Genomic DNA, 56,386 nt, shown 5'->3' on the forward strand with positions numbered 1-56,386 from the left:
CCGGTGACGCGCAGCGCTCCGACGGCCTGGGGTCCCAGTCCCGCCAGCGGGAGACACGCGGGGCGGCGTCCGCGGCGGCGGCGACGGTCCGGGATGCGGCGGGCGTGAGCCGTGGGGCGGACGAGGCGGATGAGGCGGACGACACGGACCCGGACGTGGCGGGGGTGCGCCGGGGGGCCGGGGAGCCCGGAGTGCGGCCAGTGGTGGAGGAGGTGGAGGTGCGGTCCGTGGATGCCGAGCCGGGCGTGAGGCGGGGGTCGACGGTGACCCGAGGGACGCCGAGCGGTTCGGTGAGTGCGCGCAGGGCGGATTCGGAGAGCCGGATCCAGGGCTGCCGGGCGCCGAGTTCGTCGGTGAGGCGTTGTGGTGTCGTGAAGGCGACGGCCGTGCGGCCGCCGACAGGGGTGCGGAACAGGCGGGCGACACAGCCCGCGGGTCCCGGCCGGACAGGGACGAACAGCGGTCCGGCCGGGCCGCGTTCGCAAGGTTCGGGGTCTTCTCCGCACACCAGTTGCTGCGTCATGGGATTCCTCCTTGAGGAGCCTCGGCAGGCCCTCGTATGGTCGGGCGGTCGCTGTGGACCCGGCGGCGAACACCGGGCACACAGTGACGGTATGCCCGGCACGGGGTGTCAACCGACCGGAAATGACGAGCCGTTGACGGTGATTCGGCGCACGCTGACACTCCGCTGACGCGAGGCCCGGCTCGGAGGCCCGGACGAGTGAGGACGTACGTGCGCATATCGACGTGGAACGTATGGTGGCGATACGGGCCCTGGGAGCAGCGGCGGAAGGCGATTCTCGCGGTGCTGCGGGAGCTGCGGCCGGACGTCGTCGGCCTGCAGGAGGTCTGGGAGCGGGGCGGCGAGAACGTCGCCGGGTGGCTCGCGGGCGAGCTGGGCCTGCACTGGACGTGGGAGCCGTCGCGGGCCCCGGGGAGGTGGCAGCGGCGGATCGGCGATCCGGAGGTGGCGATCGGCAACGCGGTCCTCAGCCGGTGGCCGGTCGTGGACCGGGCCGTCGTACAACTGCCCCCGCCGGACGGGGAGGAGGACGACGGCCGTCTCGCGCTGTACGCGCGGCTCGCGGCGCCGGGCCAGGAGGTGCCGTTCTTCACGACCCATCTGACGTCGGCGCCGAGCCAGTCGGCGACGCGGTGTGCGCAGGTCGCGAGGCTCGCCGGGTTCGTGGCCGAGCGCCGGGGCGGCACGGCGTTCCCGCCCGTCGTCACGGGTGACTTCAACGCCTGGCCGGACTCGGACGAGATCCGGCTCCTGGGCGGGTACCGCACGGCGCCCGCCGTGCCGGGGCAGTCGCTCCTGGACGCCTGGGAGTACGCCGAGCCGGGCGCGGCGGCCGCCACCTGGGACGCGGCGAACCCGTATGTGGCGCCCTCGTACGACCCGAGCGTCCGGATCGACTACATCCACGTCGGCCCACCGGGCCCCGGCGGCCTCGGCTCGGTGCGCTCGGTGCGGCGCGCGGGCGACGGCCCGGTCGACGGTGTCTGGCCGTCCGACCACGCGGCGGTGGTGGCGGACCTGCGGGACAGCGGGGTGCCGAGCGACGGCGCTTCCTGAGCCCGACCGCGGGCAGAATCACCAGCCGCACCCCGCGCCGGACGGCCGCGCCCTCAGCCCGCGCAAGCGACCGAACCTCACCCCGCACGCGCGACAACCACACCCCGACCACGCCCCGGGGCACCCACCCCTACCCCTCGAACCGATACCCCATCCCCGGCGCGGTGATCAGATGCCGCGGATGTGCCGGATCAGGCTCCAACTTGCGCCGCAGCTGCGCCATATACACCCGCAGGTAGTTGGTCCGCGTGCTGTGCGAGGGGCCCCAGACCTCGCCGAGCAGTTGCTGCTGGCTGACCAGGCGGCCGCGGTGGCGGACCAGGACCTCCAGGAGGTGCCACTCGGTGGGGGTGAGGCGCACGGCGCGGCCGTCCCGTAACGCCTTCTTGGCGAGCAGGTCGAGGGTGAAGCCCTCGGTCTCGACGAGGGCGGAGGTCTCGCCACGCTCCACGGAGCGGGTTCTGCGGGCGGCGGCCCGCAGCCGGGCGAGGAGTTCGTCCATGCTGAACGGCTTGGTGATGTAGTCGTCGGCGCCCGCGTCGAGCGCCGCGACCTTCTCGTCGGAGGCCTGGCGGGCGGACACGACGAGGATGGGGGCGCGACTGAAGCCCCGCAGCCACCGCACCACGTCGATGCCGTCCATGTCGGGCAGCCCGAGATCAAGGAGGACCACGTCCGGCGGACGTGCTGCGGCCAGACGCTGGGCCGTGCCCCCGTCGACCGCCGCGTCCACCTCGTACTTGCGTGCCTTGAGGTTGATCTCCAGAGCCCGTACGAGCTGTGGGTCGTCCTCGACCACCAGCACCCGGGTCATCGGTGTGCCGCCTCCTGAAAGTGCGTGCGGGCCGAGCCCACGAGATTGTGCGGTCCTTTGAAGCAAAGCGCCCACCAGCGGGTTCACCGTCGCTCTTGACGTCTCTCATACGGCGGCCGGGACACCGTTGACGCCTCTCTTACGTTTTGGCCATGACTCGTTCACGAGGTCACCGCACACCGCAGGAGCTGATCATTCCGGTGCGCCACAGCCACAGCCACAGCCACAGCCAGATCGGAATCGACGACCACAGGCGGGGCAACTGCCTCCGGGCGCCCGGTCGTTGCGGACGCCCGGCCCGCGACCCCCCTCTGAGCCGCGGGTCGGGACGTCCCCTTGGACGGACGACCGATCGTGATGTGCGGCGGTCACAGCCCGGGCCCCCGCGTCTGGACTGTGCGTACCGCCGGCCGACGGTGATCGTCACGCGCCCGCCGACCTCACATCACGGACTCGTTCGTCCGTTCCCCCGTGGTGATCAGTCTTGGGTCCGCCCCGGCGCTTCCCGGTTTTGTTGACGTCCTCCTTATGCGCCACCAGGCCTTCTTGACGAAGGCTTGACGGGTGCCCAGGAGGGGCTGTCAGGGGGTCGTAAATTCCCTGCTGCGAAGGTGTTTTGGCGAGGTGGGGACCGCTAGCTTCCTCTGCGCACGGCCGCGCTCCGTGGCCGCTCCCCCACCAGAAAGTCACCTTCACCGATGCTTCCCGCCGCCCCGCAGCAGGCTCCCCAGGCGCCCGAGAGCCAGTCGTCCGGGCGCAGTCCCGAGAGCCGCCCCGGCCGTCGGCGTGTCCGCCCCGGCGGCCTCGTCGATCCCGTGCAGGTCCTGAAGTCGTTCCCCGACGCGCTGCACAAGCTGCGCCCACGCGCGCTGGTCAAGAACCCCGTGCTGTTCGTGGTGGGCTGCGGCGCGGTGATCACGACGGGGACCGCGGTGTTCGACCCGTCGGTGTTCTCGTGGATCATCAGCGTCTGGCTGTGGCTGACCCTCGTCTTCGCGAACCTCGCGGAGGCGGTGGCGGAGGGCCGGGGCAAAGCGCAGGCGCTCGCGCTGCGCAAGGCGCGCACGGACACGGTCGCCCTGCGGCTGCGGCACAACTGGCGGGTGGGCACGGATCTGCGGGACGCGGAGACGGAGGCGGTGGCCGCGACCGAGCTGCGGCCCTTCGACTTCGTCCTGGTCGAGGCGGGCGAGCTGATCCCTGCGGACGGCGATGTGGTCGACGGGGTCGCGGCGGTCGACGAGTCGGCGGTCACGGGTGAGTCGGCGCCGGTCATCCGCGAGTCGGGGGGCGACCGCAGCGGCGTCACGGGCGGTACGACGGTGCTGTCCGACCGGATCGTGGTGCGGGTGACCTCGCGCTCCGGCCACTCCTTCCTGGACCGGATGATCTCCCTCGTCGAGGGTGCGGCCCGGCAGAAGACGCCGAACGAGATAGCCCTCAACATCCTGCTCGCGGCGCTGACCATCGTCTTCGTGCTGGTCGTCGTGAGCCTTCAGTCGATGGCTTCGTACGCGCACGCGGCGCAGCCCACGACCGTGCTCGTCGCGCTCCTCGTGACACTGATCCCGACGACGATCGGCGCGCTCCTGTCCGCCATCGGCATCGCGGGCATGGACCGGCTCGTGCAGCGCAACGTGCTCGCCATGTCCGGCCGCGCGGTCGAGGCCGCGGGCGACGTGAACACGCTGCTGCTCGACAAGACCGGCACCATCACCCTCGGCAACCGCGAGGCGGACGCCTTCATGCCGCTGCCCGGCGTCGACGAACTGCACCTCGCGGACGCCGCCCAGCTCTCCTCGCTGGCCGACGACACGCCCGAGGGCCGCTCGATCGTCGTGCACGCCAAGAACAAGTACGGGCTGCGCGCACCGGCGCAGGGCGAGCTGGCCAACGCGCAGTTCGTGGAGTTCACCGCGCAGACCCGGATGAGCGGCATCGACCTGCGCTGGGACAACGGCGCGGCCTGCACCATCCGCAAGGGCGCGGCGAGCCAGGTCATCACCTGGGTGGAGCTGCGCGGCGGCCGGGTCCCGCCGCAGGCCCGGATGTTCGCCGACTCCGTCGCCGCGGCCGGCGGGACTCCGCTGCTTGTCGCCGTGCACGACTGGGACGGCCCGCGGGTCCTCGGTGTGGTGCAGCTCAGGGACGTGGTGAAGAACGGCATCCGGGAGCGGTTCGCCGAGCTGCGCCGCATGGGCATCCGCACCGTCATGATCACCGGCGACAACGCGCTCACGGCGCGCGCCATCGCCCGGGAGGCAGGTGTCGACGACTTCCTCGCGGAGGCCACGCCCGAGGACAAGCTCGCCCTGATCAAGCAGGAGCAGGAGGGCGGCAAGCTGGTCGCGATGACGGGTGACGGCACCAATGACGCGCCGGCGCTCGCGCAGGCCGACGTCGGCGTGGCCATGAACACCGGTACCTCGGCCGCCAAGGAGGCCGGGAACATGGTGGACCTGGACTCCAACCCGACCAAGCTCATCGAGATCGTCGAGATCGGCAAGCAGCTCCTGATCACCCGCGGCGCCCTGACCACCTTCTCGATCACCAATGACGTCGCGAAGTACTTCGCGATCATCCCGGCGATGTTCGCGGGCGCCTATCCGGGCCTGGAGTCCCTGAACATCATGGGGCTGCACAGCCCGAAGTCCGCGATCACCTCGGCGATCATCTTCAACGCCCTGATCATCGTCGCGCTGATCCCGCTCGCCCTGCGCGGCGTGCGCTACACCCCCGCGTCCGCGCACGACCTGCTGCGGCGCAACCTCGCGGTGTACGGACTCGGCGGGCTCGTGCTGCCCTTCCTCGGCATCAAGCTGATCGACCTGGTGGTGTCGACGATCCCGGGCCTCAACTGACGCCCGCTCCCCAAGACCGGTTCCCGGACGTCCTTCCCAAAGACCGGTTCCCGGACGTCCCTCCCAGACGTCCCTCCCAGACGTCCTTCCCGGACGTCCCCCCGCGGGGCCCGCATCAGGGCCCCGTCAAAGCCCGTGAACAGCGCTTGAAGCGCTGCTCACGGGCCAGTTAGATGGTCGACGTGAACTGCTTCGTGCGCCATGACGACCGGCCGCCTCATACGGCGGTGCCGGTCTCGCGCCCTGTTCACAGCACGGTGCGCTGACGCCGCACCGCACCCTCCTCCGCCGTGACCGGCGCTCCTGACGAGCGCGCACGGCCTTTTCGCACCGCATGCCGCGAGCCCCCACCGGGGGCTGCCCCGGCATGCCTCCACCACAGGATCAGACATGTCTTCTGCCTCTCTGCCCGGGCGCACCGCTCTGTCCGGGCGCACCGCGCTCGTCACCGGAGCCACCTCCGGCATCGGCTACGAGACCGCGCGTCTCCTCGCCGAGCGCGGCGTCACCGTGCTCGTGCACGGCCGCACCGCCGACGAGGCCCAGGCCGCCGTCGACAAACTCATCGCCATGGCCGGCATCGACGCGTCGAAGCTGCGTGCCTTCGCCGCCGACTTCACCCATCTGGAGGAAGTCGAGCGGCTCGCCGAGCGGGTCGTCGCCGAACACCCGCACCTGGACGTCCTGGTGAACAACGCGGGCATGGCCGCACCGGAGCGCCACACCATCACCGCCGACGGCAACGAAATCGCCTTCCAGGTGAACTTCCTCGCCCACTTCCTCCTGACGGGCCTCCTCGAACCGTCCCTGACCAGCGAGCCCGGCGGCCGCGTCGTCAACGTCTCCTCGTCGCTGCACCGCACCGCGTCCATCCAGTGGAGCGACCCGAACCGCGCCCGCCGCTACTCCCGCCTCGCCGCCTACGCCCAGTCGCAGCTCGCGCTCACCGTCTTCGCCGCCGACCCGCGCGTGACCGCCGTGTCCGTGCACCCCGGCGTGTGCGACACCGCGCTCCTGCCGCTGTACGCCCACGAGGGCACGTCGGCCGCCGAGGGCGCCGGGCACGTGGTGCGCCTGTGCGACCCGGCCACCGAGATCGTCAACGGCGCGTACTACGACCGCGCCGAGCGGGTCGAGCCCGCCGCGGCCGCCCGGGAGGACCGCACCGTCAAGCGCCTGAACAAGCTCGCCGCCCTGCTGGTCGGCCACACCTCTTGAAGGGGTCGAACGCCCAGATGTCCAAGCGCGCACGCGAGAAGAGGGCCCGCCGCACGAAGAAGTCCCACCACGGCGGCAAGGCGGGCCAGGGCTAATCTGCCGCCACCCGGTCAGCGGTGCGGCCCTCCCGATCCGGAGGGCGTACCGCTGATCTCGTGGCAACACCGCTCGATCGCATGGCAGCACCGCCGCACTCGTGGCATCCCGGCACCGACCCCGCCCACCCCACCCGAGCCCCAGGAGGACCGCCCCGTGATCCCGCTCCCGCGGCACCGACTTCCCGCCCTCACCGACTGGTTCACCGCCGGGGCCCCCGGAACGGCCGCCCTGCCCGAGCACGTCCGCACGCACGGCACCGGCCAGTGGTGGGCCGACCGCACCGACGCGCCGCGCGCCCTCGCGGTGTCCTGCGCCGGGCACGTCCTGCTCGGCGGCGACCCGCGTGCCGTCTCCCCGGACGGCCTCGCGCAGTTCACCGCGAGCCATGTCGTGGCATCGGCGCGGTTCCTGCCCGTGCTCGGCGCCGCCTTCGACCGCCTCGTGCCCGACGAGCGCATGGTGTACGTCCACCGGGAGCGCGTCGCCGCGCCCCGGCCGCCGCGCGGGGTGCGGGTGCGCCGGATGACGGGCGACGACGCGCTCGCGCTGGCGGCACTGTGGCCGGACGCCGACTGGATCCACGCCAGTTGGGGCGGCCCCTCGGCGCTCGCCGCCTCCGGGCACGCCGTCGCCGCCTTCGACCGCGGCGACCGGGTCGTGGCCGTGGCGTGCTCCTACTTCGCGGGCGCCGCGTACGAGGACGTGGCCGTGGCCACCGCGCCCGAGCACCGCCGCAAGGGCCTCGCACACGCCTGCGTCGCCGCCCTCACCGCGGACATTTCGGCCCGCGGCCGCACCGCGAGCTGGTCCTGCGCCCGCGACAACCGGCCCAGTCGCCTGCTCGCCTGGACAGCTGGATTCCGCTTGCACCGCGAGTACACCCATTACGTCACCGGCGGCGCCCCGCGCGGCACCGGCGTCGTCGTCCGCGAAAGCGCCGTACAGGGGTTGGTCCCGGCCCAGGCCACACCGCGAATGTCGACGAAAACCCCTGTTTGAGGGCGTGCGGCGGACAGATACGACCCCTATGAAACCCCTATATATTACCCGCTGGTAATAACTTGCGGTCCGTCCGAGTTCAAGACTGACGGGGAGAGTGCAAGGTCACAGCGGTGCCCCGGCACCGGGCCCTGATTGAGCCCTAGCATCGGAACATGACGGTCCTGCCTGACGACGGGCTTTCCCTGGCCGCCGAGTTCCCTGATGCGACCCATGAGCAGTGGCAGCGCCTGGTGGAGGGCGTACTGCGGAAGTCGGGTAAGGACGTATCGGGGTCGGCGGCGGAGGAAGCGCTGTCCACCGCGCTCGAGGACGGGCTCAGCACCCGCCCCCTGTACACCGCCCGTGACTCCGTGGCCGATGTCGGCCATCCGGGTTTCGCCCCGTTCGTACGCGGCGGGCGCGCCGCGGGCGGTGCCGCGACCGGCTGGGACGTACGGCAGTGGCACGCGACGGGCGACCCGGTCCGCACGAACGAATCGGTCCTCGCCGACCTAGAGAACGGCGTCACGTCGCTGTGGCTCACCCTCGGCCCGGACGCGCTGCCCGTCTCCGGTCTGGAGCGGGCGCTCGACGGCGTCTATCTGGACCTGGCCCCCGTCGTGCTCGACGCCGGAGCCGATGTCGAGGCCGCAGCCGGTGAGTTGCTGCGCCTGATCGAGGCCGCGGGCGTCGCCAAGGACGCGGCGAGCGGCAACCTCGGCGCGGACCCGCTGGCGTACGAGGCGCGCACGGGCACGGAGTTGGGCACGGACGCGGCCGTCGAGCTGGCGCGGCTGTGCGGCCGTGAGTACGGCGGCCTGCGCGCGTTCACGGTGGACGCGCTGCCGTACCACGAGGCGGGCGGCTCGGCCGCGCAGGAGCTGGGCGCGTCCCTGGCGACGGGCGTGGCCTATCTGCGCCTGCTCACCGGCGCGGGCCTCACTCTGCAAGAGGCCTGCGCGCAGCTGGAGTTCCGGTACGCGGCCACGGCCGACCAGTTCCTGACCATCGCCAAGCTCCGCGCGGCCCGGCGCCTCTGGGCGCGCGTGGCGGAGGCGAGCGGCGACGTCGACGCGGGCGCACAGCGTCAGCACGTGGTGACCTCGCCGGTGATGATGGCGCGCCGCGACCCGTGGGTGAACATGCTGCGTACGACCGTGGCCTGCCTGAGCGCGGGCGCGGGCGGCGCGGACGCCGTCACGGTGCTGCCGTTCGACCACTCCCTGGGCCTGCCGGACGCGTTCGCGCGCCGCATCGCCCGCAACACCTCGACGATCCTCCTGGAGGAGTCGCACCTGGCGCGGGTCATCGACCCGGCGGGCGGCTCGTACTACGTCGAGCGGCTCACCGACGAACTGGCGCACGCCGCCTGGGAGTTCTTCCAGGAGATCGAGCGCGCGGGCGGCCAGGCGGCGGCCCTGCGCTCCGGCATGCTCGGCGACCGCCTGGCGGCGACCTGGGCGGAGCGAGGAAAGAAGCTCGCCAAGCGCCGCGAACCCATCACGGGCGTCAGCGAGTTCCCGAACCTCGCCGAGAAGCCCGTGGCGCGTGAGAGCGCACCCGCCGGGCCGACGGGCGGCCTGCCGCGGGTGCGGCGCGACGAGGCATACGAAGCCCTGCGCGCCCGCTCCGACGCCCACCTCGCCGAGACCGGCGCCCGCCCCAAGGTGTTCCTGGCGGCGCTCGGCCCGGCCGCCGCGCACACCGCCCGCGCCACGTTCGCCTCGAACCTCTTCCAGGCGGGCGGCGTCGAGGCCGTGCACGACCCGGTCTCGGTGGACGCCGCGAGCGCCGCCGAGGCCTTCCGGGCCAGCGGCGCGCGCGTCGCCTGCCTGTGCTCCAGCGACGCCCTGTACGCGGAGCAGGCGGCCGCGGTCGCCGCCGCGCTGAAGTCGGCGGGCGCTGAGCGGGTATTCCTTGCTGGACGGCCCGGTGAGTTCGGGGACGTCGACGCCTATGTCTTCGCCGGCTGCGACGCCGTGGCCGTGCTCACCTCCACCCTCGACCTCATGGGAGTGGCGCCATGACGATCCCCGACTTCTCCGGCATCGGCCTGGAGCCGGACGCGGCCCCGCGGGGCTCCGCCGAGCAGTGGCGCGCCGCGGTCGAGTCGGCCACCGGCAAGGACGCCGACGACCTGCTGTGGGAGACCCCGGAGGGCATCGCGGTCCAGCCGCTGTACACGGGCGCCGACCTGGAGGGCCTGGACTTCCTGGGCACCTACCCGGGCGTCGCGCCGTATCTGCGCGGCCCGTACCCGACGATGTACGTCAACCAGCCCTGGACGATCCGGCAGTACGCGGGCTTCTCCACGGCGCAGGAGTCCAACGCCTTCTACCGCCGCAACCTCGCGGCGGGCCAGAAGGGCCTGTCCGTCGCCTTCGACCTGCCGACCCACCGCGGCTACGACAGCGACCACCCGCGCGTGACCGGTGACGTCGGCATGGCGGGCGTGGCCATCGACTCCATCTACGACATGCGGCAGCTGTTCGACGGCATCCCGCTGGACAAGATGACCGTGTCGATGACGATGAACGGCGCCGTGCTGCCCGTCCTTGCGCTGTACATCGTCGCCGCCGAGGAACAGGGCGTGCCGCCGGAGAAGCTGGCGGGGACCATCCAGAACGACATCCTCAAAGAGTTCATGGTCCGCAACACCTACATCTATCCGCCGAAGCCCTCGATGCGGATCATCTCCGACATCTTCTCGTTCACCTCGCAGAAGATGCCGCGCTACAACTCCATCTCGATCTCCGGCTATCACATCCAGGAGGCCGGTGCGACGGCCGACCTGGAGCTGGCCTACACGCTCGCCGACGGTGTGGAGTACCTGCGGGCGGGGCGCGAGGCGGGCCTGGACGTGGACGCGTTCGCGCCGCGCCTGTCGTTCTTCTGGGCGATCGGCATGAACTTCTTCATGGAGGTCGCCAAGCTCCGCGCGGCGCGCCTGCTGTGGGCGAAGCTGGTCAAGCAGTTCGACCCGAAGAACGCCAAGTCCCTTTCGCTGCGCACGCATTCACAGACCTCGGGCTGGTCCCTGACCGCCCAGGACGTCTTCAACAACGTGACGCGCACGTGCGTGGAGGCGATGGCGGCGACGCAGGGCCACACGCAGTCCCTGCACACCAACGCCCTCGACGAGGCGCTGGCCCTGCCCACGGACTTCTCGGCGCGCATCGCCCGCAACACCCAGCTCCTGCTCCAGCAGGAGTCGGGCACCTGCCGGGTCATCGACCCGTGGGGCGGCAGCGCGTACGTGGAGAAGCTGACGTACGACCTGGCGCGCCGCGCCTGGCAGCACATCCAGGAGGTCGAGGCCGCGGGCGGCATGGCGCAGGCCATCGACGCCGGTATCCCGAAGCTGCGCGTCGAGGAGGCCGCGGCGCGCACGCAGGCCCGCATCGACTCCGGGCGGCAGCCGGTGATCGGCGTGAACAAGTACCGCGTGGACAGCGACGAGCAGATCGAGGTCCTGAAGGTCGACAACTCCTCGGTGCGGACCCAGCAGATCGAGAAGCTGCGGCGGCTGCGCGAGGAGCGCGACGAGGCCGTCTGCCAGGACGCACTGCGCAAGCTCACCGCGTCGGCCGAGCGCGGCTCGGGCCCCGGCCTCGAGGGCAACCTCCTCGCGCTCGCGGTCGACGCGGCCCGCGCGAAGGCCACGGTCGGCGAGATCTCCGACGCCCTGGAGAAGGCGTACGGGCGGCACGCGGGCCAGATCCGTACGATCTCCGGTGTGTACCGCACCGAAGCAGGCCCGTCGCCGTCCGTGGAGCGCACTCGCGCGCTGGTGAAGTCCTTCGAGGAGGCCGAGGGCCGCCGTCCGCGCATCCTGGTCGCCAAGATGGGCCAGGACGGTCACGACCGCGGCCAGAAAGTCATCGCGACCGCCTTCGCCGACCTGGGCTTCGACGTCGACGTCGGCCCGCTGTTCCAGACGCCCGCGGAGGTGGCGCGGCAGGCCGTCGAGGCGGACGTGCACATCGTCGGAGTCTCCTCGCTGGCGGCGGGGCACCTGACGCTGGTTCCGGCGCTGCGCGCGGAGCTGGCCGAGGAGGGCCGCGAGGACATCATGATCGTCGTGGGCGGCGTGATTCCCCCGCAGGACGTCGAGGCGCTGCACGAGGCGGGCGCGGCGGCGGTGTTCCCGCCCGGCACGGTCATCCCGGACGCGGCGTACGACCTGGTGCGGCGGCTCGCCGCCGGGCTCGGCCACGAACTGCCCGGCGAGGCCGCTGCCGGCAGTGCCGAGCTGTGAGCCGCTGAGTCCATGGCACCGAGGATCGATCTCGACACTTATGTGAAGGGCGTACTCGACGGCAAGCGCGCGCACATCGCGCGGGCGATCACGCTCGTGGAGTCCACCAGGCCCGAACACCGCGTGCTCGCCCAGCAGTTGCTGACGCAGCTGCTCCCGCACTCGGGGCGGGCGCGGCGCATCGGCATCAGCGGCGTTCCGGGGGTCGGCAAGTCGACGTTCATCGACGCGCTCGGCACGATGCTGACGTCGCTCGGCCATCGCGTCGCGGTGCTCGCCGTCGACCCGTCCTCGTCACGGACGGGCGGCTCCATCCTGGGCGACAAGACCCGGATGGAACGCCTGGCGGTGGACCCGATGGCGTTCGTGCGGCCCTCGCCCACGGCGGGCACGCTCGGCGGCGTCGCGAAGGCGACCCGCGAGTCCGTCGTGGTGATGGAGGCGGCCGGGTACGACGTGGTGCTCGTGGAGACCGTCGGCGTCGGCCAGTCCGAGACGGCCGTGGCGAACATGGTCGACACGTTCCTGCTGCTCACCCTCGCCCGCACCGGCGACCAACTCCAGGGCATCAAGAAGGGCGTCCTCGAGCTGGCCGACGTGATCGCGGTCAACAAGGCGGACGGGCCGCACGAGCGGGACGCGCGCTCGGCGGCGCGCGAGCTGGCGGGCGCCCTGCGGCTCATGCACCCGTCGGACGCCGCCTGGACGCCGCCCGTGCTCAGTTGCAGCGCCCGCGAGTCGAAGGGCCTCGACACCCTCTGGGACCGGCTCGAACAACATCGCGCGCTCCTGGACTCCACCGGCCGCCTCGCCGCGAAACGCCGCGACCAGCAGGTCGACTGGACGTGGACGATGGTCCGCGACGAGCTCCTCGGCCGCCTGCACGCGCACCCCGACGTGCGACGCCTCGCGCCCGACCTGGAGCAGCGGGTACGGGAGGGGACGCTGACGGCGACGACGGCGGCGGAACGGATCCTGGACGCGTTCCAGGGGCCGAGCGGCGGCGAGGGCGGCGACGGCGACACCGGTGGCACGAGCCCCGGCAGCGGCAACGGCAACGGCAACGGCAACGGCAACAAGGAGGACTCGGCTCAGTGAGTGTCGACGCACCACCGGTGCTCACGCGGATCGAGGGCCGCGCGGGCCATGTCGTCCTGAACCGTCCGCGCGCCCTGAACGCGCTCGACCACCCGATGGTCCGCCTCATCGACGAGGCGCTCACGGCGTGGGAGCACGACGACGAGGTCCGCACGGTGGTCGTGACGGGCGCCGGTGAGCGCGGCCTGTGCGCGGGCGGAGACATCCGGGCCGTACGCGACGACATCCTCGCGGGCGGCGGCGCGGCCTCGGCGGCGTTCTGGCACGACGAGTACCTGCTCAACGCTCGGATCGCGCGCTACCGCAAGCCATATGTGGCGGTGATGGACGGCTATGTCATGGGCGGCGGCGTCGGGGTCTCGGCGCACGGCGACGTGCGCGTCGTCACCGAGCGGTCCCAGGTCGCCATGCCCGAGACGATCATCGGCTTCGTCCTCGACGTCGGTGCCACGTATCTGCTGACGCGGGCGCCGGGCGAGCTCGGTACGCATCTGGCGCTGACCGGCACGTCGGTGGGCGCGGGCGACGCGCTGCTGTGCGGCCTCGCCGACCACTACGTACCGTCGGAGCGCCTCGCGGACTTCACGGCGGCACTCGCGGACACCGACGTGACGGACGCCGTGCGGACGTACGCGGGGACCGCCCCGGAGGGCGAACTCGCCGCGCGCCGCGGGTGGATCGACTCCTGCTACGCGGCCGACTCGGTGGAGGAGATCGTCGACCGCCTCCAGTCCTGCGGCGATCGGGCGGCGAAGGAGACCGCCGAGATCCTGCTGTCGCGCTCCCCCACCGCCCTGAAGGTCACGCTGGCCGCGCTGCGCCGGGCACGTGCCCTCGGGTCCCTGGAGGAGGCGCTCGACCAGGAGTACCGGGTGTCGTGCGCCTGTCTGACGGCGCCCGACTTCCCCGAGGGGGTGCGGGCCCAGGTCGTCGACAAGGACCGCGCTCCGCAGTGGGCGCCCGCCGAGCTGGCGTCGGTCACCGAGGCGGACGTGGAGCGGTTCTTCGGGCCGGGTGTGTACGGGGAGTTGGGGCTCGGCTCCTGAACGTCGGCGCTCGGCTCCTGCACGGAGACGGCCGCGCCGCCCGGAAGACCGCCCCGTGCCCCGGTCGGCCCGCGCCCGCCCGCCGCGCGCTACGGCGGGTCGACCTCCGTGATCACGGCGAGGAGCTGGACCGCGAGGCGCTCGCCCCAGCGGGCGACGCCCAGGGCTATCCACTGCCCGTCGGCCCGCCACAGGTGGACGTCGGGGACGGACTCGCTGAGCGTGGCCCACGGGTCGGGGACCGCCCTGCCCACGCCGTCGGCCTCCTGGGCCATGACGCGGATGAGGACGCCGGTCAGGCCCAGGGCCCGCGGCTCGCCCCAGCGCTCGGCGAGAAGCGCCCTCAGCGCGTCGCGCTCGGACTCGCACCGCGCCTCCGTCTCCTCGTGCGCCGTGCCGTCGTCGTCCCACAGCTGGTCGTACGTCGACAGCTCCGCGACGTGGAAGCCGGGGCCGCCGTAGCCGTGCTCCGACCTGCCGGGCGCCTCGGGGAAGTCCCGGGCGCGCAGCAGGTCGATCGCGGCGAGGTGGTCTGCGCTGCTCATGGCATCCAGTAAAGCCGCTGCCACTGACAATTGGTCGTCCGTCAGGCATCGGACGGCTGACGAACCCTCAGCGGCCCGCGCCCCCACCCTGGCCGCGCCTCATCACCCGTCGCCCGCCGTCACCGGCCGCGCCTCCTCACGCGTCGCGCCTCCGCACCGCCCACCACCCGGCCGCCAGCGACGCCGCCGCCCACAGCGCCGTCACCCCGAGTCCCGGCCAGGGGCCGAGCATCCCGTCCGGGGCCTCGTGCAGGATCTGCTGCCCGGCCCGGTCGGGCAGGAACTGGGCCGCGCCGCCCGCCATGTCCCCGAGCACGAACGGGACGATCAGGGTGAACGGGATCAGCACGCTGAGCACGGTGACCCCGCTGCGCAGCACCGCCGTGAGGCCCGCAGCGAACAGCGCCATCAACGCGAGGTAGACCCCGCCCCCGACGCACGCGCGCACCGCACCGGGGTGGCCGAGCCCGATGGCGTACTCCCCGAGGAAGGCCTGGCCGCCGAGGAAGGTGGTGAAGCTGGTGACGAGGCCCACCAGGAGCGCCGCCGCGCCCAGGACGGCGGTCTTGGCGCCGTAGAACAGAGTGCGGCGCGGCACGGCGGCCAGCGAGACGCGCAGTGCTCCGTTGACGTACTCGGAGCTGACGGCCGTGGCACCGAAGCTGATGGCGGCGACCTGCCCGAAGTTGAAGGCGTAGAAGGCGTCGAAGAGGGGTTCGGCGTCGGCGTTGTCGGCCTCCGCGCGGCCGACGGTGGCGAAGACGAGGACCGTGATGGCGACGGTCGCCACGAACACCGCGATGAGCGAACCGACGCTCCCCCGCAGCGACTTGATCTTGATCCATTCGGAGTGCAGCACGGCGGACGTGGACACGGTCAGGCCTCCTGGAGAGGTGCGGGAGCCGCAGCGGGCGCGGAGAACTCCGTCTCGGCGGCGGTGAGCGCGAGGTAGGCCTCCTCCAAGGAGGCCTCCTCGTCGGCGAGTTCGAGGATCGGTACGCCCGCGTCGGCGGCGAGCCTGCCGATCTCCTCGGCGCGGACGCCGTCGACCGTCCAGCGGCCGTCGTCCGCCGCGGTCAGCTCGTGCCCCGCGCGGGCGAGGGCCGCGCGCAGCCGGGCCGGGTCCGAGGTGCGCGCCCGGACCCTCGGTCGGCTGCGGGCCGCGATGAACTCCCGCATCGGGGTGTCCGCGAGCAGCCTGCCGCGGCCGAGGACCACCAGGTGGTCGGCGAACGTCGCGGTCTCGTTCATGAGGTGGCTGGACACCAGGACGGTGCGGCCCTCCCGGGCCAGACCGCGCATCAGCTCACGGATCCAGATGATCCCTTCGGGGTCGAGCCCGTTGGACGGCTCGTCCAGGATCACCACGGCGGGGTCCCCGAGCAGCGCGGCGGCGATCCCGAGGCGCTGTCGCATGCCCAGGGAGTACGTCTTCACGCGGCGCCCCGCGACGGCGGTCAGGCCGGTCTCCTCCAGGACCTCGTCCACGCGCGCCGGGGCGATCCGGTTGCTCGCGGCGAGCGCGAGGAGGTGGCTGCGGGCGGTGCGGGACCCGTGGGCGGCCTGCGCGTCGAGGAGGGCGCCGACCTGGCGGAGCGGTTCGTCGTACGCCGCGTACGGGCGGCCGCCGACGGTCGCGGTGCCGGACGTGGGCCGGTCGAGGCCGAGCACGAGGCGCAAGGTGGTGGACTTTCCGGCTCCGTTGGGGCCGAGGAAGCCGGTGACCTGGCCGGGGCGGACGCTGAACGTCACGTCGTCCACCGCGCGGGTGGTGCCGTACTCCTTGGTGAGCTGTTGGACGTCGATGCTGGTCATGGGGACAGCGTCGCGGTGCGGGCGGCCCTGTGACTTCCCCCGCCCGGGGAGATCGTCTCCCCCGTGCGGGGGAGCCGGGCCCGGCGCGGGTGCTGGCACGATGACGGCATGTCCCGCTTCCTGCGACCGCTCACCCGCGCGGTCACGTACACCCGCTGGCTGCACGTACTCGTCGGCTGTGTCGCCGGGTTGACGTGCGCGTCGGTCTACGGGATGTCGGACGCGAAGGTCCTCGACCTGTTCGTGGGGTTCTTCGTCCTGCCGGTCCCCCTGGGGGTCGCGGCCGGTCTGGTCCCTGCGATGCGCCGGGCCGAGGGGCTGCAGGCCCGGCTGATGCTGTTCCCCGGCACCCACGCGCGCGGGGCGGCCGGTCCGCACGACGCGGCGCCCACCGGCTCCGGTGTCTCCGTGATGCCGTCGGCCTCCTGGAACGAGCGCTGCCGCACGGCGCTCTGGCTCGGTCTGCGGATCGAGGCGGGCTCCGCGATGGCCTTCGTGACCTGGTTCTTCATGGGTCAGACGCTGGCGTTGATCGGTGCGACGGCGCAGGAGCGCACGGCGGATCCGGCGCTGGTCCTGCCCGCGCTCGCCGACGGCCCCTGGTGGACGGACGCGCTGCTCGTCCCCGTTCCGCTGCTGGTCCTGCTCGGCTGCGTGGTGGCGGTGGGGCACTTCATGACAGCCGTCGCCGGGCGCCTCCTCGGCCCCTCCCCCGCCCAGCGCCTAGCCGCCTTGGAGGAGCGCACCGAGCAGCTCCTGGAGCGCAACCGCATCGCCCGCGAACTGCACGACTCCATCGGGCACGCGCTGACCGTAGCGGTGGTGCAGGCGGGCGCCGCGCGGGCCACCGCCGATCCGGCGTTCACCGAACGCGCCCTGGAAGCCATCGAGGACACCGGCCGGCACGCCCTGGAGGACCTGGAGCGGGTGCTCCGGGTGCTGCGGGAGGACGGGCAGCCCGGGCGCCAGCGGCCGACGCTCGCCGACGCCGACCGGCTGCTGGACTCCGCGCGCACGTCGGGCGTGAAGGTCGAGGCCGAGGTGACGGGCCCGGTGGACCGGCTGCCGGGGCCGGTGTCGCGCGAGGGCTACCGCATGCTCCAGGAGTCCCTGACCAACGTCCTGCGGCACGCGGGCCCGGTGCCGGTGCGCGTCCGGGTCACCGCCGACGACAACCTGCTCACCCTCGACGTACGCAACGCCCTGTCGGCGCCCGCGACGCCCACCGGGCGCGGCGGCAGCGGCCTGCGCGGGATCCGTGAGCGGGCGACGCTGCTCGGCGGCCAGGCGCACACGGGACCGCACGACGGCGACTGGCGGGTCCGCGTCGAACTGCCCCTGACGTGAGGGCAGGCGGCCTCCGCCATGACGGCAGTCGGCCTCTGACGTGACGGCACGGTCTACGTGGAAGCCGACTTCCCCCGTGTAGAAACCGACTTCCTCCGTAGACACCCGCTTCCTACGTAGAGTCCGACTTCGGCACTCCACGGCGTACGGAAAAGCTCGTGATCTACGCTGACCGGATGCCGGTCACCGTCCTGCTCGTCGACGACGAGCCCCTCGTCCGCGCGGGTCTGCGCGCCGTCCTCGAGGCGCAGCCCGACATCGAGGTCGTCGGGGAGGCGGCGGACGGCGCCGCCGTGATCCCCCTGGTCCGGGAGCTGCGGCCGGACGTGGTGGCCATGGACGTGCGCATGCCGCTGCTCGACGGCATCGAGGCCACCCGCGCGGTCCTGCGCACGGTCGCCGACCCGCCCAAGATCGTCGTCATCACGACCTTCGAGAACGACGAGTACGTGTACGAGGCGCTGCGGGCGGGCGCCGACGGCTTCCTCCTGAAGCGCGCCAGGCCCGCGGAGATCGTGCACGCGGTGCGCCTCGTCGCCGAGGGCGAGTCGCTGCTGTTCCCGGCGGCGGTGCGGGAGCTCGCGGGCTCCCACGGGCGGCAGCGGGGCAATCCGGACGCCCGTGCGGCCCTGGAGCGGGCCGCGCTGACGGGCCGCGAGGAGGAGGTGCTGCGGCTGATGGCGCGCGGTCTGTCGAACGCGGAGATCGCGGCGCGCCTCGTCGTCGGCACCGAGACCGTGAAGTCGCATGTGAGCTCGCTGCTCGCGAAGCTCGGGGCGCGCGACCGGACCCAGGCCGTGATCACGGCGTACGAATCCGGTTTCGTCGCGCCGGGCTGAACCCGCCCCCTTCCGGGCGGCCTGATCGGCACTCGCCCCGATCGGTGGCTTCCGAGTACTCTTCGCCCATCATGCGCATGGGATGGAAGGACGGACGTTGGGGCGGCTGACCGGCGGAGATCCTTCTCTGCTACGGCGGATCAACTCCGCGGTCGTGCTGCACGCGCTGCGTGCGGCGGATTTCGCGACACTCACCGAGATCACCCGGGTGACGGGGCTTTCCCGGCCCACCGTCGAGGGCGTGGTCGAAGGGCTCAGTGAGGCCGGGCTCGTCGTGGAGACGGACGCGGACGAAGGGGGCGCGCGGCGGCAGGGTCGACCGGCGCGGAAATTCCGGTTCCGGGCGGAGGCGGGACATCTGCTCGGTCTGGAGATCGGTCCGCACCGCGTCGCCGCCGTACTGTCCGACCTCGACGGCAAGATCCTCGGGACGGCGGCGAAGGACGTGTCCGAGACCGCGTCCGCCGACGAGCGCCTGGAGCGGGTGCGCGGCTCCGTCGCCGATCTGCTGCGCCGCGCGGGCGTCTCACGTGGCTCGCTGCGCGCCGTCGGCGTCGGGAGCCCGGGGATCGTGGAGGCCGATGGTTCGGTGCGGCTGAGCACGGCGCTGCCGGGCTGGACAGGCCTGCCGTTGGGCGAGCGGCTGCGGCGCTCCTTCAAGTGCCCGGTCCTGGTGGAGAACGACGCGAACGCGGCGGCGGTCGCCGAGCACTGGAAGGGCGCGGCGACGGAGTCGGACGACGTGGTGTTCGTCCTGGCCGGGCTGAGCCCGGGTGCCGGTTCGCTGATCGGCGGGCGGCTGCACCGGGGGTACGGCGGGGCGGCGGGCGAGATCGGCGCGCTGCATCTGCTGGGCCGCGAGGTGACGCCGGAGACGCTCCTCTCGACCACGGACGAGCCGCTGCACCCGCTGGACGAGCAGGCGGTCGCGGAGGTCTTCGCGCACGCGCGTGAGGGCGACGAGCGGGCGCTGGCCGCGGTCGACCGTTTCATCCGCCGTCTGGTGCACGACGTGGCCGCGCTGGTCCTCGCGCTCGACCCGGAGCTGGTCGTGGTGGGTGGCTGGGCGGCGGGCCTGGACGGCGTCCTGGAGCCGCTCCACCAAGAGCTGGCCCGCTACTGCCTCAGGCCGCCCCGGGTGACGCTGTCGATGCTCGGAGAGGCTGCGGTGGCCACGGGCGCGCTGCGGCTCGCGCTGGACCACGTGGAGGAGGAGCTGTTCGCGGTGGAGGGCACGGTGACCGCGCGGCAGTAGGGCACGGCGGCCGCCGTCAGGTGCCGCCGCCACCCGTCGGACAGCGCCGGAGGGCGTTCGAAGAAGGGCTCTCAGACGAGGACGGGCTCACAGGCAGGGCCGGAACGGGCCCTCGGACAGTGTTCGAAGGCGGGGCCTTCCTCTCGACGGATCGAGAGGAAGGCCCCGCCTTCGAAGTGTCCGGTCGCTTCCTGCTGCTCAGGAAGCCTGCTGCTCCGGCCCGTGGTGGATCTCGACCGCGCCCTGGTCGCCGAAGGTGAGGCGGCAGGTGTCCGCGCGGTACGTCGCCATGGAGAGCGCCGCCGTGCGCCCGCCGGCGAGGAAGCGCGTGGTGACGACCAGGACCGGGGCGCCGGGCAGGCGGTCCAGGGCCTTGGCGTCGTCCGCGCGGGCGGAGCCGAGCTCGACGGAGCGGTCCTGGCCCTCCAGGGCGAGGCGGCCCAGCTCGCGCAGCACCGCACGCGCGCGTGCCGCGCCCGCGGGGGCGTCGATCGCGGAGAGGTCGGGGACCGATCCCGCCGGGACGTACAGCAGTTCGGCGGCCACGGGCTGGCCGTGGGAGACGCGGGTGCGGCGCACTGTGTGCACCGGCTCGTCCGGGTCGATGTCCAGGGCGCGGGCCACCTCGGCGGGCGCGGGCGCCAGCTCGCTGTCCGCGGGCTGCCAGGCGTCCCCGGCCGCGCCGGGCCAGGTGCCCTGGGCGGAGCCGACAGCCACGCCCATGCGGGGCGGGGCGACGGTCGTGCCGACGCCGCGGCGGCGCTGCAGGCGTCCTTCCAGCTCAAGCTGTTCCAGTGCCTGGCGGAGCGTCGCGCGGGCGACGCCGAACCGGGCCGCGAGGTCGCGCTCGTTGGGCAGGATCTCGCCCACGGCGAACTCGGAGTCCAGTGCTTCGCTGAGCACGGTCTTGAGGTGCCAGTACTTCGGCTCCGGCACCGATTCCAGCTGCGTGGTCCCCACCCTGTCCTCCGCAATCGCCGTGCGCAGGCGGCTTTTTCGCGCCTTGTTTATTAAAGGTTCCTGCACTATCTCAGCGACGATAGAGCCGCGCTCACCCTTGGTCAAGACCAATCCTGAGTCCGTTACAGCCCGCAGTGAAGTGGTGCCACAGAGCATTCACGTGCTGTTCGCGCGTGGTCGACACCTGACGTGCGGGCGTGACGCAATCCGATACGTCCCCACCGGGCGCGCACACGGCACAGCCCCCGCCCGGTGCACGGGCGGGGGCTGTTTCCTGCGGGTCGGGGGCGCTAGGCGCCGAGCCCCACGAGCTTGTCCGGATTCCGCACGATGTACACGCGCCGGATGTGTCCGTCGGAGATCTCCAGTTGGATGACGCTGTCGGGCTTGCCGTCGGCGACGAAGAGGATGGACTGGACGCCGTTGATCTCCAGGTGGCGGATCTCGAAATCGGCGTGCTCCGCGAGGCCCTTGCGTGCCGCGCCCACGACGAAGCGGCCCACCTTGTCGGCGGACTGCACGACCCGCAGGGGCGCCCTGGCCTTGCCGCCGCTGTCGCCCACCAGGTCGACGTCCGGCGCGAGCACGGACATCAGCCCGTCCAGGTCGCCGTCCACGGCGGCGGCGAGGAAGCGCTCGGTGAGGTCGCGGCGCTCGGCCGGGTCGACCTCGAAGCGGGGGCGCCCCTCCTCCACGTGCTTGCGGGCGCGCCCGGCGAGCTGGCGCACGGCGGCCTCGCTACGGTCGAGCGTCTCGGCGATCTCCGCGAACGGGAACCCGAAGGCCTCGCGCAGCACGAACACCGCGCGCTCCAGCGGCGACAGGGACTCCAGGACGACGAGCACGGCGAGCGACACGGAGTCGGCGAGCACGGCCTTCTCGGCGGTGTCGGGCACGGTCGGCCCGAAGTCGGTGACGAGCGGCTCGGGGAGCCAGGGCCCGACGTACGACTCGCGGCGCGACTGGGCGTGGCGCAGCCGGTCGATGGCGAGGCGGGTGGTGATCCGGACCAGGTAGGCGCGCGGTTCGCGCACGTCCTCACGTTCGCCCGCGGACCAGCGCAGCCAGGCGTCCTGGACGACGTCCTCGGCGTCGGCCACCCGCCCGAGCATGCGGTAGGCGACGCCCATGAGGACAGGTCGGTGCTCTTCGAAGACGTCGGTCGCGATATCGGTAGCCACACCACCATCCCAGCCGACGGATCTGCTCATGTCCACCTCCGTCGGGCAAGCGGACGAGGATCACACCGGGCTCGGGGCGACCCCGTCCCGGACTCGGCCTCAAGTCGGTGACGCAGCGCTCTTGAAGTCCTCGCTACTGGGCGGTAATTGTTGCTGACAAGGTGTCTAAGTCAGGAGCAGTCATGGCCGCACGGGTGGCAGGGTCCGCAGAGGCCGCAGAGGTGTCGTTCAGCGTCGAGTCGCCCCGCGGGCCGCGCTCGGTGACGATCGCCTACCAGCGCTCCGGCACCGGGGCGCCGCTGCTCCTGCTGCACGGCATCGGCCACCACCGCCAGGCCTGGGACCCCGTCGTCGGCATACTCGCGGCCGAGCGGGACGTGATCGCCGTGGACCTGCCCGGCTTCGGCGCCTCCCCGGCACTGCCGGACGGACTCGCGTACGACCTGTCCACGGTGGTGCCCACGCTGCGCGCCCTGTGCGGGGCCCTGGGCGTCGAACGGCCGCATGTGGCGGGCAACTCGCTGGGCGGGCTGCTCGCGCTCGAACTCGGCCGGGAGAAGCTCGTACGGTCCGTCACCGCGCTGTCCCCCGCCGGGTTCTGGAGCGAGGCGGAGCGGCGGTACGCGTTCACGACGCTGCGCGCGATGCGCGGGATCGCGCGCCGCCTCCCCCTGCCGACGGTCGAGCGGCTGTCCCGGAGCGCGGTCGGCCGGACCGCGCTCACCAGCACCATCTACGCCCACCCCGGCCACCGTTCCCCGGAGGCGGTGGTCGCGGAGACGCTGGCGCTGCGCAACGCCACCGGCTTCCACGAGACGCTGGCCGCAGGGCGGGACGTGCGCTTCCGCGACGACGTGCCGGAGCTGCCGGTCACCGTCGCCTGGGGCACCCGCGACCGGCTGCTGCTGCGCCGCCAGGGCATCCGCGCCAAGCACGCCGTCCCCGGCGCCCGGCTCGTCCGGCTGCCCGGCTGCGGGCACGTCCCGATGCACGACGACCCGGCCCGGGTGGCCCGCGTCATCCTCGACACCAGCCGCTGACTTCCACAGGACGAGCAAGGGCCGTCGGCCCCAGGAGACCCAGGGACTCCAGGAGTCGGCCCACGCGCGCGTGCTGAACTCGGCCCACGCGCGTGCTGAACACCGGGCGGTAGCCGTCCGGGGCATCGACGTCTCCGTAGACCCCCGTCTGCACGGAGCCATCTACGCAGAGCGGTCTACGTAGACAACGATCAGGCCCTCCTCCGTGGGCCGGGACGCCGCGCGACTCGGTGTCCGGCGCGGCTGTTCCCCTGGCCCCATGGGCGGTTGTTCACTTGTGGTTCGCGTGGGCGCCGTGGCGCAGCAGTACACGTGGCACTGCACATCCGATCGATTCGCCGTCCCTGGAGGCGTCTTCATGTCACACCGTCCGTCGAGCCCGTCCCCGCGCCGCCGCAGCCTGCTGCGCGGTTCGCTCGTCGTGCCCGCGGCGCTCGCCGTGCCCGCGCTGTCCGGCGGGGCCCCGGCACTCGCCCTGCGGGGCCGTCCGAGCGCCGACTGGGGAGTGCAGGCCGGTGACGTGGGCGCGCACTCGGGGCTGGTGTGGGTGCGCTCCGACCGGCCCGCTCGCATGATCGTGGAGACGTCCGCCACGGAGTCGTTCCGGCGGCCGACGCGCTGGCACGGCCCGCTGCTCGGCCCCCGCACCGACTTCACCGGCACCACGCGGCTGCGCGGGCTGCCCTCCGGTGAGCAGATCCACTACCGCGTGCTCCTGGCCGACCCCGACGACCCGCGCCGTACGGGGAAACCGGTGACCGGCACGTTCCGCACGACCTCGCTCAGACGCCGGGACGACGTGCGCTTCCTGTGGTCGGGGGACATCGCGGGCCAGGGCTGGGGCATCAACCCGGAGCTCGGCGGCTGGCGGGTGTACGAGGAGATGCGCGGCCGCAACCCCGACTTCTTCCTGTGCAGCGGCGACAACATCTACGCCGACGGCCCCATCCAGGCGACCGTCAAGCTGCCCGACGGCCGGGTGTGGAAGAACATCACCACGCCGGAGAAGTCGAAGGTCGCCGAGACCCTCGCGGAGTTCCGCGGCAACTTCCGGTACAACCTGCTCGACGAGCACCTGCGCCGGTTCAACGCCCAGGTGCCGTCCATCGTGCAGTGGGACGACCACGAGGTGCGCAACAACTGGTACCCGGGGCAGATCCTGGAGGACGCGCGCTACACGGAGAAGGACGTAGACGTCCTGGCGGGGCGTTCGCTGCGGGCGTTCAGCGAGTACTACCCGATCTCCACACAGCGCCCCGGCGACCGCGACGGGCGGGTGTACCGGGTGCTCCGGCACGGCCCGCTCCTGGACGTGTTCGTGCTCGACATGCGCACGTACCGCAACGCCAACTCGCCGAACCGGCAGCCCGAGGACGCCACCGGCATCCTGGGCGCCGAACAGCTCGCCTGGCTGAAGCGGGAGCTGTCGCGCTCGCGCGCGGTGTGGAAGGTCATCGCGTCCGACATGCCGCTGGGCCTGGTGGTCGGGGACGGCCAGACGAACTTCGAGGCCGTCGCGCAGGGCGACCCGGGCGCGCCGCTCGGCCGCGAACTGCAGATCGCCGAGCTGCTGCGGCACATCAAGCACCGCCGGATCACGGGCACGGTGTGGCTGACGGCCGATGTGCACTACACCTCGGCGCAGCACTACGACCCCTCGCGCGCCGCCTTCAAGGACTTCGCGCCGTTCTGGGAGTTCGTGTCCGGGCCGCTCGCCGCGGGCGGTTTCCCGGCCGTGAAACTCGATGGAACCTTCGGCCCGGACCAGACGTTCGTCAAGGCGCCGGACCGAGCCAACACATCGCCGGCGGAGACACCGCCCTACTACGGAGAGGTGGACATCGACGGCGACAGCGGCGAGTTGACGGTGCGACTGCGGCAGCAGGGCGGAGGCGTGCTCTTCACCAAGGTGCTGCAGCCGGGACGCGTGGGCCAGTGACGACCCGCGCGGGTGCGGACCGGCCGCGTCCGGTCGGCACCCGCGCGGACCGTTGCGGGCATACGGGGGACAGCAACGGACAACCGGGGTGAGCAAAGAGTAATGAAACGGACAGAACCGCTCTTAACCCATCAGTCACAAACCGTTCGTGATCACGCAACACCCTTCGGCCAGAGTGACTGCATGAGTGCTGACATGTCTGATGTGACGCGCAAGAAGCACGGCAGGCCGGTGCACCACTGGCGCCGGGACGTCGTCGAACTCGCCGCGCTGTTCACGGCCGTGGCCGTGGCGGACGCGGTGGCCAATCTCGTGGGGCACGGCCCGGACGGGCCCGAGCTGCTCCTTGTGTCGGCCGTGATCCTCGCGGCCACGGCCGGGTTCCACACATGGTGGGCACGGCGCCACACGCATGCGCCGCCAGGCGCGGAGAGCCCGGATACGGGCGCCCCGCCGCGGCCGGCCCAGGACCGGACCGGGGAGACCACCGACCCCACCGACACCACGACCGCCGGGGCGACGCCGACCACGTCCGCCACGACAACGCCGGACGCCGCCGACGCGGCGGCCGGTCCACGACCCGAGCCGACGACCCTGTGGCGCATGCGCACGACCGTGCGCGACGCCCCCGGCTCGCTCGCCGTGCTGTGCACGGCGCTGGCGGGGGACAGCGTCGACATCCTGAGCCTGCAGACCCACCCGCTGGCCGACGGCACGGTCGACGAGTTCCTGCTGCGGGCCCCGGCGGCCCTGCCCGCGGCCGACCTCACGCGCACGGTCTCGCGCGCGGGCGGATCGAGCACCTGGATCGAGCGGGCCGACGCCCACGACCTGGTGGACGCGCCGACCCGGATCCTGGGCCTGGCCACGCGCACGGCCCTGGACGCGGCGGAACTGCCGCTCGCGCTGCGCCAGTTGCTGGGCCGGTGCACCATCCGCTCCCTGCCCGCGAGGCCGGGGCAGACGGAGCGCGCACTGGAGGAAGCGGCGCCCGTCGAGGGCGCACTGGACGGGACCGTGCTGCGGCTGCGGGCCCCCGAAGGCGGAGTGATCACGGTCGAGCGCCCGTATCTCCCGTTCACCCCCACGGAGTTCGCCCGCGCGCGGGCGCTCGTGGAGCTGGACACCCGGCTCGGCCCGCGCATCCCGCGCGGCCAGGACGTGCTCACGCTCCCCGAGGGCAGCGACATCACGGTGAGCCGCGCCGACACGGGCGACCTCAAGGCCGCCAAGGACATGCACGAGCGCTGCTCGAAGCGCACCCTTGGCATGCGCTACCACGGCCCGGTCAACGACGCCGACCGCTATCTCAACCACCTCCTGAGCCCGCGCTTCGGCCGTACGCTCGCGGCGCGCACCGCGTCCGGCCGTGTCGTCGGCCTCGGTCATCTGCTGTGGGACGGTGACGAGACGGAGATCGCGCTGCTCGTCGAGGACGACTGGCAGCGTCGCGGCATCGGCGGCGAACTGCTCGGCCGTCTGGTCTCGATGGCGATCGAGGCGGGCTGCGAGAGCGTGTACGCGGTCACGCAGTCGTCCAACACCGGCATGGTCGCCGCGATGCGCGGTCTGAAGCTCCCGCTGGACTTCCAGATCGAGGAGGGCACGCTGGTCATCACCGCCCGCCTCGACGCCACACCGGTGCGGTCGCAACTGCCGTACGACAGCCACCAGTAGCGCCCAGGACCGCCGACGCGGTCCAGCCGTGAAAGGCGCGGTCCAGCCGCGAAAGGACGCCCGCACCCTCGCGCGAGGGTGCGGGCGTCCGCCGTCCGGAGCCCGTCAGGCCCCCGCGCCCAAGTTCGGCCCCGCGCCGGTCCGGGCCACGAGGTACGAGGCGGCCATGTCCTTGTCGCCGTGCCCGGCGTCGGCCGCGCGCCGGAACCGGGCGAGCCCGGCGGCGCCGACGTCGGCCGCCACCCCGGCCGACTCCGCCGCCGCCACGACGAGTTCCGCGTCCTTGACGGAGTTGCTCACGGAGAAGCTGGCCGTGTAGTCGCCCGCGCGCATCGCGGCGGCCTTGGCCTGGAAGAACGGGCTGTCCAGGGGGCCGCCCGCGACCGCGTCGACGACGAGCGCCGGGTCCACGCCCAGCGCCTCGGCCAGGGCGAGGCTCTCGGCGGTGCCGTGCGTGAGGGCGAACACGAGGCTGTTCAGGGCGAGCTTGAGGCGGCTGGCCGCGCCGGGCTCGTCGGAGACCCAGACCGTGCGCGTGCCGATCGCGTCGAACACCAGGCGCGCGAGCTCCAGCGGCTCCCCGGTCGTTCGCGGCCCCGAGGCCAGGACCACCAACGCGCCGTTCTCCGCGGGCTGCTTGGTGCCCTGCACCGGCGCGTCGTACAGCACGAGCCCGTGCGCGTCCGCGAGCCGCGCGAGCTCGTCGATCTCCTGCGCGCCGACCGTGCTCAGCTGCACCCACACCGCGCCCCGGGCCAGCGCGGGGGCGGCCGCCGCCAACGCCTCGCGCACGGTCGGCCCGTCCTTGAGGACGGTCACCACGACGTCGGCACCCGCGACCACCTCGGCCGGGGTGGCGCACACCTCGATACCCTCGTACGCGGCGAGGGGCTCCGCCCTGGCGTGGGTCCTGTTCCAGACGCGCACCGCGAAGTGCGCCCGCAGATGGCGCGCCACGGGTGCGCCGATGATCCCGGTGCCGAGTACGGCGACCTTCTTCTGCGCCATGTGCGTCCTCCTCGAAGAGACTGTCATAATTGACCGATCGTTCTGTTATTGAGGCGTGGGAATCCACCGCCCGGGACAAGACGCGCCAGGGCGGGGAGAGTCGGGTCCGATGAGCCCCTAGGTCAGCAGCGCCAGCGCCTGTCGCGCCGCCGCCCGCACCCGGGCCTCGCCGCCGGAGACCTTGCCGACCACCCGCATGCCCTGGAGCAGCACGAGCAGCATGCGGGCGAGGGCGCGCGGATCGCGCTCCTCGGGGATCTCCCCCTGGGCCCGCGCGCGGGTGAGCGCGGCGTGCAGCAGGGTCTCGATCTGCTCCCAGTTCAGCTCGACCCTGCGGTCGGCCGCGGGGTCGTGCGGGGCCAGCTCCGCCGCCGTGTTGGTGACGAAGCAGCCCGCGAGCCGGGTGGCCGGTGCGGACGACTCGGCCACGAAACGGTCGAGCAGGGCGTGGATCCCCGGCAGCGCGGGGCCGGGCCGTGAGAGCTCGTCGAGGAGCAGCGGATCGTTCAGTTCCGTATAGCGGTCCATCGCCCTCAGGTACAGCTCGCGCTTGTTGCCGAAGGTCGCGTAGATGCTGGCGCGGCCGATGCCGAGATGCTCGACGAGGTCCGCCATGGACGTCGCCTCGTAGCCACGGCTCCAGAACAGGTCGAGCGCTGCTCCGAGCGCGGCGTCGGGGTCGAATTCCTTGGTCCTCGCCATACGGCGGACGCTAGCCCCAACTGGAACGATCAGTCAACTAAAGGACGGATGGTCGCCGCCGCGCCTGGTGCGGCGCCCACGCGCCCGTGACGTGCGGCCCTGTCCCGTACCAGGATGTCCGCATGTCAGACACGAACATCACCCCCACGGCCGCGGGCTCAGGACCGCTGCCCCGCGAGGTCGCCGACACCTACGTCGACGAGCTCATCGCCCTTGACCCCGTCACCGGCACCTACCTCGGCGTCAAAGAGAGCAACAGCAAGCTCCCCGACCTCTCCCCCGCGGGCCTCGACGCCCTCGCGGCGCTCGCGCGCACGACGCTGGCGCGGCTCGACGAGGCGGAGGCACGCCCGGGCGCCGACACCGACGTGGAGCGGCGCTGCGCGCGGCTGCTGCGCGAGCGGCTCACCGCGGAGCTTGCCGTGCACGAGGCCGACGAGGGCCTGCGCGCCGTCGGCAATCTGCACACCGCGCCGCACGCGGTCCGGGAGATCTTCACGGTGACGCCGATGGACACGGACGAGGACTGGGCGGCGATCGCGGAGCGGCTGCGGGCGGTGCCCGGCGCGTACGAGGGCTACCGGGCCTCCCTCGAACTCGGCCTGGAGCGCAAGCTGTTCGCCGCGCCCCGGCCGACGGCGACGTTCATCGAGCAGCTGACGCAGTGGGCGGGGGCCGAGGGCGGGCCCGGCTGGTACGAGGAGTTCGCGGCGGACGGACCGCAGGCGCTGCGCACCGAGCTCGACACGGCGGCGAAGGCGGCGACCGGCGCGGTCGTGGCGCTGCGCGACTGGATGCGGGACGTGTACGCGCCCGCGATCGAGGGCGCGCCGGAGGTCGTGGGCCGCGAGCGCTACGCCCGCCTCTCGCGCCACTTCAACGGCACGGACCTGGATCTGGACGAGGCGTACGCGTACGGCTGGGCCGAGTACCACCGGCTGCTCGGCGAGATGCGGGCCGAGGCCGAGAAGATCCTGCCGGGCGCGGCCACGCCGTGGGTGGCCCTTGCGCACGTCGACGAGCACGGCGCGCACATCGACGGGGTCGACGAGGTCCGGCAGTGGCTGCAGGACCTCATGGACGAGGCGATCGAGGCGCTGGACGGCACCCACTTCGAACTCGCCGAGCGGGTGCGCAAGGTGGAGTCGCGGATCGCCCCGCCCGGCGGCGCCGCCGCCCCGTACTACACCGGTCCCTCCGAGGACTTCTCGCGCCCCGGCCGGACCTGGCTGCCCACCATGGGCGAGACCCGCTTCCCCGTGTACGACCTGGTGTCCACCTGGTACCACGAGGGCGTGCCCGGCCACCATCTGCAGCTCGCGCAGTGGGCGCACGTCGCCGAGAACCTGTCCCGCTACCAGGCGACCGTGGGCATCGTCAGCGCCAACGCGGAGGGCTGGGCGCTGTACGCGGAGCGCCTGATGGACGAGCTGGGCTTCCTCACCGACCCCGAGCGGCGCCTCGGCTACCTGGACGCGCAGATGATGCGTGCCCTGCGGGTCATCGTCGACATCGGCATGCACCTGGAACTGGAGATCCCCGCGGACTCCCCGTTCCACCCCGGCGAGCGCTGGACCCCGGATCTTGCCCAGGAGTTCTACGGGGCGCACTGCAGCCGGCCCGCGGACTTCGTCGAGAGCGAGATGACCCGCTATCTGACGATCCCCGGGCAGGCCATCGGCTACAAGCTCGGCGAGCGCGCCTGGCTGCTCGGCCGCGAGAACGCGCGGCGGCGGCACGGGGACGCGTTCGACGCGAAGGCGTGGCACATGGCGGCGCTGTCGCAGGGGTCGCTGGGGCTCGACGACCTGGTGGACGAGCTCTCGGCGCTGTGAGGCGGGCGGGGCGGGCTTCTTGTCGACTGCCCGCCCCGTCCCACCCCCTCAGGCTCGGCGCCGGGCCCGCCGTCAGCGCCGGAAGCCGCCCTCCGAGTCGATGACCTGCCCTGTGATCCACTCGGCCTCGTCCGTCGCGAGCCACGCGATGAGACGGGCCGGGTCGTCGGGCATCCCCCAGCGACCCGCGGGGAAGAGCGCGGCGATGTCGTCGTACGCCTCGCCCGTGAGGTAATCCGTGTCCACGGGGCCGGGGTTGACGGTGTTCACGGTGACGGCGAGGTCGGCGAGCGAGGTGGCGAGCGAGCGGGTCGCCGAGGCGAGGGCGCCCTTCTGCAGGCCGTACGCGATCTCGCCCGGCATGCCGCCCGCGATGTCCTGGCCGGACGTCATCATCAGGACGCGGCCGCCGGGCGTGCGCGGCGCGAGCCCGGCGCGCAGCCTCGCGAACGCCTGCACGAGCAGGATCACCGAGCGGGTGTCGACCGCCCAGTGCGCGTCGAGCATGGCCGCGTCGATCTCGTCGAGGGTGCCGTCCCTGCCGCTGCGGGCGTGGTTGGCGACGAGGATGTCCAGGCGCCCGCCGAGCGCGTCGGCCGCATGGGCGACGAGTTCGGCGGGAGCGGCGGCGTCGGCGAGGTCGGCGGGGCCGTGGCGGACGCGGGCGTCCGGGTCGGCCCGCGCCGCGCGCACGGAGGCGGCGACGTCGTCCGGCCGGTCGGCGCCCCAGGGCATCTCGGCGTCGTGCGGCACATGGTGGTGCAGATAGACGCTCGCCCCGTACGCGGCGAGGCGGCGGGCGACGGCGTGGCCGATGCCTCCGCGACGGCTCGCGCCGGTGACGAGAGCGGTGCGCCCCCGCAACGGCAGCGGGTCGCGGCGGAGTTCGGCGGCGGTGGGCTGGGGAAGCTGGGGCATGGCAGCTGATGATGCGGCTCACCGCGCGCGGGCGCACGTGATTAACGCGGGCACGTGGTGATCCAGGGCGGGCGATGTCGGCCAGGGTGCTCGGGCCCAACCGAGCGTGGGCGAACGCCCGTTGTCAGTGGCTGCTGCCACGCTTCCCGTCATGACACCTACGGAGATCGTCACGGCGTTGTGGGACCGCATGCGGGCACGGGACTGGACGGGGGTGGAGGCGCTGCTGGCCGAGGATGTCGTCGTCGAGTGGCCGGTCAGCGCCGAGCGCATCGTGGGCAGGGACAACTACCTGCGCGTGAACGCGAAGTATCCGGAAGGCTGGTCGATCCGCCTGCTGCGGATCGTCGCGGACGGCGACACGGTGGTCTCCGAGGTGGAGGTGCCGCACGAGACCATGGGGATACACCGCGTGGCCTCCTTCTGGACCGTGTGGGACGGGCGGATCGTGGCGGGCCGCGAGTACTGGAGCAAGGTCGGCGCCGACCCGTCGCCCTCTTGGCGGGCGGACTTCGTGCAGCCGATGTGAGCCGGGGCCCGCCCTCCGCACGCCCCGCTCAGCAGCCGCAGTCCCCCCGTGCTCAGCAGCCGCAGTCCTCCCCGTCGGCGGGAGCCGTCAGCGGGTCGGCGGCGCGCCGCTCGGGGCCCTCCCAGGTCTCGTACGCGAAGCCCTCCCGGACCCAGTACTCGAAGCCGCCGAGCATCTCCTTGACCTGGAAGCCCAGCTGGGCCAGGGCCAGGGCGGCGCGGGTCGCGCCGTTGCAGCCGGGGCCCCAGCAGTACGTGACGACCGGGACCGACTTGTCCAGGATCTGCTCGGCCTGGGCCGGGATGAGCGCGGTGGGCAGGTGGACGGCGCCGGGGACGTGGCCCTGGTCCCAGGACGCCGTGGAGCGGGAGTCGAGGACGACGAAGCCGGGGTCGCCGTCGGCGGCGAGCGCGGAGGCGACGTCGGACACATCCGCGTGGAAGGCGAGGCTCGCGCCGAAGTAGGCGGCTGCCGCGGCGGGGGCGGCCGCGGGCACGCGCAGGACGGCGTTCGTGACGGCGGAGTTCGCGGCGTTCGTGCTGGTCGCGGCGTTCGTGAGGCTTGCGGAAGTGGTGTGGTTCATGGCCAAAAACCTATGGCCAAGGGCCGCTGTCCTGAAGGGGCGATTCCCTGTCCACCTCTTGATCAGCCGGGGTTTTCCCTGTTTCCTCTCGGACATGACCGCTTATTCCACGGACGCCACCGACTGGCGCATCCTCGACGTCCTCCAACGGCAGGGCCGGGCCAGTTACGCCGAGCTCGCGCGCGCCGTCTCCATGTCCCCGAGCGCGGTCACCGAACGCGTGCGGCGCCTGGAGGAGGCCGGTGTGATCCAGGGCTACGCGGCCGTGGTCGACCCGGAGCGCCTCGGCATGCCGGTACTCGCGTTCGTACGGCTCCGCTATCCGAACGGCAACTACAAACCGTTCCACGACCTGGTCGACGCGACGCCGGAGATCCTGGAGGCGCACCACGTCACCGGCGACGACTGCTTCGTCATCAAGGTCACCGCGCGCTCGATGCGGCACCTGGAGGAGGTCTCCGGCAAGATCGGCGCCCTCGGCTCGGTGACGACGAGCGTCGTCTACTCCTCTCCGCTGACCAGGCGCCCCCTGGGCCAGTGAGGCCGGCCGGGCGGCCCCTGCGGCTGTGAGGCGGCACCCCCCTGCTTGACGTGCAGGCTCCTGCTTGCATGATGGAGGGGTGAGCACCGACATGGACAAGGTCTTCAAAGCCTTGGCCGACCCCACCCGCCGTCTCCTGCTCGACCGGCTGCACGAGAACAACGGCCAGAGCCTGGGCGAGCTGTGCGAGGACGTGCGGATGTCCCGCCAGGCGGCCACCCAGCACCTCGGGCTGCTGGAGGCGGCCAATCTCATCAGCACGGTCCGGCGCGGCCGCGAGAAGCTCCACTACCTCAATCCGATTCCGCTCCAGGAGATGCAGGAGCGGTGGATCGACAAGTTCGAACGGCCCCGCCTGCGCGGGCTGAGCGCACTGAAGCAGAAGGCCGAGACCGCCATGAGCAGCAAGCCCGACTTCGTCTACACGATCTACATCGAGGCCACCCCGGACAAGGTGTGGGAGTGCCTCACCGACGAGGAGGCGACGGCCGCGTACTGGGGCCACCGCAACGTCTCCGACTGGCAGCCGGGGTCCGCGTGGGAGCACCGGCGCATCGACGGCTCCGGCGTCGCGGACGTCGTCGGGACCGTCGTGGAGTCGACCCCGCCGCGCCGCCTCGTCGTGACCTGGGCACCTCCGGGCGAGGAGCGCCCCGACGGCCCCTCACAGGTCACCTTCGACCTCACGCCGCACGACGACACCGTCCGGCTCACCGTCACCCATGAGAACCTGCGCGACGACACCGAGCGCCGCCGCGCCGCGGGCGGCTGGTCGATGGTCCTGTCGAACCTGAAGACGTACGCCGAGACGGGCAAGCCGCTGCCGGTGTCCCTGTGGTCCGGCGGCGACCGGAGCTGACGGCCGCACCTCAAGCCATCGCCCCTCAGGCCCCGCCCCGCTGCCGCACCACCGACCCCGCCCTGCCCTTCACGACCTCGAGCTGCGCGTGCACCCGGCGCCGCAGGTCCGCGACGTGGCTGACGATGCCCACGCTGCGGTCCCGCTCGCGCAGGGCGTCCAGGACGTCGAGGACCTCGTCGAGCGTCTGGTCGTCCAGGGAGCCGAAGCCCTCGTCGACGAAGAGGGTGTCCAGGCGCACGCCGCCCGCCTCGTCCGTGACGACGTCCGCGAGGCCGAGGGCGAGGGCGAGGGAGGCGAAGAACGTCTCGCCGCCGGAGAGGGTGCTCGCGTCGCGCTCGCGGCCCGTCCACGCGTCGACCACGTGCAGGCCGAGGCCCGAACGGCCGCGGCCGGTGCGGTCGTCGGAGTGGACGAGGGTGTAGCGGCCCGACGACATGCGGTGCAGGCGCGCCGTCGCGGCGGCGGCGACCTGCTCCAGGCGGGCCGCGAGGACGTACGACTCCAGGCGCATCCGGCGTTCGTTGTCGGCGGAGGTGCCCGCGGCCAGCGTGGCGAGGCGCGCCACGCGGTCGTGCGTCTCGCGCAGCGGGGCGAGCCGCCGGGCGGCGGCGGCCGAGCGGGCGGAGAGCCGGTCGAGTTCGGAGCGGCGGCGGGCGGCGGCGTCGCACGCGGACGCGACGGTGCGCACGCGTGCGGCGGCCGTGGCGGCGGTGGACTCGGCGGCGGCGAGCGGCGCGGGGGCCCGCTGTGCCGCGGCGGCCGCGTCGGGCTCGGCGAGCAGCGCGCGGACGGCGGCCTGTTCGTTCTGCCAGGCGTCGATGCGGTGCTGGAGCTCGCGGTGGCCTGAGTCGTCGAGGAGGGCGGCCGAGGCGGCGGCCGGGGTGTCGAACCCGGCGCGGTAGGCGGCGTCGGCGAGCCGGGCGTCGGCGTCCTTGAGGCGCTGGGCGGACTCGTCGGCGGCGCGCGCGGCATCGGCGGCGGCGGTGAGGAGGGCGGCCTGGCGCTCCAGTTGCGCGGCACGCTGGGCGACGCTCGCGGCGGTGCCGCGCGCACGGGCCAACTCCTCCTCCAGGCCCGCCTGTTCGGCGGCGATTGCGTCCCGGAGTGCGGCGCGGGAGTCGACGCGGCGGGCGGCCTCCTGCTGCGCGGTGACGCGGCGGTCGTGCTCGCGCTCGGCCTGGGCCAGCTCCTCGCGGGCGGCGTGCAGCCGCGACGCGCGGCCGCGGGCCTCGGTGTGGGCGTGCCGCAACTCCTCGACGGCCGCGGCGAGTTCGGCGACCGGCGTGCCGGACGCGGCCGCGGTGGCGGCGGCGAGGGACTCCCGTACGGCGGCGAGGTCCCGCTCGGCCGTGCCGCGTTCCTCGTCCGCGCGCTGGTGGGCGGCGAGGGCGGCCTCCTCGGCGGCGCGGTCGACGTGTCCGGCGGACTTCCGCGCGGGGGCGGGGTGTTCGGTGCCGCCGCAGACCGCGCAGGGCGCGCCGGGTTCGAGATGCGCGGCGAGTTCGGCTGCGATGTCCGCGAGGCGCGCCTCCTTGAGGCCGAGCCAGTGCTCGCGGGCCGAACCGGCGTGCTCGCGGGCGGCGAGGGCGCGTTCCTGGGCGGCGTCGGCCTCCTGGGCGAGGCGGTCGCGGCTGCGGGCGGCGTCGAGCTTCTCCTGCGCGGGCTGGAGCCGTCCCGCCAGGTGCTCGGTGCGGGCGGTGGCGTCCTGGGCGTCCTCGACGGCCTCGCGCAGCCGGGTCCTGCGGGCGTCCCAGTCGGCGAGCCAGCCCCCCGCGTCGGCGAGGAGTTCGTCGTCGGCCCGCTCCTGCTGGTCCAGGTCGGCGCGCTGGGCGGTCAGTTCGGCGAGGCGCGGCTCGGCGCGGCGGGCGGAGGCGAGGCCGCCGAGGTCCTCGCTGGCCCGGCGCGCGGCGCTCGCGAGGCCCGCGGCGCCCTCGTCGGCGTACGTGGCGGGGAGGTGCGCACGCGCGCGTGCGTCCTCGGCCGCGGCGCGCTGGTGCTCCTCGTCGGCCTCGGCGCGCAGGGCGAGGGCCGGGGCGACGGTCTCGGCCTTGCGGGCCCGCTCCATGCGGGCCGTGAGCTGCCGGTGGTCGGCGGCGCGCGCCTCCAGCCGGGCCGCGCGCTCCGTGGCGTCGGCGAACCGCCGTTGGAGCCGCGCCAGTTCGCGTACGTCGTCGAGCTCGGCGGCCGCCGCCGCGTGCGCGGACTCCGCGTGGGCGAGGGCGCTGCGGGCGATGTCGAGGCGCTCACGGGCGCCCGCGCGGGCCACGGCGGCCCAGGCGAGCACGGCGTCCGCGAGCCCCGGGTCACCGGGGGCGGCGTCCGGCAGCGGCAGCTCGGCGCCCGCGCCCCCTGCCTCCGCCGCCTGCTGCATGCGGTGCGCGTCCGCGAGCAGTTCCGCGTCGCCCGCGCGCACCCGCGCCTCCGCCGCGCGCCGCTGCTCGGCGAGCCGCGCCTCGACGGCGGCGAACCGGCGGGTGTCGAAGAGCCTGCCGAGGAGCTTGCCGCGGGCCTCGGCGTCCGCGCGCAGGAAACGGGAGAAGTCGCCCTGCGGCAACAGGACGACCTGGCAGAACTGCTCCTTGCTCATGCCGAGGAGCTGGCTGATCTCCTCGCCGATCTCCTGGTGGGAGCGGCTGAGGTCCTTCCAGCCGCTCGCGCCGCCGGAACTGGCGGCGGCGCCCGACGACTCCGCGGCGGAGGTGCCGCCCGCGCTGGAAGCCCCGTCGGCACCCGCGGCGGACGACCCGTCGGCACCCGAAGGCCCATCAGCGCCCGAAGGCCCATCAGCGCCCGAAGCCCCGTCGACACCCGAAGCCCCATCGGCACCCGCGCCAGAGCCCGCGCCAGCACCCGCCCCAGAAGCCCGGCCGACCCCCGCCCCGCCCCCGTACTCCCGCAGCCAACTCTGCGCCTTGTCCGTCGTCGTGCCCGTGCCGCGCTTCTTCGGGCGCTCCCAGGGCGGCTGCCGGGTGATCTCCAACCGGCGTCCGGCGACGGTCAGTTCGAGGCGCACCTCCGTGCGGGTGTCCGGGCTCGCGTGGTCGCTGCGCAGGGTCGCGCCCTGGCCGCCGCCCTGGCGCGGCCCGGGGACGGAGCCGTACAGGGCGTAGCAGACGGCGTCCAGGACGGAGGTCTTTCCGGCGCCCGTCGGGCCGTGCAGCAGGAAGAGCCCGGCGGCCGAGAGCTCGTCGAAGTCGATGTCCTGAGTGGTGCCGAACGGCCCGAAGGCGGTGATCCGCAGCCGGTGCAGCCTCATCGGGCCACCTCGCGGAGCACGTCGTCGGCGCGGACGGCGTCGAAGGCGTCCCGCAGCACGTCCCGCTCGCCCGCGTCGGGGCCCGCGCCGCGCACATGCGTCACGAAGTCCTCCGCGATCTGCTGGTCGTCGCGGCCCTTGAGCCGCTGGGCGTACGACACGTCGGGGTCCTCGGGGGCGCGGTCCGGGTCGAAGGCGAGGCTGAGGGTGTGCGGGAAGCGCTCGCAGAGGCGGGCCATGGGGTCGTCGGGGCGCACCGGGTCGGTGAGCGTCGCCTCGACCCAGGCCTCCTCGTGGCGGGCGAGCTCGGGGTCGGCGAGCAGCGTCGCGATGTCTCCCCGGATCCGGGCGAGGGGCCGCGGCACCGGGCAGGCGATCCGCTCGGCCCCGAGCTCCCCCGCCGCTCCGAGGTCGACGAGCCACATGCTCTTGCGGTGGGCGGACTCCGAGAAGGAGTACGGCAGCGGGGAGCCGCTGTAGCGCACGCGCTCGCTGATGGTCTGGCTGCCGTGCAGGTGGCCGAGCGCCACATAGTCGACGCCGTCGAAGACTCCGGCGGGCACGGCGGCCACCCCGCCGACCGTGATGTCCCGCTCGCTGTCGCTGGCCTCGCCGCCGGTCACGAAGGCGTGGGCGAGGACGACGGCCCTGGTGCCCGGCGTCCGGGCGGCCAGGTCGGCGCGCACCCGCTCCATGGCGGCGCCGAGCACGGCCTCGTGGCCCGCCCTGCGCACCCCGAACTCGTCCTTGACCAGCGCCGGTTCGAGGTACGGCAGGCCGTAGAACGCCACGTCCCCATGGGCGTCGGTCAGCACCACGGGCTGCCCGCAGCCCGCCGGGTCCGTCCGCAGGTGGATGCCCGCGCGGCCGATGAGCCCGGCGCCGACGCCGAGGCGGCGCGCCGAGTCGTGGTTCCCGGAGATCATCACCGTCGGCACGCCGAGGTCGGCGAGCCGGTGCAGCGCGTCGTCGAACAGCTCGACGGCGGCGAGCGGCGGCACCGCCCTGTCGTACACGTCTCCCGACACGACGACGGCGTCCACCTCGCGCGCACGGGCCGTGGCGACGAGGTGGCCGATGAACTCGGCCTGGGCGTCGAGCATGTTCACGCGGTGGAACGCCCGGCCCAGATGCCAGTCGGACGTGTGCAGAATTCTCAAGACGCCGCTCCGGCCCGCATGCTCGCTCTCCCCTCCTGTGCTCCGGATCGGGGACCGTCCCAGCACGGGCCCCGCCGACAGCACCCACCACGCTAGCGCCTCTCGGCACCTGCTCGATCACGGACCTCAGTACGCCCCTGGCGACGGCGGCGATTCCGGGGACCGGTACTCGGGCGGCTGCTCCTGCTCCGTGGACGGCGAGGGGGACGAAGACGAGGCGGAGGCGGACGGCGACGACGGCTCGCCGGAGGACGGGGAGGGGGACGGCGAGGAGGACGAGGGCGAGGGGGACAGGGACGCGGACGGGGACGGCTGGTTCACCGGCGGCTCCGTCTCCTTGTCGCCGGCGCCCGTGTCGCCCTTGTCACGCTCGAACCACTTGCCGCTCTTCGGGTCGTACATGACGAACACGTTCACGACATGGGCGGCGGGCGCCACGAACACGACATTCGACGAGCGGTACCCGGGCCAGGCGTCGCCCGTCCGCTTCGGGGTGCCCTGCTGCGCGACGGGGGGCAGCAGCGGGTTGCCGCAGGCGCAGCGCACCCGCGGCACGCCCCGGTCGTCGACGAGTACGGCGGTCCCGGCCTGGAGGACCGCCTGGTAGGCGGTGGGGGCGCCGTCGCGGTAGCCGTGGTTGGTGACGCGGGTGTCCATGCGCAGCTGTGCGGGCGTGAGCGCCCGCAGGTAGGCGGGGACGGCGGCCGCGTCGATGTCGAGGACCGAGGCGAACGCCTTGTTCTTCGCCGGGTCCTTCCCGAGGACGTCGACCTGCTTCTCCACGTCGCAGGCCCCGACCTTGCGCGTCCCGCCGTAGAGGCCGGGGGCGGAGCCGTCGACGCCACGCGTCACGTTCGCCGACGCCGACGTACTGGCCACGGGCGTCGGGGACGGCGGGGTGTCGTCGTCCCGGGCCGTCGACTCGGTGAAGGGATCCGGGCCCGACTTCCCCGCGGCCTGGAGGAGGACCTCGCCGCGGGACTCCTTGGTGCCCTCGGGCCGGGTGAGGACGACGGTCAGCACCACGGCGGCCACGACGGCGAGGCCGATCATCGCCACGCGCGGCGCGGACTTCCACCAGGGGCGGTCCGGCTCGGGGCCGCCGCCGGGTCCCTCGGGCGGCTCGTTCGATCCCCCACCCCTGCCCCCGTCCCCGCCTCCGCCTGGGCCCTGGCCGCCCGACGGGCCCGAAGGCCGGTCCCCGCCGGGTGGCGGCGTCGAACCGGGCGGGCCCGCGCCCGGGGTCCCGCTCTGCTGGGTGGCGCCCGGCTGCGAGGGGCCCGAGAGCGGGCCGGAGGGGGGTCCTGTGGGACGACCTGAGGACGGCGGCTCGACGCTCACGAAGACTTCTCCCCTGCGTAGGGTGCGACGAACGGACCTGGTCACGCTTTCCACTGTTCTGTGTGACTTATTCCGTTACGCGCCCATTGTGCGTACCGACCCCTGAGGGCCCGCGGGCCGACGCGGGGTGCCGCGGGTCGACGCGGTCGGCCCTCCCGAGGGGCGCGCCGGCGCGGGGCTGCTTAGCGTGACAACGTGAGTCACCAGACACCGCCCGGCCGGGCAGGCACGCAGCGCGCGCCGCAGAGCCGACGGGACCCCCACGGCTGGCCGCACGCCCTCCTCGCCGTGCTCGCCGCCCTGGTGGCCATGGCCGTCGTCGCCGCGCTCGGACTGTGGGCCGCGGGGGCCGGGGACCTGCCCGACGGCGCGTTCCCCTCCGTGGTCGCCGCGGTCGTCGTCATGGCGGTCGGCGGCTCCGTCGGCCTCTCCGGCGGCGCCGGGGGGATCGCCGACACGGACGCGGGACTCTCCGTGGTTCCGCTCTCGGTCTCCCTCGTGGGCGCGCTGGTGATCGCCGCCGGGTTCCTCAGGCCGCTGCGGCACCGGGCCGTCGCCGACACCAAGGAGCTGACCGGCTGGGCCGCCCGGATCGCGCTCCTGTGGGTCCTGCTCCTCGTGGGCCTCGGCCCGGTGGCCCGCCACCGGTTCACCATCGAGCTCGGGGAGGGCACCGCGGCCGACATCGGTGACCTCCTCGGCGCCTCGCCCAAGGTCGGGTTCGAGACGGATGTGCCGCCGACCCTCGTGTTCGGCCTGCTGTGGCTCGCGGGCGTGTTCGCCATGGCGCTGCTGGTCTCGCGCGGGGCGCCGCTCCCCGCCCGCCTGGTGCGCTTCCAGGAGTCGGTGCGGCCCGCGGCGTACGCCATGGTGGTCCTGCTGCTCGCGTACGTCGTCCTGGGGCTCGTCATCGGCGTGGGCGTGGCGGCGACGCAGGGGCACACCGCCGAGACCCTCGCGGTGCTGCTGCTCGGCCTTCCCAACCTCCTCTGGCTCGCCTTCACCCTCGGGCTCGGCGCGTCCTGGGAAGGGCGCGTGGACGGGCCGTTCGGGTTGCCCATGCCGCGCGTCCTCGACCAGGTCCTGCGGACACCGAGCGACTCCACGCTCAGTCTGCGGACGCTCTCCGACCACGACGACCGGGTGTGGTGGCTGCTGGTCGTCGCGGCGGTGATGGTGCTGGGGGCCGCGTTCCTGATGGCGGCGCGCTCGCCCGCCCGGATGCGGGCCTGGCAGCACGCCGTGCACATGGCGGTGGCGCTGGCCCTCACGGTGCTCACGGTCTGTCTGCTGGCCGGGGTCTCCGCCCACGCCGGCCTCTCGCTCCTGGGCATCGGCGACCTCGGCGGCGGCCTCACCGGCCTCGTGAAGCTGCGGCCGCACCTGGGGACCGCGCTGCTGCTCGCGGTGGCCTGGGGCCTGGTCGCCGGGTTCATCGGCGGGCTCCTGGCGCGGCGGGTCCACCGGCGCGGCGAGGTGGGGCAGGCCAGCGCAGACCGACTCTGACAGGTGCTGTCGGGCGCTTACGAGCGCTTTCGGGCCTACCCGGGCAGCCGCCGGAAGACCGGCCGGGCCCAGCTCGGCGGTTCCGGAGGCGCCCCCGGACCGGCCGGTGCCCCCACGACCTGAAGGTCGACCTGCGTCGGCGGGTGCCCCTGGGCGCTGCTGCCCGTGACCGCGGCGCGCAGCGCGGCCACGAACTCCAGGCAGGAGCCGTACCGCTCGTCGGGGCTCTTGGCCAGCGCCTTCGCGAGGACCCCGTCGAGGGCCCCGGGGCTGCCGGGGCGCTGCTCGGTCAGGCGCGGCGGCTGGTCGTACTGATGGGCCCAGAGCAGCGCCATGTCGTCGTCGCGCTGGAAGGGCGGCCCGCCCGCCATGGTCTCGTGGACGACGCAGGCGAGGCTGTAGACGTCGCACCTGCCGTCCACGGGGCGGCCCGAGATCTGCTCCGGCGCGACGTAGTCGAGCGTCCCGACGAACTGGCCCACGGACGTGAACCCGGTCAGCGAAAGCGACTTCTTCGTCAGGCCGAAGTCGGTGAGGTAGACGTGCTCCGGGTGGTCGCTGTCCGTGCCCTTGGCCACGAGGATGTTGCCGGGTTTGACGTCGCGGTGGACGAGTCCGTGGTCGTGGGCCGCGTCGAGCGCGGACGCGACCTGCGCGGCGATGCGCAGGGCCGTGCCGACGGGGAGCGGACCCGAACGGTCGAGCAGATGGCGCAGGTCGAGCCCGGGGACGTAGCGCATGGCGATGTAGAGCACGCCGTCGGTCTCGCCCGCCTCGAAGACCGGCACGATGTGCGGGTGCTCGATCGCGGCGGCCACGCGGGACTCGTGCGTGAAGCGCTGCCGGAACGTGTCGTTGCGGGCCAGCTCGGGGGCGAGCAGCTTCAGGGCGACGGTCCGGTCGAGGCGCAGGTCCTTGGCCCGATAGACGACGGCCATCCCGCCGCGCCCGATCTCGCTCTCGACCCGGTAGCCCGCGATCTGCTTCCCGACCAGGTCCGAGGGGCGCCCGGAGTGCGGACCGCTGCCCGACGGCGCTTCGCGCGGCGCGCTCCCCATCAGGCGTCACCGGGCCGGCCCCGCGACGGGTCCGGATCGACCGTGACGGGAGGGATGCGCCGGGTGGGCTCTTCTCCGTACGGGTCGGGGGTACCACCTGGGCCGTACGGCTTGGAGGTACCGCCTGGGCCGTACGGGCCGGGGGCGCCGCCTTGGCCGGACTCGCCGGAGTTGGCGCCATCACCGTACGGAGCATGCGCCGGACCCGTACCGGCATCCGATACGGCCTCGACCACCTGCGTCGGCTCCGGCCCCGCGGCCTGCCCGCCGTCCTCCGGGGCCCCGCCCGCCCCGTCGCCGTGCGCGCTCGGCACCTGCCCCGCCGCGTACGTACTGAGCCGTGTCCCGTCGCAGAAGACCCACCGCTCGTGTTCGGCGTCGTAGAGCCACACCGACTCGCCGTCCACGATCATGCCGACCCGCAGTCCACGGGTCCGGCGGTTGAAGGACTCGCCGTCCGCCGTGCCGCTCGCCAGTTCCTCCGCCGCCCGCCGGTAGCGGGCCATGGCGTCCTCGGCGCGGGCCAGGAGCGGGCGCGGGTCCGCCGTGCGGGTCAGGGGGTGGCCCGCGGCCGGGGGATCGTGGGGCACGGCGACCAGGAGGCGGCCGTCGACCCAGGCCGACCAGCCGTTGGCGCAGACGATCCGGCCCCAGTCGCCGAGCCGGTCGACCAGTTGCACGGGCAGCAGGGCGTCGAGGGGCGTCGTCGGCCGGTTCGCGTCCGGCGCCTCCCAGGCGGGCAGCCCGTCCTGGGGGACGACATGTGTGGGCCGGAAGTCCGCAGTGGTCATCTCGTCCGCTCCCGCTCCTGTTCGCCGTGGCGCTCCCGCGCTGTCCCTGCTCGCCGTTCGCTACTTCCGCATGATCGCGGGTTCGTGCCGCCGCAGCAGCCTGGCGACCGCGTACCCGAAGACGGCCGAGAGGGCCACCAGCGCGCCCATGTTCAGCAGCCAGACACCCGCGGAGTGCCGGAACAGCGGATCGGCCGTCAGCTCCCCCGGGACGATCCTGCCGAGGCCGATGGTCCCGGCCATCGCGCCGAGCGCCCACCGCGAGGGCACGAGCCACGCCAGTTGCTCGACACCGGGCACGCCGTGGAGCTTCAGGAGCGCGCCGCAGAAGACCACTTGGACGATGGCGAGGAGCACGAGCAGCGGCATCGTCACCTCTTCCTTGCGCACCAGGGCCGAGACGAGAAGGCCGAGCATCATGGCCGTGAAGGCGAGAAGGGCCACCGCCAAGGTGATCTCGACCAGCGGAGGCATCAGGACCCCCTCGCCCGCGGGTGCGTCGAGGTCGACCCCGAGCAGGGCGACCAGGGTCAGCACGACGGCCTGCAGCACGGTGACGGTGCCGAGCACGACGACCTTGGACATCAGATACGCCGATCTGGAGAGCCCCACGGCCCGTTCGCGCTGGTAGATCACGCGCTCCTTGACCAGCTCCCGCACGGCGTTGGCGGCGCCGGTCAGGACTCCGCCCACACACAGGATGAGCAGGGCGTTCATCGCCGTCTCCTGCGTCAGCCTGCTCCCGGCGAGGGCGCGGGCCATGGCGCCCATCACGAACGGCAGCGCGATCATGATGGCGAGGAAGGTCCGGTCCGCGCCGAGGGCGGCCGCGTACCGCCGCACCAGGGTGCGCAGTTGGGAGCCCCAGCTCTGCGCCTTCGGCGGCGGCGCGAAGGCGACGGGCGCACCCGCGCCGCCCTGACCCGTGCCGCCCTGCTGCGGGAGATACGGCTGGGCGGAGGAGTTGACGATGTACTGCTGGTGCAACGGCGACTGCCGGTAGCCCTCCGCCCAGTCCCGGTCGCGTTCCCCCTCGAAGGCCTCGAACGCCTCGGGCCACTGCTCGTAGCCGAAGAACGGGAGCGCGTCCTGGGGCGGCCCGTAGTAGGCGATCCTGCCGCCCGCCGCGAGCACGAGGAGCCGGTCGCACACGTCGAGGCTGAGCACGCTGTGCGTGACGACGATGACGGTCCGGCCGTCGTCGGCGAGGCCGCGCAGCATGTGCATCACCGAGCGGTCCATGCCGGGGTCGAGCCCGGACGTCGGCTCGTCGAGGAAGAGCAGCGACGGCTTGGTGAGCAGTTCGAGGGCGACGCTCACGCGCTTGCGCTGGCCGCCGGAGAGGCTGTGGATGGGCTGGTCGACGCGCTGTTCGAGGCCGAGTTCACGGATGACCTCGTCGACCCTGGCCTTGCGTTCCGCCTTCTCGGTGTCCTGGGGGAAGCGCAGTTCGGCGGCGTATCCGAGGGCCCTGCGCACGGTGAGCTGGGTGTGCAGGATGTCGTCCTGCGGTACGAGACCGATGCGCTGGCGGAGTTCGGCGTAGTCGCGGTAGAGGTCGCGGCCGTCGTAGAGGACGGTGCCGCCGTCGGCGGGGCGCTGGCCGGTGAGGGCGTTGAGGAGGGTGGACTTCCCCGCGCCGCTGGGTCCGACGACGGCGAGCAGGCACTTCTCGCCGACGGGGAAGGAGATCCGGTCGAGGAGCGTCCTGCGGCCCCGGTCGACGGCGACGGTCAGCTCCTGCACGTCGAGCGACACCTCGCCGGTGTCGACGTACTCCTGCAGTTGGTCCCCGACGAGGCAGTACGCGCGGTGGCCGACGCCGACGATGTCCCCGGGCATGACCGGGGCGCGGGCGACCGGCTGGCCGTTGAGATAGGTGCCGTTGTGGCTGCCGAGGTCCACGATCTCGTACGTGCCGTCGGCGAGGTGGCGCAGCTCCGCGTGGCGGCGGGAGACGACCAGGTCGTCGACGACCACGTCGTTGTCGGCGGCGCGGCCGATGCGGACGGTGCGGGTGGGCAGCGGGCGCACGGTCGTCGGCTGCCGGAAGGTGCCGGTGGCCGAGGGCGTGCGGACGGCGGAGGGGCGCTCGGGGGCGGCGGGCGGGGGCGGCTCGCGGCCGACGAGCACCGCGCGGGGGCCGTCCGTGGCGTTGCCGAAGCGCAGGACGCTGCCGGGGCCGACGCTCCACTCCTGGACTCGGTGTCCGTCGGCGTAGGTGCCGTTCGTGCTGTGCTCGTCGGCGATCGTCCAGTGGTCGAGCTCGGCGTGCAGCACCGCGTGGTGCCAGGAGACGCGGGCGTCGTCGATGAAGACGTCGCTCAGGGGGTCACGGCCGACGTGATAGTCCCGGCTCGGACTCATCACCGTGGAGCCGGTGTCGGTCTCGAGGACGAGTTCGGGCGCAGTCGGCGTCACGGGCCGCTTCCCCATGCCCGAATTCTACCTATTCGCACATGTTCGCGCCTGATCTCGGGCCCGAGGCCCGAGTGCCCCTGGGGCCAGACCTCGTCCCGGCCCCGCCCCAACCCGCCCCGACCGACCCGCCCCGGGGCGGGCCCCAACCGCCGTCAGGCGTCCCCGTACGCCTCTCCCCCGAGCTCGAACGCCGCGCTGCCCGCCGTGGCGTCCGCGAGCCACGCCTTGAAGGCCTCGACGTCGGCGTCGGGAAGGCCGATCTCAATGGTCACCACGTCCCCGTACCGCACGTCGCGCACCTCGCGCCCCGCCGACCGCAGATCGTTCTGGATCTTGCCCGCGCGCTGGTGGTCGACCGTGACGGTGGCGAGCCGGAAGCGCCTGCGGGTCAGGGTGCCGAGCGCGTCGAGCGCCTCGCCGACGGCTCCGCCGTAGGCGCGGATCAGGCCGCCCGCGCCGAGCTTGACGCCTCCGTAGTAGCGGGTCACGACGGCGACGACGTACCGCATGTCGCGGCGGAGCAGCATCTGGAGCATGGGGACGCCCGCGGTGCCGCCCGGTTCGCCGTCGTCGCTCGCCTTCTGCACGGAGGCGTCGGCGCCGATGACGTACGCGAAGCAGTTGTGCGTGGCCGTCGGGTGTTCCTTGCGGACGCGGGCGACGAAGTCCTGGGCCTCCTGCTCGGTGGCGGCGGGTGCGAGCGCGCACAGGAAGCGCGAGCGGTTGATCTCGGTCTCGTGCACGCCCTCGCGGGCCACGGTGCGGTACTCGTCCTGCATCAGGCCACCCTATGCGCTCGCCCCGCGGGCCCCCCGCGCACCGGCCGTCGGGCCCGACGTGGGAATCCCGGACCGCGCCGCGCGGGCCGCCGGTACAGTGATCGACTGTGACGTCACCCTCGAAGTCCACCGGCGAAGTAACCGACGAGACCGGCATATTGGGCGCGCTCCTCGCCGAGGAGCCCGTCGTCGTGGTCGAGACCCGCGAGGACCCGGCCGACGCCGTCCTGTTCCCCGAAGAGGTCGCGTACGTGGCGAAGGCGGTGCCGAAGCGGCAGCGCGAGTTCACCACCGCGCGGCACTGCGCCCGCACCGCGCTCGCCCGGATCGACGTGCCGCCCGGGCCCATCCTGCGCGGCGACAAGGGCGCCCCGGTGTGGCCCGACGGCGTCGTCGGCAGCATGACGCACTGCCTGGGCTACCGCGCCGCGGTCGTCGCCCGCGCCGGTGCCGTCCTCTCGGTCGGCGTCGACGCCGAACCGGCCGAGCCGCTGTCCGACCCCGGCGTCCTTGAGCTGGTCAGCGACGAGAAGGAGCGCGCCGCGCTGGCCGCGCTCGCCGTCACGGAGCCCTCCGTCCCCTGGGACCGGCTGCTGTTCAGCGCCAAGGAGTCGGTCTACAAGGCGTGGTTCCCGCTCGCCGGGCGCTGGCTCGGCTTCGAGGACGCGCACCTGGACATCCGCGCGGACGGCACGTTCACCGCCGAGCTCCTGGTGGAGGGTCCCGTGGTCGCGGGCTCGCGCCTGACGGGGTTCTCCGGCACGTGGCTGGTGCGGGACGGGGTCGTCGTGACGGCCATCGTGATGCGGGCGGAGCAGGCGGGCTAGGACAAGGATCGGGCCCCGGGCAGGGCTCGGCGCGTCACCCCGGCGCTTCCGCACGCCGGGGCGCCCTCACGCGAGCTCTGCCAGCGTCCCCCAGAACATCTCCTCGTAGTCCTGGAGCAGCCGCCCCTGCCGCAGTGCCGTCGCGGGCGTGAGGCGCTCCAGGTCGATGCCCTCCTGGAGCGCGGCGAGGGTCGCGCGGTCGAGGTCGGGCGCGGGTCCGGCGAAGAAGTCGAAGAAGCCGCAGGCCTCGTCGGAGAAGCCGTAGTGCCCGCGCAGCGCGTCCGCGAGCGCGCCGCAGTAGCCGCCCCACGCCGCGAAGTTGGCGGTCAGGGCGAGCACGGCGTCGGCCGGTTCGGCGTTCAGGGCGAGCCAGGCCACGTACGCGGGATAGGCCTGGCAGCCCGCTGTCGGGACGTACGCCTCCGCCTGCTCCGCGTCCACCCCGCAGGCGGTGAGCAGCGGGCCGAGCCGGTCGAGGGCGACCGCCTCGCCCTCGGCGAGCCCCGCGAAGAAGGCCGCGCAGGCGGGCAGGCCCGCGTCGGCGGAGCGGGCGGCCAGGTGCAGGAAGGAGCGGCGGTCGGCCGGGATGACCCGGCACTGCTCCAGGGCGAGCGCGGCGAGCGCGCGCCGGTCGGCGCCGCCGTCCGCGACGAGGGGCACCAGCGGATTGGCGTGCGGCTTCGGGGCCAGCTCCGCCGTGGCGCCGTCCAGGAGTTCGCGCGCCGTGCCGTGCGGGCGCTCGCGGGGCGTCGGTGTCATCGGTCGGCCTTTCCGTGCGTACGGAACCTACGGAACCCATGAAACACAAGTGACATACATGACTCACACGGCCAACCGCACATTTCGGTACGGCTGCCGCGGATGTTAACTTCTACAGTGCTGTAGAAATTAGCTGGCCACAACCGCCGGCACCAACTGATGGAGTTTTTCCATGGCCCTGTGGGACCGCTTGAAGGAATCCGCGTCGACGATGCAGGCGCAGCTGACGGCGAAGAAGAACGACCTCACGAGCGGGGCCTTCCGCGACTCCAGCATGGCGATGTGCGCGCTGGTCGCGGCCGCCGACGGCACCGTGGACGCCGCCGAGCGCCAGCGCGTCGCGCAGCTGATCGCCACCAACGAGGTGCTGCAGAACTTCGACGCGGACGACCTGCGACGCCGCTTCGACGCGTACGTGGACAAGCTCACGGCCGACTTCGCGTTCGGCAAGGTGAGCGTGTTGCAGGAGGTCGCCAAGGCCAAGAAGAAGCCCGCCGAGGCGCGTGCCGTCATCCAGATCGGCATCGTCATCGGCGGCGCCGACGGCGACTTCGACAAGGACGAGCAGGCCGTGGTGCGCGAGGCGTGCTTCGCCCTCGACCTGCCGCCGCACGAGTTCGACCTCTGACGGTTCCTCAGGGCCGCGCGTCCGGACCCGCGGGATCGGCGCGTCACAGCGGCGTGGCGGCCCGCAGGACGAGCACCATCGTCACGGCCGCGTTCGCCGAGGACATCGCGGACACGGCGGTGCCGCACGCGGCGCCCCAGAGCGCGAGGCCCATCGCGGTGAACAGCGAGGGCCGGGTGCGGGCCGCGGGCGCGGGGCCGAGCAGGGCGGCGACGCGGCGCGGCACCGGGCCCGCCGCGGCGAGACCCGCGAGTCCCGCGAGCGCGGGCCCGGCCGTCCGGGGGCGCGCGAGTGCGGCCTTGCCGATGGCACGCGCCACCACACGCCGATCCCGTACGACCGCCGCGGCCTCCTCGTCGGCCCACCGCTCGGCGGTGTACGCGGTGGCCGTGCGCAGCGGCCGCAGGAACGGGTTGGCGCGCGCCGCCAACTGCGTCACCAACAGGAACCGGTGGTGGCGCGCGGCGAGATGGGCCCGCTCGTGCGCGAACAGGGCGCGCCGTTCGTCGGGTTGGAGCCGGTCGAGCAGCGCACGGCTGACGACGACGCGCCCGTGCGGCGCGCTCCGGCCCCCGGGCCGACGTCGAGGCAGCAAACGACCCCTGGCCCGCCGCTCCTTCCCGGGCAGCGCGTAGGCGTACGCCTCGGTCGCGTCCGGCAGCACGGCCACCGACGTCCCGGGCAGCCCGGCGAGCGCCCGCCACCCCCGGCGTCGTACCGTCACATGCCGCCACAGCGTGCGCGCCAGCGCCGCGCAGACGAGCGTCAGCGCCGGGATCGCCGCCCGGCCCGCGACCTCGTCGTAGGGCAGCGCGGCGCGGACCTCCGGGTCCGACCAGCCGTCGGGCAGCGGGTTGCCGGGGAGTTGGGCGGTGCCGACGACCATGAGCAGGGCCAGGCAGAGTGTGCTGCACAGGGCCATCACGGCGGCCAGTGCGGTCAGCAGGCGGGTGGCGGTGCGCGGGTGCAGATGCTGGGCGGCGAGCCGGGCGACCGGCCAGGCGCTCAGCGGCAGCACGAGCGGCAGGAAGACGAAGAGCCCCATGCGTCCGGTCAGTCCTCCGCGCCGGCGCCGCCGCCCGCCTCGCCGAGCAGATCGCGCAGCAGCCGCTCGTCGTCGGCGGACAGGGTGGTGACGAAGCTGGCGAGCACCGCCGAGCGGTCACTCTCGCCGTCGAGGACCTTGCGCATGCGCAGCGCGGCGAGCCCCGCCTCGTCGGCGGTGGACCGCCACACGAAGGAGCGGCCCGCGCGTTCACGTGTCACCACGTTCTTGGCGAGCAGGCGCGTGAGAATCGTCATGACCGTCGTGTACGCGAGGTCGCCGCCGATGCGCTCCTGCACCCAGGCCGCGCTCACAGGGCCGCGCGCGCCGTGCAGCGCCGCGAGCACCTGGGCCTCCAGCTCGCCCTGCCCGCGCCTGCGCGGACGCGGCTCCCGCGACCCGTCTGCGTGCTGCGTCATGCCGTGTCCTCGCCTCCCTTCGCGGTGTGCCGCGCCTGCCGCCGCCGCGCGTGCTTCCGTCGTCTCGCGCCCCCTCGCACCACATACATCACGTATGTCGCGTACGTCTCATAGGGAGCGCCACATCGTAACGGCCGGAAGGGGCTGTACCCCCTTCGGGCGCTTCTACACTCATGTAGATTCTAAGTCCCGGTCCTGACCACGGCCGGGAGCGAATCTCGGTAGCGGACCACAGGAGGACACGTGGGAGTTTCCCTCTCCAAGGGCGGCAATGTCTCGCTGAGCAAGGAGGCGCCCGGCCTCACGGCCGTGCTGATCGGCCTGGGCTGGGACGTGCGGACCACCACCGGCACGGACTACGACCTCGACGCCAGCGCGCTGCTCTGCGACGACTCCGGCAAGGTCGTCTCCGACCAGCACTTCATCTTCTACAACAACCTCACGAGCCCCGACGGCTCCGTGGAGCACACGGGCGACAACCTCACCGGTGAGGGCGAGGGCGACGACGAGGCCGTGAAGGTCAACCTCGCCGGGGTGCCCCCGCAGATCACGAAGATCGTGTTCCCGGTGTCGATCCACGACGCGGAGAACCGCGGCCAGAGCTTCGGCCAGGTCCGCAACGCCTTCATCCGCGTGGTGAACCAGGCGGACAACCAGGAGATCGCCCGCTACGACCTCTCCGAGGACGCGTCGACGGAGACCGCGATGGTCTTCGGCGAGCTCTACCGCCACGGCGCCGAGTGGAAGTTCCGTGCCGTCGGCCAGGGTTACGCGAGCGGCCTGCGCGGCATCGCATCGGACTTCGGCGTCAACGTCTGACGCCCGCCCGGCGGCGCCGCGGACACGACGGCCGACCGCCCGGACCCGACGGCGGCGCGGCCCGGGAATCCCCCGGACCGCGCCGCCGTTGGCGTAGTGAGACCGACGACACCCCTGGAGGCCCGACATGTACGGCGACCCCGCCACCGTCCGCAGGATCCTCACCGGACTCGGTGACACCTGGGCCGTCGTCGGCCTGTCGAACAACGAGCGGCGCGCCGCGCACGGCGTCGCCGAGGTGCTTCAGCGGTACGGCAAGCGGATCGTGCCGGTCCACCCGAAGGCGGAGACGGTGCACGGCGAGAAGGGGTACGCCTCGCTGGCGGAGATCCCCTTCGACGTCGACGTCGTGGACGTGTTCGTGAACAGCGACCTCGCAGGCGCCGTCGCCGACGAGGCGGTCGCCATCGGCGCGAAGGCCGTGTGGTTCCAGCTCGACGTCATCGACGAGGCGGCGTACGAACGCACGCGCGCCGCGGGCCTCGACATGGTCATGGACCGGTGCCCCGCCATCGAGATACCGCGGCTCGGACCGTCGGCGTAGGCGGAGGGCCTTACCGCGTGGGCGGAGTGCCGCACCCCGTAGGCACGATGCCGTCCGCGCGGTGTCAGAACGGGCGCTCCGGCCAGTCCAGCAGGCGCGCTCCGATCACCGCCGTCTGGAGTGTGTAGCGGTGCAGGGGGTCGGCCGGGTTGGTGCCGGTGAGGCGGTGGATGCGGTCCAGGCGGTACGTCAGGGCGCGCACGCTGAGGTTCAGGCGTCGGGCCGCCTGGGCCGCGACGCAGCCGGTGTCGAAGTAGGCCGACAGCGTCTCGATGAGGGGCTCGGCGCCGCCCCGGGTCCCCCGCAGCGGGCCGAGGGTGTTCAGGACCAGGTCGGCCATGGCCTGCCGGTCGCGGGTCAGGACCGGGTAGACGAGGAGGTCGGCGGCGCGCAGGACGGGCGCGGCCAGGCCCAGTCGCGCGGCGAGGTCCAGGGCGCCCAGCGCCTCCTCGTACGACTGGACGACGCCGCCCGGACCGGGCTGCGGGCGGCCGATCGCGACCCGGCCGCCCTCGGTGGCGGTGTGCGCCTGCTCCGCGAAGAAGTCGAGGACGTCGTCCTGGTCGCCGGGGGCCACGCACACCAGGCGGCCGTCCTTGGTGGTGACCAGGACACTGCGGTCGCCGAAGCGGGCCGCGAGCGCCTGCTCGACGGCGCGGGGTGCCCTGTCGCCCTCCTCGTAGGCGCCCTCGCCCTGTGCGACGGCCACGGCGTGGGCCAAGGACAGGCGTAAGCCGAAGCGTTCGGCGCGCTCGGCGAGCAGGCCGAGGTCGCTGCGTCCGTGCAGCAGGTCGTCGATGAACTCGCGCCGTGCGGTCTCCTCCTGACGGATCGCCAGGCGCTGCGCGCGTTCGTACCCTTCCGCGAAGGCGTCCACCGCCTGCTCCACGGCGGCCAGCAGGGACTCGGCGGACACCGGCGCGGCGGGGCCCGTCCCGTACGCCCGCGTCGCCGCGAGGTGCGCGCCGACCAGGGCCCGCAGCCCGTACCCGGCGTCGGCCGCCCGCTCGCCGAGCGCGCGCCGCGACTCCAACTCCTCGCGGGTCAGCCCGCGACCACTCGCGGACGCGTCGGCGAGTATCCGCGCATACCCGTCCAGGTAGTCCCCCGGTATGTCATGACTCCCCATCAGCAACCCCCGCGCCCCGATCAGTTCCTGACGCCTTTTTAACGCACGGTGGGTGGGCGGAATGGGTGGGGGTTGGGGTGTGGGCGAGGTTGTGGGTGGGGGTGGGGCGTTGGTGGATGTCGGCTCGGGGGCGGCGAGCCTCGGCCCCCCGTCGCCTGCGGTCGCCGCCCGGCCGCCAAGGGGCGGGCGCGGGTGCGACGTCATGCGCAGTCGGCGTGCGGCCAGGGGTCGTCCGCGGGATCGGTGTCCGCGGGGTCGGTGTCCACGGGTTCGGCGGGAGGGTTCTCGGCGGCGAGGGCGGGGCGGGGGCGGGTCCGGCCCGGGGTGAGCGCCACCGAACAGGGCGCCGCCCAGAAGAAGTCGCCGGTGGCGTCGTACGCGTGCAGCAGGGCGCTGCTGCCCACCGCCAGTGGCTCCCCCGGTGCGGACGGGTCCTGCCGGACCTCGACGACAGCCACGGTCCCGTCCGGGGCGGCCACTTCGGCGCGGCCGGACTCCAGGTCGACCCAGCCGGTGCGGACCGTGCACACGGAGCCGACGAAGTCCCGCGGCGACGGGTCGGCGCGGCCACTCGGGCCCCGCGCCGCCGTGCGGACGAGCGCGCGCGTCGCCCCGTACGCGAGGAGCGCGGCCACCACGAGCAGCCCCACGTCCCCCGTCGCGTGCGCGAGCCCCGTCCAGCCGGTCCGCGCGAGCGCGACGGTGCCCGCGAGGCTCACCACCCAGCCCGTGCCCACCATCAGCGACACGGCCACGGACACCGGCACGCCGCCGAGCCCGACGGCGCCCAGGTCGGCGTCCTCGTCGAAGCTGTCGGCCCGGCCCAGGCCCACCGCGACGAGCAGCCAGAAGCAGACCACCACCGCCAGCGCGGAGGTGAAGGCCACTCCTGGAAACCCCACCGCCGCGTCGATCAACTCCCCCATGCCCCCGCCCCCTTGACCGGTCACGCACGGGAGCCGCACGCACCCGGGTGCCGGATCTCGTTTCCGTGATCCGGCACCCGGGCCCTCGCCCCCCGTCCCTGCACCCCCATCCTGACGCGACCATGCCCTTCGGCGCACTGCCATTTTCCGGCAATCTTTACGCGCTCTTGATGCCGCACGGGCGCGCGGCTGCAAGCCGTGAGCCAACAGGGCAGGTGGGACGGGCGCGGGCAGCCGGCGGGGCGGGAGGCGTGCGCAGGGGGCCGGGGCGCGCGAAGTGGGCGGCGAGCGCAGGTGGCGCGGGATGCCCCGAGTGGGGGGTTGGCGCCCCTGACGTGCGGGGCGTCGAGCCGGGGCATCCCGTGCCGGTCTCGTATCGCGCGCCGCGCGCGGCCCTGCACGGCCCGCGGCGTCGCCGGAAGACGGAACGTATGCCGTGGACGCGGAAATCGTTGTCAGGCAGACTGCCGCTTCCGGCACGCGACTTCGGCGTTCATGACAACCGCATCCATGACAGGCATGACCGTACCGGGGTCCGTGCCCGTGGGAGCGTCGGAGTTCCGCCACTGTCGGCATTCCGACGCCCAGGACAGGGAAGACGGTGGCATGGACGCGACACCGGAGCAGACCCCGCCACCCTCGCCACCCCCGCACGCCCCGGTGCTCACCGGGCTCGGCGTCGACCCCGGCGACGAGCGCGTGTACCGCGCGCTGCTCGCGGCCCCCGGCTCGACGCTCACCGCCCTCGCGGCGGCCACCGGCCTCACCGAGGAGTCGGTGCGCGGGCATGTGCGCTCACTGGCCGAGCTGGGGCTCCTGACGGGTGCCGCGGACGGCACGGAGCGGCTCACCCCGGCCCCGCCCGACGTGGCGCTCGAAGTGCTCGCGCTGCGCCGCCAGGAGGAGATCGCGCACGCGCGCCTCGCCGCGGCCGGGCTCGCCGAGGAGTTCCGGGCCGGGCGGCTGCGCGGCGAGGGCTCGCCGGTGCAGGTGCTGCGCGGGCGTGAGGCCATCGCCCAGCAGTTCTTCCAGACCCAGCAGATGGCCAAGAGCGAGATGCTGATCCTGGACAAACCGCCCTATGTGGTGGAGCCGTTGCGGCGCCAGGACACCGTGCAGCGCGAGCGCCTGGACAAGGGCCTGCGCTATCGCGCGATCTACGACCAGGCGGGACTCGACGGCCCCGGCCGCGTGGAGGCCACCCGGGAGCTCGCCGAGCGCGGCGAGGAGAGCCGGGTCCTCGCGGACGTACCGCTGAAGCTGGTCGTCGCCGACCGCAAGGTGGCGCTCGTGCCGTTCGTGCTGCCCAGCGAGGAGGAGATCCTGGTCCTCCAGCAGTCCGCGCTGCTCGAAGGGCTGATCGCCCTCTTCGAACTCCTCTGGCAGCGGGCCACGCCCCTGTGGCCCCCGGCCCCGGCCGCCCACGCCGGGCTCTCCCCCGACGACGAACTGCTGCTCGCCCATCTGCGCGCCGGGCTCACCGACAGCGCCATCGCCCGCCGCCTCGGCGTGGCCCAGCGCACGGTGGAGCGCCGGATGAGCCGGATCATGGCGGTGCTCGGGGTGCGGACGCGGTTCCAGGCGGGGGTCCGCACGACCGCGCTGTACGGCCGCGGCGACGACGGTCGCCCGGGGCAGGGTCTTACGGAACGGTGACGCGGGGCCCCGGCGCGGGCCCGGCGGGCCGTTCGCTGCCTAGCGTGGGCGGCATGCGGGTACTGGTCACCGGCGGAGCCGGGTTCATCGGAACACACATCGTCGACGCGCTGCTCGCGCGCGGCCACGAAGTCGTCTCGTACGACGCGGTCCTCGCCTCCGCGCACGTCGGACCGCCGCGCGCGGCCCGGCCCGGGGAACGGCTCGTCGTCGGGGACGTGCGCGACCCCGACGGCGTGGAGTCGGCCCTTGCCGGTGTCGACGCGGTGTGCCACCAGGCGGCGATGGTCGGGCTCGGCAAGGACTTCGCGGACGCGCCCTCGTACGTCGGCTGCAACGACCTGGGCACGGCGGTGCTGCTCGCCGCTATGGCGCGCGCCGGGCTGCGGGACCTGGTGCTCGCCGGGTCGATGGTCGTCTACGGAGAGGGGCGGTACGTGTGCGCGCGGCACGGCGTCGTGCGGCCCGGGCCCCGTGCCGAGAAGGACCTGGCGGCCGGGCGGTTCGAGCCGCTCTGCCCGTCCTGCGGCGCGGAGTTGGCGCCCGGCCTGGTGGCCGAGGACGCGCCCGTCGACCCGCGCAACGTGTACGCCACGACGAAGCTCGCGCAGGAGCACCTGGGCGCGGCGTGGGCCCGCTCGACCGACGGCCGCGCGGTGTCGCTGCGCTACCACAACGTCTACGGCCCCGGCATGCCGCGCGACACGCCCTACGCCGGGGTGGCCGCCCTGTTCCGCTCGGCGCTCGCCCGCGGCGAGGCGCCGCGCGTCTTCGAGGACGGCGGCCAGCGGCGGGACTTCGTGCATGTACGGGACGTGGCGGCGGCCGCGGCGACGGCCCTGGAGTCCGTGCGGGACGCGGCGGCCGCCGGGACGTTCACCGCGTACAACACGGGCAGCGGCGACCCGCACACCGTCGGCGAGCTGGCCCACGCCCTCGCCGCCGCCCACGGCGGCCCCGCACCCGTGGTCACCGGCGAGTACCGGCTCGGCGACGTACGCCATGTGACGGCGGACTCGGCACGGCTGCGGGCGACACTCGGTTGGCGACCGGAGGTCGACTTCGCGGCGGGGATGCGGGAGTTCGCGGGGGTGGGGGTGGGGTGAGGGGGGCCTGTGCGGGGGGGTGTGGGGCAGGGAGCCTGCGTGGCGGGGGTTGTAGGGCGGGGGGCCTGCGCGGCGGGCGTCGTGGGGCAGGGGGCCTGCGTGGGGGGGCGCTGTGGCGCGGGGCGCCTGCGTGGCGGACGTCATGGCGCGGGATGCCTGCGCGGCAGGCCCTGTGGTGAGGGGGCGCCTTCGCGGCGGGCCCTGCGGTGGGGCGCCTTCGCGGGGCTCGCGTGGCGGCGCGCCGGGCGGGGTGCGCTCGGCGGGGCTCGGGGGCTGTCCGGCGGGGCGGCAGGGGCCCGCGCCGGGGCTGCGGGTGGGGCGGCGCTACGCCGGTCCGGCCTGTGGCAGGACCACCTCGAAGCGGCAGCCTCCGGAGACGTTGCGTACCGCCGCGCGGCCCTCGTGGGCCTCGACGATGCCGCGGACGATGGCGAGGCCGAGGCCCGCGCCCGCCGGGGGCGTACGGGCGTGGGTGCCGCGCCAGCCCGTGTCGAAGACCCGGCCCAGGTCCTCCTCGGGGATGCCGCCGCAGCCGTCCGTCACCGACAGCACGACGCCGTCGTCCGAGGACTCCGCCGCGACGGCGACCGTACCGTCGGCCGGAGTTCGCCGGATCGCGTTGACCAGCAGGTTCCCCAGGACCCTGCTCATCTCCTTGCTGTCGACCTCGATCGGCACCGCGTCGA

Annotated in this window: 49 protein-coding genes (2 of these 49 running past the window's edge); 25 read left to right on the top strand and 24 right to left on the bottom strand. The window is 73.7% G+C overall.

From position 1 onward, the window contains the following. Positions 1–523, bottom strand: the 5' portion of a protein-coding gene (locus tag ACZ6AA_RS11445) for an SAV_915 family protein (protein WP_471457544.1). 26 nt of this gene lie to the left of the window's left edge; the window shows 523 of its 549 coding nt (coding positions 1–523); its start codon is at positions 521–523; the stop codon falls past the left edge of the window. Positions 524–733: 210 nt separating this feature from the next. Here ACZ6AA_RS11445 and ACZ6AA_RS11450 point away from each other — a divergent pair, with 210 nt between their 5' ends. After that, the gene (locus ACZ6AA_RS11450) at positions 734–1,579 is read left to right on the top strand and encodes an endonuclease/exonuclease/phosphatase family protein (protein ID WP_471457546.1); all 846 of its coding nucleotides are present in this window, start codon (positions 734–736) and stop codon (positions 1,577–1,579) included. Between the two features lie 130 nt (positions 1,580–1,709). Here ACZ6AA_RS11450 and ACZ6AA_RS11455 read toward each other — a convergent pair whose 3' ends face one another. Further along, on the bottom strand, positions 1,710–2,393 hold the full coding sequence (locus ACZ6AA_RS11455; protein ID WP_468459517.1) for a response regulator: 684 nt from the start codon (positions 2,391–2,393) through the stop codon (positions 1,710–1,712). Between the two features lie 698 nt (positions 2,394–3,091). Here ACZ6AA_RS11455 and kdpB point away from each other — a divergent pair. The 7 genes from kdpB (at position 3,092) to ACZ6AA_RS11490 (ending at position 13,954) form a co-directional block, all read left to right on the top strand. Continuing rightward, on the top strand, positions 3,092–5,254 hold the full coding sequence (kdpB, locus tag ACZ6AA_RS11460; RefSeq protein WP_471457548.1) for a potassium-transporting ATPase subunit KdpB: 2,163 nt from the start codon (positions 3,092–3,094) through the stop codon (positions 5,252–5,254). 390 nt (positions 5,255–5,644) lie between these two features. Further along, positions 5,645–6,472, top strand: a complete 828-nt coding sequence (locus ACZ6AA_RS11465; RefSeq protein WP_471457550.1) for an SDR family NAD(P)-dependent oxidoreductase — start codon at positions 5,645–5,647, stop codon at positions 6,470–6,472. Between the two features lie 252 nt (positions 6,473–6,724). After that, positions 6,725–7,570 carry a GNAT family N-acetyltransferase gene (locus ACZ6AA_RS11470; RefSeq protein ID WP_468459525.1) on the top strand — a complete coding sequence of 282 codons (846 nt, stop codon included), beginning with the start codon at positions 6,725–6,727 and terminating at the stop codon, positions 7,568–7,570. Positions 7,571–7,725: 155 nt separating this feature from the next. Beyond that, positions 7,726–9,579, top strand: coding sequence for a methylmalonyl-CoA mutase family protein (locus ACZ6AA_RS11475; RefSeq protein WP_471457553.1), 1,854 nt, complete (start codon positions 7,726–7,728; stop codon positions 9,577–9,579). Continuing rightward, the gene (scpA, locus tag ACZ6AA_RS11480) at positions 9,576–11,810 is read left to right on the top strand and encodes a methylmalonyl-CoA mutase (RefSeq protein ID WP_468482226.1); all 2,235 of its coding nucleotides are present in this window, start codon (positions 9,576–9,578) and stop codon (positions 11,808–11,810) included. Before ACZ6AA_RS11475 ends, scpA begins: the two co-directional genes overlap by 4 nt. A 12-nt stretch (positions 11,811–11,822) precedes the next feature. Continuing rightward, complete coding sequence (meaB, locus tag ACZ6AA_RS11485; protein WP_468482225.1) at positions 11,823–12,908, top strand: methylmalonyl Co-A mutase-associated GTPase MeaB; 1,086 nt, start codon at positions 11,823–11,825, stop codon at positions 12,906–12,908. Continuing rightward, positions 12,905–13,954, top strand: coding sequence for an enoyl-CoA hydratase/isomerase family protein (locus ACZ6AA_RS11490; protein WP_468459532.1), 1,050 nt, complete (start codon positions 12,905–12,907; stop codon positions 13,952–13,954). Before meaB ends, ACZ6AA_RS11490 begins: the two co-directional genes overlap by 4 nt. A gap of 89 nt (positions 13,955–14,043) precedes the next feature. Here the strand turns inward: ACZ6AA_RS11490 and ACZ6AA_RS11495 are convergent, their stop codons facing one another. The 3 genes from ACZ6AA_RS11495 to ACZ6AA_RS11505 all read right to left on the bottom strand — a co-directional run bounded on the left by ACZ6AA_RS11495 (position 14,044) and on the right by ACZ6AA_RS11505 (position 16,314). Further along, complete coding sequence (locus ACZ6AA_RS11495; protein ID WP_468459534.1) at positions 14,044–14,499, bottom strand: hypothetical protein; 456 nt, start codon at positions 14,497–14,499, stop codon at positions 14,044–14,046. Between the two features lie 136 nt (positions 14,500–14,635). Then, a complete protein-coding gene (locus tag ACZ6AA_RS11500) occupies positions 14,636–15,379 on the bottom strand; it encodes an ABC transporter permease (RefSeq protein WP_471457875.1) in 744 nt (247 codons plus the stop codon). Next, positions 15,376–16,314 (bottom strand): ABC transporter ATP-binding protein, encoded by a 939-nt coding sequence (locus tag ACZ6AA_RS11505; protein ID WP_471457555.1) that lies wholly within the window; start codon positions 16,312–16,314, stop codon positions 15,376–15,378. The genes ACZ6AA_RS11500 and ACZ6AA_RS11505 overlap by 4 nt, the downstream gene beginning before the upstream one ends. 108 nt (positions 16,315–16,422) lie before the next feature. Between ACZ6AA_RS11505 and ACZ6AA_RS11510 the strand changes: the two genes are divergently transcribed. The 3 genes from ACZ6AA_RS11510 (at position 16,423) to ACZ6AA_RS11520 (ending at position 19,755) form a co-directional block, all read left to right on the top strand. After that, positions 16,423–17,661: a sensor histidine kinase gene (locus tag ACZ6AA_RS11510; protein WP_471457557.1), complete on the top strand. Its 1,239-nt coding sequence runs from the start codon at positions 16,423–16,425 to the stop codon at positions 17,659–17,661. A gap of 176 nt (positions 17,662–17,837) precedes the next feature. After that, positions 17,838–18,500, top strand: a complete 663-nt coding sequence (locus ACZ6AA_RS11515; protein WP_468459684.1) for a response regulator transcription factor — start codon at positions 17,838–17,840, stop codon at positions 18,498–18,500. 97 nt (positions 18,501–18,597) lie between these two features. Further along, positions 18,598–19,755 (top strand): ROK family transcriptional regulator, encoded by a 1,158-nt coding sequence (locus ACZ6AA_RS11520; protein WP_289956303.1) that lies wholly within the window; start codon positions 18,598–18,600, stop codon positions 19,753–19,755. Positions 19,756–19,953: 198 nt separating this feature from the next. Here ACZ6AA_RS11520 and ACZ6AA_RS11525 read toward each other — a convergent pair whose 3' ends face one another. Both ACZ6AA_RS11525 and sigJ read right to left on the bottom strand, forming a co-directional pair. Next, positions 19,954–20,715 (bottom strand): GntR family transcriptional regulator, encoded by a 762-nt coding sequence (locus tag ACZ6AA_RS11525; RefSeq protein WP_468459540.1) that lies wholly within the window; start codon positions 20,713–20,715, stop codon positions 19,954–19,956. Between the two features lie 290 nt (positions 20,716–21,005). After that, positions 21,006–21,926, bottom strand: coding sequence for an RNA polymerase sigma factor SigJ (gene sigJ, locus ACZ6AA_RS11530; RefSeq protein ID WP_468459542.1), 921 nt, complete (start codon positions 21,924–21,926; stop codon positions 21,006–21,008). A 152-nt stretch (positions 21,927–22,078) separates the two neighbouring features. On the opposite strand from sigJ, the gene ACZ6AA_RS11535 reads away from it, so the two are divergent. The 3 genes from ACZ6AA_RS11535 (at position 22,079) to ACZ6AA_RS11545 (ending at position 26,552) form a co-directional block, all read left to right on the top strand. Continuing rightward, the gene (locus ACZ6AA_RS11535; RefSeq protein WP_468482222.1) at positions 22,079–22,936 is read left to right on the top strand and encodes an alpha/beta fold hydrolase; all 858 of its coding nucleotides are present in this window, start codon (positions 22,079–22,081) and stop codon (positions 22,934–22,936) included. 358 nt (positions 22,937–23,294) lie between these two features. After that, positions 23,295–24,875: an alkaline phosphatase D family protein gene (locus tag ACZ6AA_RS11540; protein ID WP_468459546.1), complete on the top strand. Its 1,581-nt coding sequence runs from the start codon at positions 23,295–23,297 to the stop codon at positions 24,873–24,875. Between the two features lie 195 nt (positions 24,876–25,070). Continuing rightward, complete coding sequence (locus ACZ6AA_RS11545; RefSeq protein ID WP_468459548.1) at positions 25,071–26,552, top strand: GNAT family N-acetyltransferase; 1,482 nt, start codon at positions 25,071–25,073, stop codon at positions 26,550–26,552. A gap of 105 nt (positions 26,553–26,657) precedes the next feature. Here ACZ6AA_RS11545 and ACZ6AA_RS11550 read toward each other — a convergent pair whose 3' ends face one another. Both ACZ6AA_RS11550 and ACZ6AA_RS11555 read right to left on the bottom strand, forming a co-directional pair. After that, positions 26,658–27,560, bottom strand: a complete 903-nt coding sequence (locus ACZ6AA_RS11550; RefSeq protein WP_471457560.1) for an NAD(P)-dependent oxidoreductase — start codon at positions 27,558–27,560, stop codon at positions 26,658–26,660. A 117-nt stretch (positions 27,561–27,677) separates the two neighbouring features. Next, positions 27,678–28,262 carry a TetR/AcrR family transcriptional regulator gene (locus ACZ6AA_RS11555; RefSeq protein ID WP_471457562.1) on the bottom strand — a complete coding sequence of 195 codons (585 nt, stop codon included), beginning with the start codon at positions 28,260–28,262 and terminating at the stop codon, positions 27,678–27,680. A 122-nt stretch (positions 28,263–28,384) separates the two neighbouring features. On the opposite strand from ACZ6AA_RS11555, the gene ACZ6AA_RS11560 reads away from it, so the two are divergent. Further along, positions 28,385–30,097, top strand: coding sequence for a DUF885 domain-containing protein (locus ACZ6AA_RS11560; protein ID WP_468459554.1), 1,713 nt, complete (start codon positions 28,385–28,387; stop codon positions 30,095–30,097). 72 nt (positions 30,098–30,169) lie between these two features. On the opposite strand, the gene ACZ6AA_RS11565 is transcribed toward ACZ6AA_RS11560, so the two are convergent. After that, the gene (locus tag ACZ6AA_RS11565; RefSeq protein WP_468459556.1) at positions 30,170–31,015 is read right to left on the bottom strand and encodes an SDR family oxidoreductase; all 846 of its coding nucleotides are present in this window, start codon (positions 31,013–31,015) and stop codon (positions 30,170–30,172) included. Positions 31,016–31,166: 151 nt separating this feature from the next. On the opposite strand from ACZ6AA_RS11565, the gene ACZ6AA_RS11570 reads away from it, so the two are divergent. Next, on the top strand, positions 31,167–31,544 hold the full coding sequence (locus ACZ6AA_RS11570; RefSeq protein WP_468459558.1) for a nuclear transport factor 2 family protein: 378 nt from the start codon (positions 31,167–31,169) through the stop codon (positions 31,542–31,544). A 52-nt stretch (positions 31,545–31,596) separates the two neighbouring features. On the opposite strand, the gene ACZ6AA_RS11575 is transcribed toward ACZ6AA_RS11570, so the two are convergent. Beyond that, the gene (locus ACZ6AA_RS11575) at positions 31,597–32,127 is read right to left on the bottom strand and encodes a rhodanese-like domain-containing protein (protein WP_468459559.1); all 531 of its coding nucleotides are present in this window, start codon (positions 32,125–32,127) and stop codon (positions 31,597–31,599) included. Between the two features lie 94 nt (positions 32,128–32,221). Here ACZ6AA_RS11575 and ACZ6AA_RS11580 point away from each other — a divergent pair, with 94 nt between their 5' ends. Together ACZ6AA_RS11580 and ACZ6AA_RS11585 are read left to right on the top strand one after the other, a co-directional pair. Then, the gene (locus tag ACZ6AA_RS11580; RefSeq protein WP_385718894.1) at positions 32,222–32,668 is read left to right on the top strand and encodes an Lrp/AsnC family transcriptional regulator; all 447 of its coding nucleotides are present in this window, start codon (positions 32,222–32,224) and stop codon (positions 32,666–32,668) included. A 91-nt stretch (positions 32,669–32,759) separates the two neighbouring features. Beyond that, entirely contained in the window at positions 32,760–33,527 is a 768-nt protein-coding gene (locus ACZ6AA_RS11585; RefSeq protein WP_471457878.1) for an ArsR/SmtB family transcription factor, read from the top strand. Between the two features lie 25 nt (positions 33,528–33,552). Here ACZ6AA_RS11585 and ACZ6AA_RS11590 read toward each other — a convergent pair whose 3' ends face one another. The 3 genes from ACZ6AA_RS11590 to ACZ6AA_RS11600 all read right to left on the bottom strand — a co-directional run bounded on the left by ACZ6AA_RS11590 (position 33,553) and on the right by ACZ6AA_RS11600 (position 39,287). Beyond that, positions 33,553–36,786 (bottom strand): AAA family ATPase, encoded by a 3,234-nt coding sequence (locus ACZ6AA_RS11590; protein ID WP_471457565.1) that lies wholly within the window; start codon positions 36,784–36,786, stop codon positions 33,553–33,555. Then, a complete protein-coding gene (locus ACZ6AA_RS11595; protein ID WP_471457567.1) occupies positions 36,783–37,946 on the bottom strand; it encodes an exonuclease SbcCD subunit D in 1,164 nt (387 codons plus the stop codon). The genes ACZ6AA_RS11590 and ACZ6AA_RS11595 overlap by 4 nt, the downstream gene beginning before the upstream one ends. A 126-nt stretch (positions 37,947–38,072) precedes the next feature. Next, positions 38,073–39,287 (bottom strand): DUF6777 domain-containing protein, encoded by a 1,215-nt coding sequence (locus ACZ6AA_RS11600; protein WP_468459564.1) that lies wholly within the window; start codon positions 39,285–39,287, stop codon positions 38,073–38,075. Positions 39,288–39,482: 195 nt separating this feature from the next. Here ACZ6AA_RS11600 and ACZ6AA_RS11605 point away from each other — a divergent pair, with 195 nt between their 5' ends. After that, positions 39,483–40,793, top strand: a complete 1,311-nt coding sequence (locus ACZ6AA_RS11605; protein ID WP_471457569.1) for a streptophobe family protein — start codon at positions 39,483–39,485, stop codon at positions 40,791–40,793. Positions 40,794–40,828: 35 nt separating this feature from the next. On the opposite strand, the gene ACZ6AA_RS11610 is transcribed toward ACZ6AA_RS11605, so the two are convergent. The 4 genes from ACZ6AA_RS11610 to ACZ6AA_RS11625 all read right to left on the bottom strand — a co-directional run bounded on the left by ACZ6AA_RS11610 (position 40,829) and on the right by ACZ6AA_RS11625 (position 45,842). Further along, on the bottom strand, positions 40,829–41,851 hold the full coding sequence (locus ACZ6AA_RS11610) for a serine/threonine-protein kinase (protein WP_468459568.1): 1,023 nt from the start codon (positions 41,849–41,851) through the stop codon (positions 40,829–40,831). Further along, positions 41,851–42,642: a hypothetical protein gene (locus ACZ6AA_RS11615; RefSeq protein WP_471457571.1), complete on the bottom strand. Its 792-nt coding sequence runs from the start codon at positions 42,640–42,642 to the stop codon at positions 41,851–41,853. The genes ACZ6AA_RS11610 and ACZ6AA_RS11615 overlap by 1 nt, the downstream gene beginning before the upstream one ends. Before the next feature lie 60 nt (positions 42,643–42,702). Continuing rightward, on the bottom strand, positions 42,703–45,078 hold the full coding sequence (locus tag ACZ6AA_RS11620) for an FHA domain-containing protein (protein ID WP_468459571.1): 2,376 nt from the start codon (positions 45,076–45,078) through the stop codon (positions 42,703–42,705). Positions 45,079–45,215: 137 nt separating this feature from the next. Next, complete coding sequence (locus tag ACZ6AA_RS11625; RefSeq protein WP_468459572.1) at positions 45,216–45,842, bottom strand: YigZ family protein; 627 nt, start codon at positions 45,840–45,842, stop codon at positions 45,216–45,218. Positions 45,843–46,000: 158 nt separating this feature from the next. Between ACZ6AA_RS11625 and ACZ6AA_RS11630 the strand changes: the two genes are divergently transcribed. Continuing rightward, complete coding sequence (locus ACZ6AA_RS11630) at positions 46,001–46,669, top strand: 4'-phosphopantetheinyl transferase family protein (RefSeq protein ID WP_468459688.1); 669 nt, start codon at positions 46,001–46,003, stop codon at positions 46,667–46,669. 66 nt (positions 46,670–46,735) lie between these two features. On the opposite strand, the gene ACZ6AA_RS11635 is transcribed toward ACZ6AA_RS11630, so the two are convergent. Then, entirely contained in the window at positions 46,736–47,428 is a 693-nt protein-coding gene (locus ACZ6AA_RS11635; RefSeq protein ID WP_471457574.1) for a transcriptional regulator, read from the bottom strand. Positions 47,429–47,600: 172 nt separating this feature from the next. Here ACZ6AA_RS11635 and ACZ6AA_RS11640 point away from each other — a divergent pair, with 172 nt between their 5' ends. After that, the gene (locus ACZ6AA_RS11640) at positions 47,601–48,056 is read left to right on the top strand and encodes a tellurite resistance TerB family protein (RefSeq protein ID WP_468459576.1); all 456 of its coding nucleotides are present in this window, start codon (positions 47,601–47,603) and stop codon (positions 48,054–48,056) included. A gap of 43 nt (positions 48,057–48,099) precedes the next feature. Here the strand turns inward: ACZ6AA_RS11640 and ACZ6AA_RS11645 are convergent, their stop codons facing one another. Continuing rightward, positions 48,100–49,101, bottom strand: a complete 1,002-nt coding sequence (locus ACZ6AA_RS11645) for a M48 family metalloprotease (protein ID WP_468459578.1) — start codon at positions 49,099–49,101, stop codon at positions 48,100–48,102. 8 nt (positions 49,102–49,109) lie between these two features. Next, positions 49,110–49,520: a BlaI/MecI/CopY family transcriptional regulator gene (locus tag ACZ6AA_RS11650; RefSeq protein WP_468459580.1), complete on the bottom strand. Its 411-nt coding sequence runs from the start codon at positions 49,518–49,520 to the stop codon at positions 49,110–49,112. 243 nt (positions 49,521–49,763) lie between these two features. Here ACZ6AA_RS11650 and ACZ6AA_RS11655 point away from each other — a divergent pair, with 243 nt between their 5' ends. Together ACZ6AA_RS11655 and ACZ6AA_RS11660 are read left to right on the top strand one after the other, a co-directional pair. Continuing rightward, positions 49,764–50,339, top strand: coding sequence for a TerD family protein (locus ACZ6AA_RS11655; RefSeq protein ID WP_030358670.1), 576 nt, complete (start codon positions 49,764–49,766; stop codon positions 50,337–50,339). 127 nt (positions 50,340–50,466) lie between these two features. Further along, on the top strand, positions 50,467–50,883 hold the full coding sequence (locus ACZ6AA_RS11660) for a CoA-binding protein (RefSeq protein WP_468459582.1): 417 nt from the start codon (positions 50,467–50,469) through the stop codon (positions 50,881–50,883). 64 nt (positions 50,884–50,947) lie between these two features. Here the strand turns inward: ACZ6AA_RS11660 and ACZ6AA_RS11665 are convergent, their stop codons facing one another. Together ACZ6AA_RS11665 and ACZ6AA_RS11670 are read right to left on the bottom strand one after the other, a co-directional pair. Then, entirely contained in the window at positions 50,948–52,012 is a 1,065-nt protein-coding gene (locus ACZ6AA_RS11665; protein ID WP_468459583.1) for a PucR family transcriptional regulator, read from the bottom strand. A gap of 200 nt (positions 52,013–52,212) precedes the next feature. Then, on the bottom strand, positions 52,213–52,938 hold the full coding sequence (locus tag ACZ6AA_RS11670; protein WP_471457578.1) for a hypothetical protein: 726 nt from the start codon (positions 52,936–52,938) through the stop codon (positions 52,213–52,215). 606 nt (positions 52,939–53,544) lie between these two features. On the opposite strand from ACZ6AA_RS11670, the gene ACZ6AA_RS11675 reads away from it, so the two are divergent. After that, on the top strand, positions 53,545–54,594 hold the full coding sequence (locus ACZ6AA_RS11675; RefSeq protein ID WP_468459587.1) for a LuxR C-terminal-related transcriptional regulator: 1,050 nt from the start codon (positions 53,545–53,547) through the stop codon (positions 54,592–54,594). 53 nt (positions 54,595–54,647) lie between these two features. Then, complete coding sequence (locus tag ACZ6AA_RS11680) at positions 54,648–55,700, top strand: NAD-dependent epimerase/dehydratase family protein (protein ID WP_468459589.1); 1,053 nt, start codon at positions 54,648–54,650, stop codon at positions 55,698–55,700. 324 nt (positions 55,701–56,024) lie between these two features. On the opposite strand, the gene ACZ6AA_RS11685 is transcribed toward ACZ6AA_RS11680, so the two are convergent. Then, positions 56,025–56,386, bottom strand: the 3' portion of a protein-coding gene (locus ACZ6AA_RS11685) for a sensor histidine kinase (RefSeq protein WP_468459590.1). It continues 754 nt past the right edge of the window; 362 of the gene's 1,116 nt are visible here — the last part of the coding sequence; its start codon lies off the right edge, out of view; the stop codon is at positions 56,025–56,027.

The sequence above is a fragment of the Streptomyces sp. NPDC040610 genome, from assembly GCF_055594065.1.

Coding starts and splice junctions, on each gene's coding strand:
- ACZ6AA_RS11640 (WP_468459576.1), top strand. CDS start 47,601: ATGGCCCTGTGGGACCGCTTGAAGGAATCCGCGTCGACGATGCAGGCG.
- ACZ6AA_RS11625 (WP_468459572.1), bottom strand. CDS start 45,842: ATGCAGGACGAGTACCGCACCGTGGCCCGCGAGGGCGTGCACGAGACC.
- ACZ6AA_RS11675 (WP_468459587.1), top strand. CDS start 53,545: ATGGACGCGACACCGGAGCAGACCCCGCCACCCTCGCCACCCCCGCAC.
- ACZ6AA_RS11455 (WP_468459517.1), bottom strand. CDS start 2,393: ATGACCCGGGTGCTGGTGGTCGAGGACGACCCACAGCTCGTACGGGCT.
- ACZ6AA_RS11510 (WP_471457557.1), top strand. CDS start 16,423: ATGTCCCGCTTCCTGCGACCGCTCACCCGCGCGGTCACGTACACCCGC.
- ACZ6AA_RS11575 (WP_468459559.1), bottom strand. CDS start 32,127: ATGAACCACACCACTTCCGCAAGCCTCACGAACGCCGCGACCAGCACG.
- ACZ6AA_RS11670 (WP_471457578.1), bottom strand. CDS start 52,938: ATGGGGGAGTTGATCGACGCGGCGGTGGGGTTTCCAGGAGTGGCCTTC.
- ACZ6AA_RS11565 (WP_468459556.1), bottom strand. CDS start 31,015: ATGCCCCAGCTTCCCCAGCCCACCGCCGCCGAACTCCGCCGCGACCCG.
- ACZ6AA_RS11475 (WP_471457553.1), top strand. CDS start 7,726: ATGACGGTCCTGCCTGACGACGGGCTTTCCCTGGCCGCCGAGTTCCCT.
- ACZ6AA_RS11515 (WP_468459684.1), top strand. CDS start 17,838: ATGCCGGTCACCGTCCTGCTCGTCGACGACGAGCCCCTCGTCCGCGCG.
- ACZ6AA_RS11635 (WP_471457574.1), bottom strand. CDS start 47,428: ATGACACCGACGCCCCGCGAGCGCCCGCACGGCACGGCGCGCGAACTC.
- ACZ6AA_RS11660 (WP_468459582.1), top strand. CDS start 50,467: ATGTACGGCGACCCCGCCACCGTCCGCAGGATCCTCACCGGACTCGGT.
- meaB (WP_468482225.1), top strand. CDS start 11,823: ATGGCACCGAGGATCGATCTCGACACTTATGTGAAGGGCGTACTCGAC.
- ACZ6AA_RS11540 (WP_468459546.1), top strand. CDS start 23,295: ATGTCACACCGTCCGTCGAGCCCGTCCCCGCGCCGCCGCAGCCTGCTG.
- ACZ6AA_RS11580 (WP_385718894.1), top strand. CDS start 32,222: ATGACCGCTTATTCCACGGACGCCACCGACTGGCGCATCCTCGACGTC.
- ACZ6AA_RS11590 (WP_471457565.1), bottom strand. CDS start 36,786: ATGAGGCTGCACCGGCTGCGGATCACCGCCTTCGGGCCGTTCGGCACC.
- ACZ6AA_RS11555 (WP_471457562.1), bottom strand. CDS start 28,262: ATGGCGAGGACCAAGGAATTCGACCCCGACGCCGCGCTCGGAGCAGCG.
- ACZ6AA_RS11535 (WP_468482222.1), top strand. CDS start 22,079: ATGGCCGCACGGGTGGCAGGGTCCGCAGAGGCCGCAGAGGTGTCGTTC.
- ACZ6AA_RS11585 (WP_471457878.1), top strand. CDS start 32,760: ATGGACAAGGTCTTCAAAGCCTTGGCCGACCCCACCCGCCGTCTCCTG.
- scpA (WP_468482226.1), top strand. CDS start 9,576: ATGACGATCCCCGACTTCTCCGGCATCGGCCTGGAGCCGGACGCGGCC.
- kdpB (WP_471457548.1), top strand. CDS start 3,092: ATGCTTCCCGCCGCCCCGCAGCAGGCTCCCCAGGCGCCCGAGAGCCAG.
- ACZ6AA_RS11560 (WP_468459554.1), top strand. CDS start 28,385: ATGTCAGACACGAACATCACCCCCACGGCCGCGGGCTCAGGACCGCTG.
- sigJ (WP_468459542.1), bottom strand. CDS start 21,926: ATGAGCAGATCCGTCGGCTGGGATGGTGGTGTGGCTACCGATATCGCG.
- ACZ6AA_RS11570 (WP_468459558.1), top strand. CDS start 31,167: ATGACACCTACGGAGATCGTCACGGCGTTGTGGGACCGCATGCGGGCA.
- ACZ6AA_RS11620 (WP_468459571.1), bottom strand. CDS start 45,078: ATGGGGAAGCGGCCCGTGACGCCGACTGCGCCCGAACTCGTCCTCGAG.
- ACZ6AA_RS11550 (WP_471457560.1), bottom strand. CDS start 27,560: ATGGCGCAGAAGAAGGTCGCCGTACTCGGCACCGGGATCATCGGCGCA.
- ACZ6AA_RS11645 (WP_468459578.1), bottom strand. CDS start 49,101: ATGGGGCTCTTCGTCTTCCTGCCGCTCGTGCTGCCGCTGAGCGCCTGG.
- ACZ6AA_RS11495 (WP_468459534.1), bottom strand. CDS start 14,499: ATGAGCAGCGCAGACCACCTCGCCGCGATCGACCTGCTGCGCGCCCGG.
- ACZ6AA_RS11615 (WP_471457571.1), bottom strand. CDS start 42,642: ATGACCACTGCGGACTTCCGGCCCACACATGTCGTCCCCCAGGACGGG.
- ACZ6AA_RS11650 (WP_468459580.1), bottom strand. CDS start 49,520: ATGACGCAGCACGCAGACGGGTCGCGGGAGCCGCGTCCGCGCAGGCGC.
- ACZ6AA_RS11665 (WP_468459583.1), bottom strand. CDS start 52,012: ATGGGGAGTCATGACATACCGGGGGACTACCTGGACGGGTATGCGCGG.
- ACZ6AA_RS11545 (WP_468459548.1), top strand. CDS start 25,071: ATGTCTGATGTGACGCGCAAGAAGCACGGCAGGCCGGTGCACCACTGG.
- ACZ6AA_RS11680 (WP_468459589.1), top strand. CDS start 54,648: ATGCGGGTACTGGTCACCGGCGGAGCCGGGTTCATCGGAACACACATC.
- ACZ6AA_RS11610 (WP_468459568.1), bottom strand. CDS start 41,851: ATGGGGAGCGCGCCGCGCGAAGCGCCGTCGGGCAGCGGTCCGCACTCC.
- ACZ6AA_RS11465 (WP_471457550.1), top strand. CDS start 5,645: ATGTCTTCTGCCTCTCTGCCCGGGCGCACCGCTCTGTCCGGGCGCACC.
- ACZ6AA_RS11505 (WP_471457555.1), bottom strand. CDS start 16,314: ATGACCAGCATCGACGTCCAACAGCTCACCAAGGAGTACGGCACCACC.